Source organism: Actinomycetota bacterium (assembly GCA_041658565.1).
GTDB lineage: Bacteria > Actinomycetota > AC-67 > AC-67 > AC-67 > JBAZZY01.
The window spans coordinates 56,092-106,114 of the sequence record JBAZZY010000007.1; the positions used below are offsets into that span (position 1 = coordinate 56,092).

At 65.0% G+C, this 50,023-nt stretch carries 44 protein-coding genes (1 of these 44 cut by a window edge); 17 read left to right on the top strand and 27 right to left on the bottom strand.

The features are described 5' to 3' along the window. From WDA27_05970 to WDA27_06000, 7 genes are all read left to right on the top strand, one after another. Positions 1-546 carry the 3' portion of an SDR family oxidoreductase gene (locus WDA27_05970; protein ID MFA5890481.1) on the top strand. Its footprint begins 354 nt before the window's first position, so 546 of the gene's 900 nt are visible here — the last part of the coding sequence; its start codon lies off the left edge, out of view; the stop codon is at positions 544-546. 157 nt (positions 547-703) lie between these two features. After that, positions 704-2,245, top strand: coding sequence for an ABC transporter substrate-binding protein (locus tag WDA27_05975; GenBank protein ID MFA5890482.1), 1,542 nt, complete (start codon positions 704-706; stop codon positions 2,243-2,245). 101 nt (positions 2,246-2,346) lie between these two features. Beyond that, complete coding sequence (locus tag WDA27_05980) at positions 2,347-3,834, top strand: hypothetical protein (protein MFA5890483.1); 1,488 nt, start codon at positions 2,347-2,349, stop codon at positions 3,832-3,834. A 25-nt stretch (positions 3,835-3,859) separates the two neighbouring features. Continuing rightward, entirely contained in the window at positions 3,860-4,336 is a 477-nt protein-coding gene (locus tag WDA27_05985) for a hypothetical protein (GenBank protein MFA5890484.1), read from the top strand. A gap of 18 nt (positions 4,337-4,354) precedes the next feature. Beyond that, the gene (locus WDA27_05990) at positions 4,355-6,289 is read left to right on the top strand and encodes an ABC transporter permease (protein ID MFA5890485.1); all 1,935 of its coding nucleotides are present in this window, start codon (positions 4,355-4,357) and stop codon (positions 6,287-6,289) included. Next, positions 6,286-7,089, top strand: coding sequence for an ABC transporter ATP-binding protein (locus tag WDA27_05995; protein MFA5890486.1), 804 nt, complete (start codon positions 6,286-6,288; stop codon positions 7,087-7,089). The genes WDA27_05990 and WDA27_05995 overlap by 4 nt, the downstream gene beginning before the upstream one ends. Next, positions 7,064-7,885 carry an ABC transporter ATP-binding protein gene (locus tag WDA27_06000; GenBank protein ID MFA5890487.1) on the top strand — a complete coding sequence of 274 codons (822 nt, stop codon included), beginning with the start codon at positions 7,064-7,066 and terminating at the stop codon, positions 7,883-7,885. Before WDA27_05995 ends, WDA27_06000 begins: the two co-directional genes overlap by 26 nt. Here WDA27_06000 and WDA27_06005 read toward each other — a convergent pair. Then, positions 7,882-8,316, bottom strand: a complete 435-nt coding sequence (locus tag WDA27_06005) for a MaoC/PaaZ C-terminal domain-containing protein (protein MFA5890488.1) — start codon at positions 8,314-8,316, stop codon at positions 7,882-7,884. The two genes, WDA27_06000 and WDA27_06005, sit on opposite strands and share 4 nt — an antisense overlap. Positions 8,317-8,325: 9 nt before the next feature. After that, a complete protein-coding gene (locus tag WDA27_06010; protein ID MFA5890489.1) occupies positions 8,326-8,754 on the bottom strand; it encodes a MaoC family dehydratase N-terminal domain-containing protein in 429 nt (142 codons plus the stop codon). 81 nt (positions 8,755-8,835) lie between these two features. On the opposite strand from WDA27_06010, the gene WDA27_06015 reads away from it, so the two are divergent. Together WDA27_06015 and WDA27_06020 are read left to right on the top strand one after the other, a co-directional pair. Then, complete coding sequence (locus WDA27_06015; protein ID MFA5890490.1) at positions 8,836-9,630, top strand: enoyl-CoA hydratase-related protein; 795 nt, start codon at positions 8,836-8,838, stop codon at positions 9,628-9,630. 8 nt (positions 9,631-9,638) lie between these two features. Beyond that, entirely contained in the window at positions 9,639-11,315 is a 1,677-nt protein-coding gene (locus WDA27_06020; protein MFA5890491.1) for a class I adenylate-forming enzyme family protein, read from the top strand. A 15-nt stretch (positions 11,316-11,330) separates the two neighbouring features. Here the strand turns inward: WDA27_06020 and WDA27_06025 are convergent, their stop codons facing one another. Both WDA27_06025 and WDA27_06030 read right to left on the bottom strand, forming a co-directional pair. After that, positions 11,331-12,224: a hypothetical protein gene (locus WDA27_06025; GenBank protein MFA5890492.1), complete on the bottom strand. Its 894-nt coding sequence runs from the start codon at positions 12,222-12,224 to the stop codon at positions 11,331-11,333. Positions 12,225-12,235: 11 nt separating this feature from the next. Then, positions 12,236-12,784, bottom strand: coding sequence for a hypothetical protein (locus WDA27_06030; GenBank protein MFA5890493.1), 549 nt, complete (start codon positions 12,782-12,784; stop codon positions 12,236-12,238). Positions 12,785-12,958: 174 nt separating this feature from the next. Between WDA27_06030 and WDA27_06035 the strand changes: the two genes are divergently transcribed. Next, positions 12,959-13,669: a hypothetical protein gene (locus WDA27_06035; GenBank protein ID MFA5890494.1), complete on the top strand. Its 711-nt coding sequence runs from the start codon at positions 12,959-12,961 to the stop codon at positions 13,667-13,669. Here the strand turns inward: WDA27_06035 and WDA27_06040 are convergent. Then, complete coding sequence (locus WDA27_06040) at positions 13,666-15,486, bottom strand: carboxypeptidase regulatory-like domain-containing protein (GenBank protein ID MFA5890495.1); 1,821 nt, start codon at positions 15,484-15,486, stop codon at positions 13,666-13,668. The genes WDA27_06035 and WDA27_06040 overlap by 4 nt on opposite strands. A gap of 257 nt (positions 15,487-15,743) precedes the next feature. Between WDA27_06040 and WDA27_06045 the strand changes: the two genes are divergently transcribed. Together WDA27_06045 and WDA27_06050 are read left to right on the top strand one after the other, a co-directional pair. Then, positions 15,744-18,260 carry a glycoside hydrolase family 31 protein gene (locus WDA27_06045; protein MFA5890496.1) on the top strand — a complete coding sequence of 839 codons (2,517 nt, stop codon included), beginning with the start codon at positions 15,744-15,746 and terminating at the stop codon, positions 18,258-18,260. A 10-nt stretch (positions 18,261-18,270) separates the two neighbouring features. After that, positions 18,271-19,065 carry an SDR family NAD(P)-dependent oxidoreductase gene (locus WDA27_06050; GenBank protein ID MFA5890497.1) on the top strand — a complete coding sequence of 265 codons (795 nt, stop codon included), beginning with the start codon at positions 18,271-18,273 and terminating at the stop codon, positions 19,063-19,065. Here the strand turns inward: WDA27_06050 and WDA27_06055 are convergent, their stop codons facing one another. Next, positions 19,066-19,839, bottom strand: coding sequence for an SDR family NAD(P)-dependent oxidoreductase (locus WDA27_06055; GenBank protein ID MFA5890498.1), 774 nt, complete (start codon positions 19,837-19,839; stop codon positions 19,066-19,068). Between the two features lie 140 nt (positions 19,840-19,979). Between WDA27_06055 and WDA27_06060 the strand changes: the two genes are divergently transcribed. From WDA27_06060 to WDA27_06070, 3 genes are all read left to right on the top strand, one after another. Then, entirely contained in the window at positions 19,980-22,145 is a 2,166-nt protein-coding gene (locus tag WDA27_06060; GenBank protein ID MFA5890499.1) for a hypothetical protein, read from the top strand. A 68-nt stretch (positions 22,146-22,213) separates the two neighbouring features. After that, a complete protein-coding gene (locus WDA27_06065; GenBank protein ID MFA5890500.1) occupies positions 22,214-23,194 on the top strand; it encodes a 2-hydroxyacid dehydrogenase in 981 nt (326 codons plus the stop codon). Beyond that, positions 23,178-24,743, top strand: coding sequence for a thiamine pyrophosphate-binding protein (locus WDA27_06070; GenBank protein ID MFA5890501.1), 1,566 nt, complete (start codon positions 23,178-23,180; stop codon positions 24,741-24,743). Before WDA27_06065 ends, WDA27_06070 begins: the two co-directional genes overlap by 17 nt. Here WDA27_06070 and WDA27_06075 read toward each other — a convergent pair. From WDA27_06075 to WDA27_06155, 17 genes are all read right to left on the bottom strand, one after another. Beyond that, positions 24,740-25,021, bottom strand: coding sequence for a hypothetical protein (locus WDA27_06075; protein MFA5890502.1), 282 nt, complete (start codon positions 25,019-25,021; stop codon positions 24,740-24,742). The genes WDA27_06070 and WDA27_06075 overlap by 4 nt on opposite strands. A 46-nt stretch (positions 25,022-25,067) precedes the next feature. Next, a complete protein-coding gene (locus WDA27_06080; GenBank protein ID MFA5890503.1) occupies positions 25,068-26,555 on the bottom strand; it encodes a hypothetical protein in 1,488 nt (495 codons plus the stop codon). Then, positions 26,552-27,310, bottom strand: coding sequence for an ABC transporter ATP-binding protein (locus tag WDA27_06085; GenBank protein MFA5890504.1), 759 nt, complete (start codon positions 27,308-27,310; stop codon positions 26,552-26,554). Before WDA27_06085 ends, WDA27_06080 begins: the two co-directional genes overlap by 4 nt. Continuing rightward, entirely contained in the window at positions 27,303-28,211 is a 909-nt protein-coding gene (locus tag WDA27_06090) for an ABC transporter ATP-binding protein (GenBank protein MFA5890505.1), read from the bottom strand. Before WDA27_06090 ends, WDA27_06085 begins: the two co-directional genes overlap by 8 nt. Continuing rightward, the gene (locus WDA27_06095) at positions 28,211-29,275 is read right to left on the bottom strand and encodes a branched-chain amino acid ABC transporter permease (protein MFA5890506.1); all 1,065 of its coding nucleotides are present in this window, start codon (positions 29,273-29,275) and stop codon (positions 28,211-28,213) included. The genes WDA27_06090 and WDA27_06095 overlap by 1 nt, the downstream gene beginning before the upstream one ends. Next, positions 29,272-30,180 carry a branched-chain amino acid ABC transporter permease gene (locus tag WDA27_06100; GenBank protein ID MFA5890507.1) on the bottom strand — a complete coding sequence of 303 codons (909 nt, stop codon included), beginning with the start codon at positions 30,178-30,180 and terminating at the stop codon, positions 29,272-29,274. The genes WDA27_06095 and WDA27_06100 overlap by 4 nt, the downstream gene beginning before the upstream one ends. Beyond that, positions 30,180-31,682 carry an ABC transporter substrate-binding protein gene (locus WDA27_06105; protein ID MFA5890508.1) on the bottom strand — a complete coding sequence of 501 codons (1,503 nt, stop codon included), beginning with the start codon at positions 31,680-31,682 and terminating at the stop codon, positions 30,180-30,182. The genes WDA27_06100 and WDA27_06105 overlap by 1 nt, the downstream gene beginning before the upstream one ends. 160 nt (positions 31,683-31,842) lie before the next feature. Beyond that, a complete protein-coding gene (locus WDA27_06110; protein MFA5890509.1) occupies positions 31,843-32,253 on the bottom strand; it encodes a type II toxin-antitoxin system VapC family toxin in 411 nt (136 codons plus the stop codon). A 2-nt stretch (positions 32,254-32,255) separates the two neighbouring features. Further along, on the bottom strand, positions 32,256-32,540 hold the full coding sequence (locus WDA27_06115; protein MFA5890510.1) for a type II toxin-antitoxin system prevent-host-death family antitoxin: 285 nt from the start codon (positions 32,538-32,540) through the stop codon (positions 32,256-32,258). Between the two features lie 103 nt (positions 32,541-32,643). Beyond that, a complete protein-coding gene (locus WDA27_06120) occupies positions 32,644-34,104 on the bottom strand; it encodes an ABC transporter substrate-binding protein (protein MFA5890511.1) in 1,461 nt (486 codons plus the stop codon). Between the two features lie 135 nt (positions 34,105-34,239). After that, a complete protein-coding gene (locus WDA27_06125; protein ID MFA5890512.1) occupies positions 34,240-35,442 on the bottom strand; it encodes an acyl-CoA dehydrogenase family protein in 1,203 nt (400 codons plus the stop codon). After that, positions 35,439-36,215, bottom strand: coding sequence for an acetoacetate decarboxylase family protein (locus tag WDA27_06130; protein ID MFA5890513.1), 777 nt, complete (start codon positions 36,213-36,215; stop codon positions 35,439-35,441). The genes WDA27_06125 and WDA27_06130 overlap by 4 nt, the downstream gene beginning before the upstream one ends. 31 nt (positions 36,216-36,246) lie before the next feature. Further along, positions 36,247-37,068 carry an SDR family NAD(P)-dependent oxidoreductase gene (locus WDA27_06135; GenBank protein ID MFA5890514.1) on the bottom strand — a complete coding sequence of 274 codons (822 nt, stop codon included), beginning with the start codon at positions 37,066-37,068 and terminating at the stop codon, positions 36,247-36,249. After that, positions 37,065-38,051, bottom strand: a complete 987-nt coding sequence (locus WDA27_06140; protein MFA5890515.1) for an NAD-dependent epimerase/dehydratase family protein — start codon at positions 38,049-38,051, stop codon at positions 37,065-37,067. The genes WDA27_06135 and WDA27_06140 overlap by 4 nt, the downstream gene beginning before the upstream one ends. A 15-nt stretch (positions 38,052-38,066) precedes the next feature. Continuing rightward, positions 38,067-38,990, bottom strand: a complete 924-nt coding sequence (locus WDA27_06145) for a glycyl-radical enzyme activating protein (GenBank protein ID MFA5890516.1) — start codon at positions 38,988-38,990, stop codon at positions 38,067-38,069. Beyond that, the gene (locus WDA27_06150; protein ID MFA5890517.1) at positions 38,980-41,559 is read right to left on the bottom strand and encodes a pyruvate formate lyase family protein; all 2,580 of its coding nucleotides are present in this window, start codon (positions 41,557-41,559) and stop codon (positions 38,980-38,982) included. The genes WDA27_06145 and WDA27_06150 overlap by 11 nt, the downstream gene beginning before the upstream one ends. Next, positions 41,556-42,182: a TetR/AcrR family transcriptional regulator gene (locus WDA27_06155; protein ID MFA5890518.1), complete on the bottom strand. Its 627-nt coding sequence runs from the start codon at positions 42,180-42,182 to the stop codon at positions 41,556-41,558. Before WDA27_06155 ends, WDA27_06150 begins: the two co-directional genes overlap by 4 nt. 144 nt (positions 42,183-42,326) lie before the next feature. On the opposite strand from WDA27_06155, the gene WDA27_06160 reads away from it, so the two are divergent. Beyond that, positions 42,327-43,808, top strand: a complete 1,482-nt coding sequence (locus WDA27_06160; GenBank protein MFA5890519.1) for an MmgE/PrpD family protein — start codon at positions 42,327-42,329, stop codon at positions 43,806-43,808. A gap of 6 nt (positions 43,809-43,814) precedes the next feature. Here WDA27_06160 and WDA27_06165 read toward each other — a convergent pair whose 3' ends face one another. Genes WDA27_06165 through WDA27_06175 form a run of 3 tightly spaced genes read right to left on the bottom strand, consistent with a single transcriptional unit; the run spans position 43,815 to position 48,099 of the window. Then, entirely contained in the window at positions 43,815-45,653 is a 1,839-nt protein-coding gene (locus WDA27_06165; GenBank protein MFA5890520.1) for an ABC transporter ATP-binding protein, read from the bottom strand. Beyond that, entirely contained in the window at positions 45,650-47,512 is a 1,863-nt protein-coding gene (locus WDA27_06170; GenBank protein MFA5890521.1) for an ABC transporter ATP-binding protein, read from the bottom strand. Before WDA27_06170 ends, WDA27_06165 begins: the two co-directional genes overlap by 4 nt. Further along, complete coding sequence (locus WDA27_06175) at positions 47,509-48,099, bottom strand: winged helix-turn-helix domain-containing protein (protein MFA5890522.1); 591 nt, start codon at positions 48,097-48,099, stop codon at positions 47,509-47,511. Before WDA27_06175 ends, WDA27_06170 begins: the two co-directional genes overlap by 4 nt. 128 nt (positions 48,100-48,227) lie before the next feature. Between WDA27_06175 and WDA27_06180 the strand changes: the two genes are divergently transcribed. Continuing rightward, complete coding sequence (locus tag WDA27_06180; GenBank protein MFA5890523.1) at positions 48,228-49,754, top strand: aldehyde dehydrogenase family protein; 1,527 nt, start codon at positions 48,228-48,230, stop codon at positions 49,752-49,754. Between the two features lie 6 nt (positions 49,755-49,760). On the opposite strand, the gene infA is transcribed toward WDA27_06180, so the two are convergent. Continuing rightward, positions 49,761-49,919 (bottom strand): translation initiation factor IF-1, encoded by a 159-nt coding sequence (gene infA / locus WDA27_06185; GenBank protein MFA5890524.1) that lies wholly within the window; start codon positions 49,917-49,919, stop codon positions 49,761-49,763. Between the last annotated feature and the right edge of the window lie 104 nt (positions 49,920-50,023).

Genomic DNA, 50,023 nt, shown 5'->3' on the forward strand with positions numbered 1-50,023 from the left:
GTCGTTCGCGTGCACATGAAGGGCCACGCCGCGACCACGCACCACGCGTGCGTCTACTGGCGCGCGCAATCCAAGGCCGGCGAAACCGTCGCCGGACGCGTCATCAACACCGCCTCGGAGTCCGGGCTGTTCGGGATGAAGGGCCAGGGCAACTACGCCGCGGCTAAGGCCGGGATCGCCTCGCTCACGCAAGTTACCTCGCGAGAGATGAAGCGGTACGGCGTCACGGCCAACGCGATCGCACCCCGGGCCCGTACGCGCATGATCACCAACACCTTCGGAGAGGGAGTCATGGCGCCTCCCGAGGACGACACCGCGTTCGACCAGTTCGCCCCGGAGAACGTCGCTCCGCTCGTCGCCTACCTAGCGAGCGACGCAGCCGCGCACATCAGCGGTCAGTGCTTCGTCGTGGTCGGTGGACTCGTGCAGCACATGCAGCCCTGGACGCCCGGCAAGAACATCGACAAGGGCGGCCGCTGGACGGTCGGCGAACTCGAACACGAGATCGCCAAGCTCTTCAACGGCGGTCCGACGTCTCTGGACTAACGTATCCACGCTTCGACGCCGACGCCCGCGCTTCGCGCGGGCGTCGGCGTTTTCGGTGCACGCGCAGGCCGAAATTGCTGGTCTATGAAGGAAACGGGATAAACATCCCCTAGCGGAAACGTAAGGTCGGATGCTACAAGTTGGGGAGGAGCCTGCTTTGACCCATACCGTCCGGATCACCGCGCTCGTCGCGGTCATGACCGCCGTGCTCACGGCCTGCGGCTCGCGCGTCGTGCCGTTGTCGCAAGGTGGTCTCAACCCGGCCGGCGTTCCCACCGGCGCATCGACACTCCCCGCCGGACTGGATGCCGCAACCGCAGACCCCGGCACGCTCGCCGGTGCTGCCGGAACCGCCACGCGCGCTTCGCGGCCGGGCGCCGGACCGGGATCGGCCGCGGCGCAGTGTCACGGCGGCGCAACCGACACCGGGGTTACCGCAAAGACGGTCAAGATCGGCATGATCGCGTCGCTCACGGGCCCACTGCCCGGCCAGTTCAACAGCGCCGTCGAGGCCGTCGACAGCCATGTGCGGATGATCAACGACGCAGGCGGAATCTGTGGACGCAAATTCGAACTGCTGATCAAGGACGACAACGGAAGCGGCGCCACCAACCAGGCGGTTGCGACCAAGCTTGCGACCGAGGACAAGGTGTTCGCATTCGTAGGCAGCGTCTCGGCACCCGACGACTCCGGCATCGCGCGCATCTCCAAGAAGCACAAGATCCCGGATATCGGCTTCCCGCTCACATGGGAACGGACGGAAAGTCCCTACACCTACGGTGTCCCGGGTCAAGTAATGCGCCGATACATCAGCACCCACACAAGCGGCACCGACTACCTCAACAAGAAGTTCGGCATAAAGCAGGCAGCTTTGTTCTGGCTGAAGGAAAGCCAGATCTCGATCCTTACGGCCTGGGCGTTCGAATCCGCGATCGAGAAATCGACCAACGGCTCGGTCAAGATCTGCCACGAACAGCCCGCCGGTGTTCTCGACAACAACCTCACCAACTACGTCGTCGCTATGCAAGGACACTGCCCCGCGTCGAATGGACCGCTCGCCGTGTACTCCATCATGGAGAACAACGCCAACGTGAAACTCGCGATCGCGATGCAGGAACAAGGGGTAAAGCCCAAGGTATTCGGTCTCACGTTCAGCTCGTACCTTCCCGCGTTCATCGAGCAAGGCGGAAGCGCAGCCGAAGGCACGTACCTCGCAATGCCGCAGCTTCCCTTCGAACGGCTCGAACGCCCCAAGAAGGAGTGGACTCCCGGCTCGTACGAAGTGAAGCGCTACCTCGACACGCTCAAGCGTTACTACCCACGCCCCTCGACGCTGGGCAGCTTCGGCGGACCGGGATGGGGAATGGCCTCGCTGTTCTTCGAAGGAGTGCGCGCCTGCGGCGCCGACCTCACGCGCGCCTGCTTCTTCAAGGCTCTGAACTCGATGGGTCCGTTCTCCGCCAACGGCTTGCTGTCGCCGGTTACGCCGAGAACCCGCAACATCTTCAGCGCCCAGCTTCTGATGCAGGTTCGCAACGGCCGCTTCGTCGAAGTCGAACCGTACGACAAGAGCGGACCGCGAGAAGGTCCCGACTTCTGGGAGTGGTCCCCGCTGTTCAACTGGCAACGCTACTTCTGCGACCACCAAAGTCAGTTCCCGAACGCCGAGGACAAGAAGGCGCTGGTCGACGAGTGCTAGGAACCGGACAAATGCGTCGGCTCGAATGAAAGCAACACCGGCAGAGGATTTCGCCGCACGAACGGGAAACCCAAGGGACCGCTAAGCGGAACAGGAGCCTGATGAGAGCCAAGGCCACCGCAACCGCAACCGCGCTAAGCGCCGCATGCTTCGCGCTGGTCGCACTCGCCCCAGCCGCGCGCGCTTCAGCGGTTCCCCTGGAGATCTATCAAGCCGGAGGAAGCGGTCAAGGCCTCGTCCTCACCGGAGCCGTCCGGCCCAGCGTCCTGGACCCCCTGGTGGAGGGCGGCGCGCTGGTGGCACGCAGCACGCTGAGTTCCCAGGGAGGCGGGTCGGGATACGCGCTCGCATCGCAGGTATTTCCCGGCACTCTGGTCGTTGGATTCGCCGGGTGTCTGGACTACCCGGCGATCCAGTGGGTCCAAGCAACCTACCCGGCTACCGGCGCATGCCCGTCCAGCGCCGAGAACCGCCTTGGTCGCACGTCGCCCTCGACGCAGGGCGCCGCCCAAGGTCACCCGGAATTCGACGCCCTGGCAAACCAACTGTTCGATCGCACGTCGCTCGACGTCGGCCACATCAGCGCCGACACAGGCAACGGCCGCGCGGAGGCGTCGGTCCTCACGAATGAGTTCGCGCTTCGCCAGGAGGCATCGGGAACACCGCTGGTCGAGTTCGCACAGTTGGATGCCCACAGCGGCGGGGCGCGCGCCGGCGCGCGCGTCGGCCACCGCGTGCGCGTCGCCCTTCAGGGAATCAAACTGCTCGGCGGCCTCGTGCGTATCGAATCACTCGTTTCCACTTCCGAAACCGTCTCCGACGGGGTGACCGCAACCGCGAAGGCGCGCCTAGCTCTCGGCGACGTCACGATCGAAGCCGACGGAGCGCAGCACGCCGCAACGATCGACAGCGATGGAGTCCGCGTCACCGATCCCGCCTTGTCCAAGGAGCAGAACGCGAACCTCACGGAGGACCTGCGCGAAGACCTGGCGCGCGCCGGCCTGCGGATCTCAACCGGGCGCCTAAACGAGTCCGCCGCCGGACAGCAGGCCGAAGCGTCGGTCGGCGGGCTGCAGATCTCCGTCGCCGGACGCCTTCCGTCAATCGCCGTGCCCGAGGAAGCCGCCCCCGTGTTCGGAGCACTCATCGACAACGTCAAGACACAGTGCGTGTGGGAACTCGAGCCGCCACAAGCGCCCCAGGTTCCGTTGTGTTTCGGATCGGGCGCCGTTCCGCTCGGCGGCAGCACGATCGCGCTCACGATATCCATCGGCACCGCGGACTCCTACAGCGTCGGCAGTCGGATCCCCCTCGCCGGCGGCACAACCTCGGTTCTGGGGAGTCACTTCTGGGCCAAGGACTCACCGCCGGCTGCTCCAGGCGTCGATTTCGCGTCTTCTCTCAATTCCTATCAGGACACTCCCCCGGCGCAGCCAACGGGTCCGGTGACGCTGCCGCCGTTGTTTGGACTCGCAGCCCGCATGCCCTCCTCGGCCCTTGCGTTCGCGGGCATTGCCTTCCTCATCCTTGCTCTGGCTTCGGCATTGGGTCCATCCTTACGCCATGCCGGACCGGGTCGGAGCGAATGAGGGCGCGCGCGCAACGGAGGTGGCGATGAAGATCACGCGCTACCGGCAGCAATTGCGCGAGCAGTGGCGAGCGATCACACCGATCGCGCTGTTTGCTGCTGGAGTCATCCTGGTGTTACTCGGCTGGTACGGCGCGGCCCACACGAACATCATCACCGAGCAGATCCCCTACCTGATTTCCGGAGGTCTGCTCGGCCTCGGGCTGATCATCGTCGCCGGAATCCTGTCGGTCCAGACGTCGATCGAACGCGACAACTCGGAATTGCGCCGGGTTGTCATTCGAGCGCTCGCGAACGCGGCCGCTCCGAACGGCTCGACGCCGGACGACACACCTGCGGCGCCCAGGATCCTCACCAATGGTCATGTCTTTGTGGTTCCCGGCGGACGCAGCTATCACGCACCCGGGTGTCCAATCACGGAGGGCAAGGACGGCACCGAAGCATTCGTGCTCGCGCAGGCTGCGGCGGCCGGATACACCGTCTGCAAGCTCTGCGGAGACTGAGCCTCCCCGCCCTCGCCTATGCAGATCTTCATTCGAACCATCCTGCTGGGAGTCGTAAGCGGCAGCGTCTACGCGCTGGCATCCACCGGACTCGTCCTGACGTACAAGACTTCAGGGGTGTTGAACTTCGGCTACGGCGCCTTGGCGCTGTTCACCACGTTCGTCCACTGGCAACTTTGCGTCGGGTTCGGTCTGCCGGTCTGGATGTCGGCAATCATCGTCGTCGGTATCGTCGCGCCGGCGCTCGGCGTGCTGCTGGACCGGCAACTGTTCCGCAGGATCGAAGGGCAGCCGCAGATCATCGGCGTCATCGCGACGGTAGGGCTGCTCGTGCTTCTGCAGGGAGTCGTGATCCTGATCTGGGGCGGGCAGACCAAGAACGTTCCGTCGATCTTTCCGCGAGGGACCCTTCGTCTTCCCTTCGGCGTGAACATGGGCGTCGACCAACTCGGCGTGCTGCTGGTTGCGGCAGGCGCGGCCGGGGGCCTTGGGGCAATGCTGCGCTACACAAAGCTCGGGATTGCGTTCCGAGCCGTCGTCAACAACCGCTCCGTCGCCGGACTGATGGGCATCAACACGGGAGTCGTTTCCGGACTTGCATGGGCCCTGGGAACATCCTTCGCAGCGCTCATGGGGATCCTGCTGACACCGCGGCTGCTGCTGGACCCGAACTTCCTCCCTCCGTTCATCATCGCCTTCGTACTCGGCGCGTCCGTCATCGGCTACCTGCGCAGCCTTCCCCTCGCATACGCGGGGGGGTTGATGATCGGAATCATCCAAGCGTTGTTCGTGCAATACGCGTCCAGCCAGGGATTGCTCGGAAAGATCTCGGACGCGCTGCCGTTCCTCGTCATCACCGGAGCGCTGCTGCTCGCGCCAAAGGCCCTGCGCGCAGCCGGGCAGGGCGCAAGCTTCGTTGTGCGCACGCGCGAGGCGGCCGATCGCACTTCGGCGCGCGCGCGCGTGGGCGTCGCGCTCACGCTCTTTGGGGGACTCGCCCTGGTTCCCATGTTCGGATCGGCCTCATCCACGCAGTTCGTCACGATCGGATTGATCCATTCCGTAGTGTTCCTTTCGCTGGTCGTGTTGACCGGGTACTCAGGGCAGATCTCGCTCGGACACACTGCGTTCATGGGCATCGCGGCATTTAGCGCCGCGCACCTGGTTCAAACGCTGCACATCCCCGGATGGATCGCGTTTCCTCTCGGAGCGCTCGCAGCGGTCCCGGCCGGCGCCGTAATCGGACTGATTGCAGTGCGCATGCAGGGGTTGTTCCTTGCGTTGATGACGCTGGCCTTCGCGTTCATGGCGCAATCGCTGTTCTTCGAGCATCCGGCATTCTCGGGCGGCGAAGGTGGAATCGCAGTCTTACGACCGACGGGCTTCCGCGGGGACACCGCTTTCTTCTACCTCGCTCTTGGAACACTCGCGGCGGCGGCGGCTCTTGCGGTGAACCTGCGCACGGGACGCACCGGCCGCGTGCTTGCCGGGATGCGCGACAGCGAGACCGCGTGCCGCTCTCTGGGAATCTCGGTCACACGCTACAAAGTGCTGATCTTTGGGATTTCCGCGTTCATCGCAGGTATCGGCGGCGTCTTGGTCGGGATGATCCAAGAGCAGGCCACGTCGCGGACTTTCATCCCCTTCTACTCGCTGATCTTCATGACGCTTGCGGTTCTGGGCGGGATCTTTCACGTCGGTGGAGCGATCACGGCCGGTCTCGTGTGGGGTCTGTACCCGATGGTTGCCAATGCTTTCCCCTTCCTCTACCGCATTCAGTTGATCTTGTTCGGGCTCGGCGCGACGGTCGCGCTGGCCAAGAACCCCGAGGGCATGTTCGGTGAGTTGCGCAGAGCCGGCGCGGCGGTCTTGCGAGCCATCGACCGGCGCGCGGCGGCGCAACAACCCATCGATATCGATCCGGTCCCGGCCGTATCGGGAGGCAGCGAATGACCCGTCCGGCAGCCGAGCTTCGCGCGCAAGGAATCACGGTCCGCTTCGGCGGCCTCACTGCCGTCGACGACGTGTCGCTGACGGTTGCCCCCGGAGGGTTCGTCGGGCTGATCGGCCCCAACGGGGCGGGAAAGACGACCACCTTCAATGTCTTGAGCGGCTTCCAGACACCTACGTCCGGAAGCATCGTCCTGGGCGGGCGTGACATCACGTCCGCGAGCGCGTCGACTCGGGCGGGACTGGGAATGGGTCGGACGTTTCAACGACTGGAACTCTTCGGGCGCATGACGGTCCTGGACAACCTGCTGGTTGCCGCCGAAGCCAAGGAAAGCAAGTTGGGAGTAATCGCCGACCTGCTTGCACTCCCGCAGCGCCGTCGCGAGGAGCGCCGCTGCACCGGCCTGGCGCTTCGCGTGCTCGAGATGCTCGACCTCGAATGGGCCGGCGGGAGACGAGCCGCGGACCTCCCGGTCGGCACAGCGCGCACCCTGGAACTCGGACGCGCGCTGTGCGCGGCCCCGATCGTTCTGTTGCTCGACGAACCCTCGTCGGGACTCGACTCCGACGAAACCCGTTACTTCGGCCGGATCTTGCAACGCGTTAACGAAGAGATGGGCATCGGGATCCTGATCGTCGAGCACGACATGGATCTGGTGCTGGAGGTCTGCAAGGAGATCTACGTGCTGGACTTCGGAAAGCTGATCGCTCAGGGAGCGCCCACAGACGTCATGAACGACCCGGTCGTACGCAGCGCCTACCTCGGAGAGGAGGACGATGCCCCCGCTGTTGCGACTCCGTAACGTCGAAGCTCGCTACGGGCGCTTCGTCGCGCTGAAGAACGTCGCACTAGCGGTGCCCGAAGGATCGGTCGTCGCACTGCTTGGACCCAACGGCGTCGGCAAGACCACCCTGCTTCGCACGGTGTCGGGCATGCTGCGACCGTCGCGAGGCGAGATCCTGTTCGATGGCGCTCGCATCGACGGGGCGTCCGATCACGCCATCGCGCGCAAAGGCCTCACGCACATCCCGGAAGGTCGCGGAATCTTCGTCGGCCTGACGGTGCGAGAGAACCTTGCGATGGCGGCGTTCGGCGGAACAACCGCCGGAGCGCTGGAACGGGTATACGAACTGTTTCCCATCCTGCAAAGGCGTCAGAACCAGATCGCCGGCACGCTGTCGGGCGGCGAACAGCAGATGCTTTCGCTGGCGCGCGCCGTCATTCGCACTCCACGGCTGCTGATGGTCGACGAATTGTCGCTCGGCCTTGCACCCAAGATCGTCCACGAACTCTTCGACACCCTCGACGAAATCCGGCGGCTCGGCACGACGATCCTGCTCGTCGAGCAATACGTTCGCTACGCGCTGCGCATCGCCGACATCGTGACGATCTTGCACAAGGGTTCGGTCGCGTTCATCGGCGAGCCCGGCGAACTCGCGCGCGGAGCCCTTGCAGCGGCGTATCTCGGGGGCTCGCAAGCGACGTCGGCCCCGACGAAGGAACCGCCCGTCGCGAAGTTGCCCGCGCGCGCCCCGGCTCGCAAACGGCAAGCGCCCCGGAGCAAAGCCCCGGGGCGCACCAGTTCCATCAAACGCTAAGACGTCAGCGCGGCGGTCGCCGATCCCAGCACGATCGCCTTTCCGTCCTGATTGGTCACCGCCAGATCCATGTCCACACGGTTCTCCCCATTCTCGGTGGACTTCCCAGTGATCTTGGCCGAGAACGTGACGGTGTCCCCGGGCCAGATCTGTCCGCGAAACTGAGTGGAGAACTTGCGCAGGTTCGCCACGCCGCCGATCAACCGTGTCACGTATCCCGACAGCACTCCGGCGCTGAACATCCCATGTCCGAACACGCTCGGATACCCGACAGCCTGGGCCATGGTGTCGTCGTGGTGCATCGGGTTGAAGTCCCCCGAAGCCCCGGCGTACTTCACGAAGTGCGTGCGGTTGACGTTCTCAAGCACGAACGGAGCGACGTCCTCGCCCTCGGCGACGGCGTCGAACTGCAACAAAGGAAGTTCGCTCATCTTCGCCTCCTACACCGCAGCCTTGGCGGTCTCGACGATCACCTGGCGCGCGACGATTGCCGTTTCGTTTCGCTGGTTGGTGAAGGATGTCTTGAAGACGACGAACGTCAGCGTGCCTCCCTTCTTGCCTTCCTTGGTGTACACGTCGTCGATCGTCGTGTGCGCCGTCAACGTGTCGCCCGCCTGCACCGGCAGCAAGTACTCGTACTGCTGCTCGGCATGCAGCACGCGCATGTAATTGAGCCCGAGATCCGGCATCGGACCCACACGCGGCCAGAACGCCACCGTCATGGTGAATGTCGGTGGAGCCGGCGGCCCTTCCGTTTCATACTCGGGGCTCTCGTCCAGAATCGCCGCCGCAAACTCGCGGATCTTGCCGCGCTCGACGGGAATTACCGTGGTTCCAATGTCCATACCGATGATGGATTTGTCGGCCATGTTCCCTCCCACAGAAGATAGGGCCGCGCGAAGCATAGGCGATCGACCGAATACATCCGAAACTGATCCTGGAGGGGAACCGTGGCGATCGAAGTCGTGAAGCAAGACGGGCTCCACATCATCACGATCAACCGGCCGGAGCGACGCAACGCGTTGGATCTCCCGCACTTCGGAGCTCTCGCCGATGCGTGGATCGACTTCCGTGACGACGACGACGCCCGCGTCGCCATCATCACCGGCACCGGCGCGGACTTCTGCGTCGGCGCCGACCTGAAGTCGTTCGTGCCGATGGTCACAGACAACCTCGCCGACCTCGCCAGCGGCAAGAGCGAGATCCGCGCCGACGCCGGACTGGTCGCAGTGCTCCGGGAATTCGATCTTTGGAAGCCGGTCATCGCCGCGGTCAACGGGACGTGCGTTGCCGGCGGTATGGAGATGCTGCTCGGAACCGACATCCGGATCGCCAGCGACAACTCGACGTTCGGCATCTTCGAGCCCCGGCGCGGGCTGTTCCCCGGCGGCGGAACGACGGTGCGTCTGCCCCGGCAGATCCCCTTCCCGTGGGCGATGGAAGTTCTGCTGACCGCCGACTGGATCTCAGCTGAGGATGCCTATCGGATGGGGATCATCAACAAGATCGTCCCGCAGGATCAACTGCTGGACGAGGCGAAGAAGTACGCCGAGAAGATCATGTCCAACGCGCCCTTGGCGATCGAGGCGGTGAAGAAGTCCGTGTACACCGGGATCGGTCTTCCATTGAAGGAAGCCTTCGGATTCGAGCTGCAACTCGCGGCCGAGGTGTTCATGAGCGAGGACGCCAAGGAGGGTCCGCGCGCATTCGCCGAGAAGCGCGTGCCCGTCTGGCAACGACGCTAACAGCCGCCATGCGGGAGCCACGGGTGAACTTCTATCAGCCCTCTTGGGCAAAGCGACGTCGCGTCCTGATCACGGAGCGATCCAAACTCAACTACTCGAACTTCATCGACCGCCTCGCCGATCTGTACGGGGACCGCACCGCGTTCATGCTGGACGGGCCGATCGACTACCCCGGCTTCTCAGGGGATTGCCTGTCGTTCCGGGACGTGGCGCGAGTGGTGAATCGGATGGCCGGAGCATTGCGCGCGCTCGGGGTCGGCCCCGGCGATCGCGTCGGCTTGATCACCATGAACCGAGTTGAGATCGCTTTCGCCAACTTCGCGGCGGCGAAACTCGGGGCAATCCCGGTTCCGATGAACTTCATGCTGCGACCGAACGAGATCGACTTCATCGTCCAGAAGGCGGGCATCGAACTGCTTGTGTGCGATCCGCGCATCCTTCGCGGGACAATCAAAGACCTGTCGTCGGTGCCGAGCGTGAAGCATTGGGCGGTCATCGGGAACGAAGAGCCGCCCGAGGGAGTGACACTGCTGGCGGACCTGATGCGAGACGCGCCTGACTACGTCGAGTCGGCGAAGCCCTCATCTCTCGACGACATCGCTCTGTTGTTCTTCACCTCCGGGACAACCGGGTTTCCGAAGGGTGCGACGATGTCGCATGCGGCGGCCATGGTCGGCATCCACAACATCGGGCGCCTTGCCGCCCTGTCACCAAAGCTGAAAAGCAGGTTCGCTCTGCTCGTAATGCCGGTCGCTCACGCCGGTGGATACGCTCAAATGCTCCTGTATTTGGGGTTCGGGACGCCGGCATACTTCCTGTCGAAATTCGATCCGGAAGTGATCTTCGATGTCGTTGAGCGACTTCGCCCGACACTGTTCCCCGGAGCGCCGGCGATGTATCGCATCTTGTTGGACGCCGGTGCGGCGAAGAGGGACTGGAGTTCGGTGCGCGTGTTCGGCGGCGGAGCCGACGCATTCGACGATGACCTCGTGCGCGCGGTGCGCGCGTTGGGTGGCCGCAGAGTGCTGGGGTTCCACGTGAAGCCGATGTTCATCCGTGGGTACGGAATGGCAGAATCCAACTCCTACGTCACTGCGACCCCACCCTTCGAGGCCGGCGACAACTGCCTGGGATGGGTGACGCCTCCGGTGCGCTACCGCATCGTTGACGAAGACACCCGCAAAGACGTCGAGCGCGGCAAGCCCGGCGAACTGCTGCTTCGCGGGCCCAACATCACTCGCGGCTACTGGAACGACGACTTCGCGACCGAGCTGGCATTCGAGAACGGCTGGTTCCGCACCGGAGACATCGTCCGCCAGGGGAAGTGGCGAATGCTCTTCTTCGTGGGACGCTCGGCGGAGATCATCAAGTCCGGTGGGTACAAGATCTCGGCGAACGAAGTGGATCAGCACTTGACCCAGCACCCCGACGTCGAACACGCGGCCACCGTGGGTGTCCCGCACCCGATCAAGGGCGAGCGGCCCGTGGCGGCGGTCAAGCTGCGCCCGGGTGCGACCACGACACCCGAGGAGTTGCTCGAGTGGGCGCGCGAACGCATTGCCCCCTACAAGTGCCCACGCGAGATCGTGTTGATGGACGACATGCCGTTTACGTTCAGCCTCAAGCCGAAGCGGCGGGAAGTCCGCGAACGGCTTCTGGCGGAAATGAAAGAAGATCTCGAGTAAACGGCCGCGCCCGGACTACGGGTAGAAGATGCGAATCTTGGGGCAAAGGAACTTGTATCGGGACGGGTAGCGGCCTTTGCGGTCGGGCTTAGGGCACGTCCACGGGTACAGCGCCTTCAAACCGAGCACATCGCCGAGAGCCGGAGTCATCACGTGCCTGAACCCTTCAGGACACTCTTCGTAATACTCTCCACTGGCATCCGCGGAGATCCCGCCACGCATCGTCATCATGCAGTTGATCTGGTAGAAGAGGTCATTCAGGCCAAGCGTGTGTCCGAACTCGTGGAACACGACAGACCTAAGGTCCTGAATCCCGCCTTCTGCCTCGTGGATTCCCGTGAGGTTCAGCGGATAGGGCGGATACCACTTGGGCTCGGGCGTGCAGGAGTTGTCCTTCTGTTGACAGGGCGCGTCCTGCCAAGGGCCCGGCATGATCACGATCTCGAAACCTGTGATGTGGCCTGATGAATCCGCCCCGAGACTGGTCGTTGCGCCGGCAACCGTCCCAGGCGAGAACCCGACGACATTCTCGTTTTCGGCACCGACGACGGAGCCTGCGAGTTCGCCCCAGGACACCGGAGGTCGACTTGCGATCCCGCGGTAGTCGAAGTGCACGTGCGGGTTCCACAACTCCCATGTGGCGGCGGCCCCGCGGATGGCTGAGATCGCGTTCTCAGGCGTGATGAAAGGCGATCCGTAGGGCCAGATGCGGTACGGAACGTTGATCAGCCCGGATGATCCGATCGGCCAATGGAAGGGAAGATTCGTGTCCCCCGTGTAGGACAGCTCGTAGTTGCGGCAGGTCCTGGGGCCCGGGCAGCTCCCGGCATGTGCGGGAACCACGGCTGCGAAACAGGCGACGGCGGCGAGCACAACGATGACTTTCTTCGCCGCCGTCGCCTTTTGCATAACGCCTCAGATCATCCGCAGGGAGACGGTCTGGAGACACACATCGGCTGACGCAGCGGCCCCACGACCAGGTCGTAGCCGGTATCCACGAGCATCGGCTTGCTTGGGTCCACGACCGGAACGCACGTGCCGCCGACGTAGACGCAGGTTGTGGGCAGAGTGACGGTCAACTGCCCGCCCGGCTCCAGGCCGACCGGCTCTTGGAAGGTGGAATTTCCCCCGACCAGGACCTTGACGTCGAGCTTCAGGCCCGACGAAATGACGATGACGCCGGTATTGCCGATGTAGGTGCAACCCGGGGTACATGCCCACTCCTCGGCCATGACCCCTGCCGTGCTTTGGTCAATGTCCACCTTGACTACATAGGCAGTCTGTCCGACATCAACGCAAACGCCTACGGTGTAGTACTGAGCGTCCGAAAGGACCCCTACCTTGGCGACTCCCGCGGCATCTACGTAGGGCCAGCAACGTGAATCCATAGCGTTGGCGGCTGCCGGCACCACGAGAGTGGAACCGGCGATCAGCGCCGACACGACCAGGGCTCGGTACGAAGTGCGCATGGTCCATCCCCCTTGGACAGGTCCGGTTTAACACACCGGACAAAACGAAACAACACCGAAAATAGGGCGCGCGCGCGCGCGCTTGTCAATGGGTCGCGAGGTCTTGACAAATCGGACGCTGGAAGTGTTAAGTACCACGCAACACAAACAGTGTTCGGATTCAACGGGGGAGCCATGAGACCAGTTCCCATCGATGAGGTCTTTCAACAAGTTTCGGGTGAGGGAACTGCGGTCCGGTCTCCGGACTGGCACCGCATCGTGTCGGAGGGCCGCGTCGCGCGCGCGGCCGCCGACGGCGGGCACTGGCGGATCGGCGAACTCGCGATGCTGGTCGAGCGCCGCTACCGCGCAGGCACACTCAAGCGCTTCGCTGAGGAGATCGGTGAGTCCCTGGGGACAGTGAGGCGCCTGCGCTGGGTTGCGGCCGCCTACGACGGCGAAGCGCGAGCGCTTTTCCCCCAGTTGTCGCTGTCTCACTTCCAAGTCGTCGCTGCGCTCCCCGACCGCCTGATCTGGCTGGAGCGCGCGCAGCGCGGGTCATGGAGCGTCGACCGCCTGACGGTCGAGGCACGCACCGCGAACGCGCAGCCGCTCGCCGTCGACCTGCGTATGCGCCGACCAGTCGAGTCCGCGCTGCGCTCGATCGCACGCCTGACGAACTCCGCCGACGACCGCGCGCTGTCCAGGGCCGCGCGCGCCGGTCTGAGTGAATCCGTCGACGAACTTGCGCGCGAGGTCGAACGACTGCGCGCGCGCATCGAAAAGGCCGAACGTCGTCGCCGTCGCCGTCGCACTGCCGGCAACGGCGGAGGGCGAGCCGGCAGACTCACCCTCGCGGACGCACCGGCGGCGCGAACTACCGCCGCCGGACTTACGACCCCCTAGAGCGGCGTCGGCTCCGCCTGCGGCTCGGGAGGCGGCTTCGGCGAAGGGTACGGGACCGGCCCTGCATCGCCGCATCCCTCGATCCGGTCCGGCTGCCCCATTCGGAACCCCATGCCGGTCCCACCGGCGACGGAATACGCGGCCGCCGACCGATGGTTGTTCGACAGGTTCACGTCCGCAGGCGAACACAGGCGCGCATGCACGGTGGCATCCCCCACCGTCCCGGTGGCGTTCCAATCGAACGAGCGCCGCACCGACTCACCTGGGGTCACCGCCACCTTCGCGAAGCCGATCATCTGAGTCGCTCCGTCCGACGGCGTCGTCGCCCAGACGACCAGACGCGCCAAAGTAGCCTTCGTCCCGAGGTTGGACACGGCCACTCCGACGGTTCGCTGCGTTCCCAGCGGAACCAGCGGACCCAGGTCGGTCTGCACCGGAACGCTTTGCACCGTCAACCCGGTGATGGCCGGATCGGGCACAGGCAAGAACTCCAGTTCGGCATCAACGCCTCCCACGTCGGCGGCCTCCCGCACGACCACATCGTGTGCGGTTGCCTCGGTTCTTTGATCGTCGAACCACTCGGTGCGATAGCGACGCTTTCCGCCGCAGTCTGAGAACTTGACCTTGTAGATCCCGGGGGCGAGTCCGTAGATCGTGTAAGCGCCCTCGTCCCACGTATACCCCGAGCCACCCCACGCTCCGGTGCGCGCGTCGTGCGCCTCGACGCAAACCGACTCAGCCGGCCATCCCTGCGGATCGGTCACGGTCCCGCGGATCATCCCGGCAATGGTCAAGACCGCATCGATCCCAGGCACCTCTTCACCCTGCGTCACCCGTACCGGATCGGCCTGATCCACATCCGGCTTATCGTCGTACCACTCGGGGATGTGCTCCCCCACCCCGCGACCGGGCACCACAACGTCGGGGCTGTAATCGCTTCCTTCCTGGGGGGGTAGGACGCGGGCGAAGCAGTCAGAGAAATGAACCTTGAACTGCCCCGACTGAAGGCCACCCGCCGAGTAGCTTCCGTCCTCGGCCGTTGACGCCCATGCCGTCCAGCTTCCGTCATCGTCCACGACCTCGACGCAGACCCCCTCGATCGGATCGCCGCGCGTGTCGGTGACCGTACCGCTGATCGTGCCCCCCTCAGCCAGAACCGCATTGACGTCGGCAACCTTGTCTCCCTCGGAGACCTCCACCAGGTCGGCGGACTCGAAGTCCGGCTTGTCGTCGTACCACTCCTCCAGGAATCGACCGGACCCACCACAGTTGTGGAAGTGGATCCCGTACGCGCCGGGGGGGAGCCCCCCGACGGCATAGGTCCCGTCGCTTTGAGTCTCCGTCGCACCGAACCACTCTCCGCTCGCGTCGACGGCGGTGACGCAGATGCCCTCGATCGGGTCCTCAATGCCGTCGGTGACCGTGCCGCTGATCATGCCCACCGTGGACACGATCGCATTCACGCCTGCAACCTCTTCGCCTTCGGAAACCTCTACCGCGTCCGCCGACTCGAAGTCCGGCTTATCGTCAAACCACTCGGCCAGGAAGCGAACGGGCCAGCCGCAGTCGTGAAAATGGATCCTGTACGTCCCGGCAGGAACATTCAGTGAATATGTCCCCGACTCGTCGGTGGATCCGTCGACGAGGTACTCGTACTCCTCGGCGTACGCTTCGACGCAGACCTCGGCCAGCGGAACCCCGTCCGCATCGGTTACAACCCCGCTCACAACACCTCTGCCGACCGCGGACGCAGGAGCCGTCACCGACAAAGCCATCGCAACGAGCGTCACCGCAATCCACGCGCGAGTCGCCCTCATTCCCATCGCCTCCCGTCGTCCGGCGTTCGATCCGCCGCCCATTCTGCATGGTTTCGTCCGATACGACGCGTATCCCTGCCCAGAAGTTCGCTGTTTCCTTACCGACTCCGTTCCTCGCCCGCAGCCGCTTTGCCACGAGCGGTCGTCTCCGTTTCCGCCTGACGCTCGCTCGCAGCAGGGACGGAGGCGTCCAAGGGAGAACACTGTCCCGACGTCGCCGCATGGTCCGGCGTCGCAAGACCCGGCAGGAGGACACAATGGCGAAACAACGCGCGCGCGCGGCTGCACTGGCCTTGCTGATGGCGATGACATCCGGGCTCGCGCCGGCGCGCGCGCAAACGACCGTCGGCTGGGAATTCACAGCCTCGCCTTTTCGCCTGACGTATCTCGCTCCGGGCGGAGACCCAGTCACCGCGCAGGCTCCGGGGGATGCCGGGCCGGGAACGCGGATGAGCTACCGGCTGGGCGACGGCTCGATGCACTCGCTTACCAACCTCGTCGGCACTTCCTCCGACGGAGCGACCACCGAGTACGCCGTTGCCACCGATGAGCCCGGACGCACTGCCTCGGTGCGACTCACGCCGACATCTCGCGGCCTCAGCGTCGCGTGGAGCCTTTCGCCGTCCGATGACGTAACTGCCGTCTTCGAGGCGCTCACGTCCGGGCCCAGCGAGCACTTCTTGGGGTCGGGCGCGCGCGCGAACTTCGTCGACCTGCGCGGCAAGGTAGTCCCGCTGAAGGTCGGCTTCACGCCGAGCTACTTCGCCGGCACATGCAACCAAAGCGGAGTCCCGGTCCCGTTCTTCTTCTCCTCGGCCGGATACGGCATCCGTCTCGACACGACGAATCCGGGCCGCCTGGCGTTTGCGGGCGCCGCCGACGCTCCGGTGATTCCGCCGTGCCACAACGAACCCGATCCGTGCCCAATCGCGTCTCTTCTGCCGGACCGAACTCAAGCGTGCGTCAAGGCGTCTTCGCTGTCCTACGAGGTATACGCCGGCACACCCGCGGCGATGCTCGACTCCTACACCGCCGCGACCGGGCGCCCTCTGCTGCCTCCGCCCGCCGAGTTCGGCCTCATGAAATGGCGCGATGCGGTCTCGAGTTCGGCGGAAGTGCTGGACGACGTGACTCGCCTGCAATCTGAAGGAATCCCCATCACCTCGGTCCTCCTCGACAATCCCTGGGAGCGCAACGGGTGCGTCGGATCCCTCATCCCGGACGCGAAGTTCGACGATTTCGCAGCCATGATCGACGCGGTACACGCCGCCGGCGTCCGCTTCATGCTGTGGGTCGCGCCGTTCGTCCAACAAGGCTGCGTCGATGACGTCGGATATCCCGACGGCTCCTTCGTCGAGGGAAGAAGCCAGACCGAAGTTCCTTCGCCCTTCGACCAACTGCCGTTCGTCCCCGTTCCGCCCCGCGATATCGACTTCACGAATCCGGCGACGCTGGATTGGTACAAGCAGAAGCTCCGCGCCGTATTCGCGCTGGGCGTCGACGGCGTGAAGGCGGATCGCGCCGACGAAACCGACTTCGAGGATTCCACCTTCGCGGCAGGACCGGGCGCGAGCATCCACAACACCTACCCCGTGCTGTTCGCGCGCGCGGTGGCCGACGTCCTTCGTGAGTTCCGAGGCGACGACTACACCCTGATGCTGCGAGCCGGTTTCGCCGGCTCGCAGAGCGAAACCTACGGAATCTGGGCCGCGGATCAGATCTCATCGGAGGATGGCCTCCGTCAGGCGATCCGCATGGCCCAAACGAGCGGTGCCAGTGGATTCCCCATCTGGGGATCCGACGTCGGCGGCTACAGCGGACACGTCTCCGATCTCGCACTGGGATCAACCCCGGCCTCTACCGCGAAAGTGGTTCCAAGCGCCGAGCTGTTCATTCGCTGGGCGCAGCTCGGAGCCGTCTCGCCGATATTCGAAATCGGCGGAGGTGGACGGCACGCGGAGTTCTGGAACTACGGACCGCAGACGGTAGCCCTGTTCCGCAAGTTCGCGACCCTTCATTACGAGTTGTTCCCCTACCTCTACGAGCGCGCGCGCCGCGCGGCCGCGACCGGTGAGCCGATCCTGCGACCGCTCGGTTTCGACTTCCCCGGCGACGAACTCGCCTGGCAACACGACCTCCAACTCATGGTCGGGCCCGACATCCTCGCGGCCCCGGTCGCGCTCGCCGGCGAAGCGTCGGACACAACGGCCGGTGGGTCACACTCGGCCGTGTACCTGCCGGAAGGCGCCTCGTGGTGGAACCTCTACGGAGGCATCGAAGCACCCGGCGGATCAATGTCGATCGAACCTCAGCCCACAAGTCGCTTCCCACTGTTCATCCGCCGCGGCGCCGCGATCCCGTTCAACCTCCGCAACCCGGATGTATGGACAGAACCTTGGCGACCGGCCGACCTGCATCGTGAAGGTCGCGCCGGATGGCTATGGGTTCCCGGCATCGCCCCGACCCGATCATCGGCTACCGAGGCGGGAGTGATCTCAGGCGCGCGCGACGGCCGCGACCTCCTCGTGACGCTGGAAGGAGCACCGCGCGAGGCGCAAGTGTTGATCGCCGGAGTGGCGAAACCAGACCGTGTCGTCATCGACGACGTCGACGTTGCCGGCGCCCCAAGCGGCGCTGCGCTCAGAAGCGCGCAGACCGGCTGGACGTACACCAACGGTGAGTTCGGGGGAATCGTGTTGAAACTCGCCCCTCACAGCGGAACGACGCAGATTCGACTCACCCTTCCTGCGCCGGACGCGAATGGCCCAGCGTAATATTCCGCCCATGGGACTTCTCAACGGACGCAATGCGATCGTCACCGGCGGCGGCTCCGGCATCGGTCGCGCAACCTGCGCGCGCATGGCCGAAGAGGGCGCGCGCGTCACCGTGCTCGACATCGACGCTAAGGCCGCCTCGACGGTCGCCGACGAGATCGGAGGGCTCTCCGTCGCCGCAGACGTAACCAACCCGCGCGCGCTGGCTGCGGCAATCGAGGATGCGGCCTACACGATGGGCGGGCTGCACGTGATGTTCAACAACGCCGGCGCTGGGATGCTGTCGCCGCTGCACGACTACCCCTTCGAAGAATGGGACCGGCTCGTACGCCTCAACCTGTCTGCGGTGTTCTACGGAATGCGCACCGCCATTCCCCTTATGCGACCGTCCGGTGGCGCCATCGTGAACATGTCGTCGGTTAGCGGAACGCGACCGGCCGCCGGCGAAGCGCCGTACTCAGCATCGAAGGCCGGCGTCATCGCGCTGACACGCAGCGCCGCAATCGAGAACGGGCCGGCAATCCGCGTCAACGCCGTCTCGCCCGGATGGATTCGCACCGGCCTGACGGCGCCCCTTGAGCAGTTCCCCGACGTCGTCGAGGGGATCGTTCACAAGACACCAATGGCGCGTGTCGGGGACCCGGAAGATGTCGCGGACGTCGTGACGTTCCTGTGCTCGGATCGCGCGCGCTTCATCACCGGACAGAACATCGTCGTGGACGGAGGCATGACGCTGCACGGGGGCGCCGTCGACGGGATGCTCGACTACTTGCTCGCGCTCTCCGAACCGCCGCCGCCGCAGTAATCAGCCGCGCGCTTTCCGGTAGTCGGCCCTGACGCTCGCGCGATACAACGGCGGCGCGAGCGCCTTGAACAACAGGACCGCGCGATACCACGCAGGAACGAAGACTTCCGCCTGCTCGCGCTCGACGGCACGGATGACCGCCCGAGTAACCCGCGCCGGCGGCACCGGTTTGGGGAACTTCCGTACGTAAGGATGACCGCGGGCTTCGAAGAAGCTTGTCGCGACCGGGCCCGGGTTCACCGTCGACACGCGGATTCCGCACGGAGCCAGTTCGGCCGCAAGGGCCTCACTGAATCCGGTCACGGCAAACTTCGACGCGCAGTACCCTCCTTCGCGAGGCACCGCGATGAACCCCGCCATCGAGCAAACGTTGACCACGTGTCCGCTGCCGCGCGCGATCATGTCGGGCAGCACGGCCTTGGTCGTGTACAAGGTCCCGAGGTAGTTCACGCGAAGCATGCCCTCGAGATTCTCGACCGCGTCATCCGCGATGCTGCCGTAGGTCGCGTACCCGGCGTTGTTGACCAAGATGTCGGCGGGGCCGAGTTCGCGGCGCAAAGCCTCGATCGCCGCTTCGACCGACCCTCGATCTGCGACGTCGGCCACCGCGATTGCGCCGGATCCGCCACAAGACGCGAGCACGCGCTCGAGGTCGTCCTTCGCGCGCGCCACCAAACCAACGCGCGCACCGCGCGCGACCGCCGCGCGCGCCAGATCCTCTCCGATGCCCCTCGATGCCCCCGTGATGATCGCGACTTTCCCGCTCCAGCGCATCGACGACCTCCTCGTTCTCTGCGTTGACGGCATTCCGCTCGCGCGAGGCACAGTGTCGCACAACGCCGAGCGATCCCTGAATGCGGACGGCAGGACACAGCACCCCCACCGTCGAAGAACCGAGCGAACAGGGAGGGCTTATGAATCGTGCTCGCACAACCACCGCCGTCGTCATCACCGCGCTGCTGACGGCCGTCACTTCACCGGCCGGAGCCACGCACAACGCCGATGCCGCATACCGCGCGACGTCCGATGCTCGCAGGCTGGCCGCGTCGGCACACGCATCACGGCCGTCGGCTGCCCTGGCGTCGGCACTCCGAGCGGCGGACGTTCGCACAAGTTCACTGCCGCGACTGGTCGGGTTGCGCCCGGCAGGATCACCGGCCGGCCTCGCCGGAGCGCTCGGGGTCCTGTCGGGCGCCCTGACGTCAGCCGACGCACTGCGCACGCAGGCTCTAGCCCCGCTGTCCTCAGCCGACCTCGTCCTTTTGTCGAACGCGATCCCTCTTTCGCCGCAATCCGACGCGCGCGTTCGCATCAGAGTGAACGCGCGCGATCTTGCGATTCCGACCAACGCCGTTGCCCGCGCACTCGCATCGCGCGCGCGCGCAGCCGCCGCCCGCATCAATACGGCCCCCCTCGCAACGGCGGCGATCGTTGTGCTTCGAGCCGTCGAAGACCAGGCCGGCGCGCTGAGGCGCGCGGCCGGAGGCGGAATCTCGGCGACCGTGAGCCACTGCGGAGTCGCCGGAGACGTCGCGTACGAATCGGGCGACTGCTCCATCCTCGTCGGCGACACCGGTCCCAACACCTATCCCGCCGGCATCACCGCGACTCTGATCGTCGACCTCGGCGGCGACGACGTCTACGAAGGCGAGACGGCCGTCGCGCGCGGGACTGCGCGCGCCGTCGTCGACGTGTCCGGGAACGACCGCTACGCGCACTCGGTGACAAGCGATGTCACGGGGCTCACCCAGCAGGTCGACGCCGCACAGGGCGTCGGAATCCTCGGCGTCGGCGTCTTGGCCGATCTCGGCGGCGACGACGTCTACGTCGCGAGTGGCACCGCGACGACCCCTGAGCCTGGGCCTGCCGCAGCACCGCGAACCCTTATCGCGCAAGGCGCCGGGAGCGTCGGTGCCGGCGTCCTCGCGGACTTCGGCGGTGAGGACACGTACACCACGGCTCTGGCGAGCACCGGAGGCAACGTTCAAGCGATCGCACAAGGAGGCGGAGTCGCCGGCCTCGGCGCCCTGCTCGACCTGGAGCCCTCCCCTGCCACACCGAGCGACGCGTTCGACGTCTCGGCGACGTCAACGTTGCACAAACGCACCGAGACGGACCAGTTCGCGCAGTACGTCATCGGGGCATCCTCGGTGACCGCACAGGGCGGCGGCACCGGCGGCGTCGGAGTCATGGTCGACTCCGCGGGAAACGACACGTACAAAGCGATCGCATCCGGCGCCGTCGCATCGACCACGGCGCAAGGCGCGGCACTAATCGGTGCCGGCGTTCTGGTCGACGGCGGCGGGAACGACACGATGACGGCGCGCGCGCTGGGCAACACCACCCTCGGCCTCACGACAAGTGACCCGAACGTCTGCTGGACCGTCGTGGTCGAAGTGTACGCGGGAAGCACCATCGCTACGGGACAAGGGGGCGCCGGCCTGGGCGCCGGAATCCTGATCGACGCCGGAGGCAACGATACGCGCGCGCTTTCTGCCGAGAGCACTGCCGGCGCAATCGCTGAAGTCGCCAGCAACTACGAGTGCCCCAACACCGCCGAAGCCTCCTCGACCAGCAACGGCGCGATCGCAATCGGCCAGGGAGCCGGAGGAGTCGGTGCCGGCACGCTCGCAGACCTCGGCGGCAACGATCGAAACGACGTCGTCGCCACCAGCCTCGCCACCGCGCGCGCAATTGCGACGAGCCCTGGAACCAACCACGAACTCACCGAGGCCACCGTGGGTGAGGCCGGGACCGAAGCCCAGGGATATGCGTTCACCGGCCTGGGGGTGCTCGCCGACGCGGGCGGCAACGATGTCTACGAAAGCCGGACGTCGGCCGAATCCTCCGAAACGACATCGGAAGGGACGACCACGACGCCGGGAACGGCATCCCAGCACGTGCAAGGCTGGGGAGCGACGGGCGCGGGGTGGCTGGTCGATCTCGACGGGACCGACGCGTACACCACGGACCCGACCGGCGCGACCGCCGGGGCCGATGATTCCTGCTGGAGCAATGGACCCGACGGGCGCGGGCGCGATCTCCGGCCGGGTCCGGCGCTTCCGGTGAACTGCCCTTAGGCGGACCCGGCGTCACGCTGAAGAGCCGGCCGGGTATCCTGCTCGACGACGCCGGGTGGAGGTCATTGATGAAAGCAATCGTCTTGCTCGAACCAAGGCACGATCCGAGCGTGGCAGGCCCGTTCTTCGGACACCTGCTGGGTGAGGGCTGGGACGTCACCGGGTACTGTGACCAAAACGATGTGCCCGACGATGTGGCCGCCGAAGCCGACTGCATCATCGCCGCGCTGTCTCCGGTCGATGCGACACTGATCAAGCGCTGCCCGAATCTCAAGCTGATCCAAGTTCCCGGCCACGGCTTCGATCACGTTGACGTCGCGGACGCGCGCGCGGCTGGGGTTCCGGTTGCAACGGTCGCCTCCAGCGGCGCTGAGGCACACACGGTAGCCGAGTGGACGATCCTGACCGCAGGGGCGATGAGCCGGCGCTTGGTCCAGGGCCACAACGCCATGGCCCGCGGCGAGTTCGCCAATATGGCGCTCATGCAAGCAGGTGTGTTCGAACTTGCCGGCAAGACCATCGGGATCGTCGGCCTCGGCCGGATCGGTCGCGAAGTCGCCAAGCGCGCGCGCGGTTTCGACATGAAGATCGTCTACTTCGATCCTGTGCGCGCTTCGGCAGAGGTCGAGCGCGAAGTCGGCGTCGAATTCCGCTCCCTTGACGAACTCGTCGCCGAGTCCGACGTGATCACGCTTCACGTTCCGGCAACTCCCGACACCGTGGGGATGATCGGCGCGCGCCAGTTCGAATCGATGAAACCGCAGGCGATCATCGTGAACACCGCCCGCGGGTCTCTCATCGATCACGATTCGTTCGTCGAAGCCCTGCGCACCAATCGCATCCGAGGGGCCGCACTCGACGTCTTCGAAACCGAGCCTCCATCCCCGGATGATCCGCTGCTGTCCCTGTCGAACGTGACGCTCTCGCCGCACATGGGCGGTGTTACAGCCGAGTCGCTGTTGCGGATTCTGATCGCCGCGACGGCCAACTGCAACCGCCTTGTTAGCGGAGAGGATCTGCGCGACATCGTCGGTGAGGGCGGACATTGACGTCGGGAGCCGCACGCTGACTACCGTCGCGCACCTCATCGCACGAACGCTGCGCGCCCACGGAGCGCAAGCGCTGTTCGGACTGCGAGACGAGCACGACGCCCCGCTGGTGGCCTCCTGCGCCGACCTCGGGATCCGCTTCGTCGGCGCGCGCGACCAGCGCAGCGCGGCGTGGATGGCAACAGGGTGGGCGCTGGCGACCGCGACGCCGGGCATCGTCGCGTTATCCTCCCCCGCCGGCGTCGCCGATGCAGCGGCCCCGCTCGTGGACGCAGTCGCGTCCGGGATTCCCATCGTGGTGCTGGCCGGCATCGAGCACGAAGAGCTGGAGCTCTCGGCGGACGTGCGACCGCGCGGTGCCTGGGCGGCTCGCTTGGACGACCAGGATTCTGCGGGGATTCTCACCGCTCGCGCGTTCGCAGCCGCGCGCGCGCATCCCGGCGTCGCCGTGCTGGAGGTCCCTGCGCGCTTGCAGGACGCAACAACCTCCGCAGCCCCCGAGCAACCGGCGATCGTCAATCGCCCGGAACCGGACAGCGCGGAGATCGCCCAGGCGTGGACCCTGCTGGCGCGCGCCGAACGTCCGGTGATAATGGCCGGCGGTGGATGCTTCTGGTCCGGCGCGACTGCAGCGCTCGAACACTTCGCCACAGCCTCTCGGATCCCAGTTGTTACGGCCGGTCAGGCGCGCGGGATCCTTCCCGGAGGACATCCCCTCTGCGCCGGCATCGCCGAATCGCCGGCGGGGCGCGCAGCCGTGCATGAGGCCGATGTGGTGCTGGCGGTCGGAACCCGCTGCGACGCGCCGCTCGCCGCGACGGCCCCCGACGCCGTCCTGGTTCGAATCGACTCCGAGGCCGGTCCGGCAGCCGATCTCTTCCTTCGCGCCGACCCGCGAGCGGCCCTGGAAGCACTCGGCAGGGTGGCTGAATCCTGCTCGACGAACGCGTGGATCGCGCTCCTGCGCGATCGTGCCCGCGCGGGAGCGTCTCGTTTCAGCGCCGCCGCATCGACCATCTCGCTCCCGCTACACCCCGCCGCAGTAGTCGCTGAAGTGACCGCGAGCCTTCCGGTCGGCGCCATCGTGTACGTCGACGAAGGACCGCTCGCCGCTTGGGCAATGGGCGCCGTACCGGTCTCAGGTCCCGGCGATCTTCAGGCTCACATGGACTCACGGACGGGAGCGGCCGGGATGGGTCTTCCGATCGCCGTCGGGATGAAGATCGCGTGTCCGGACCGCGCACTCCTCGTGCTTTGCGGCGACGCGTCGTTCACGCCCGGAGCCATGGCCCTAGAAACGGCGGCGCGCCACGGCGCTCCCATCGCGGTCGTCGTCGCAGGCAGCGAAGGACGTGCCGGTCGCGCCGGCATGCCGCGGTCTCCGTTCGAAATGATGGCAGAATTCGCCGGTGGAATCGGAGATCGCGCCGAAACGCCAAAGCAACTGTCTATCGCGGTCCCGAACGCGCTCGTCGCGTCCATGCCGAGCGTCGTCAATGTTCGCATCGACGCCGGCGTGCGCGCGCCGGAGGGTGCCCACGGCGCCTAGCGCGCGAACCCTGCCTGCCGCGAGGCCTGCTTCGGCTTCAAGAACAGCACCTGATTAATCTGGTAGTACGGAAGCGATAGCCCGACCAGTTCCGCCTCTTCGGCAGCGTTGCGGACATCGAGTTGCACCCAACCGTCCGAGGCCTCAACGACCTGCTCGACGACATACGTACCACCCGAGTTCAGCACAAGTTCCACGCGCGCATTAGTCGAGTAGCCGGCGCGCTCAGAGAACTCCCGCCGGCGCGCCTCGAACTCGTCGAAGAATGTCTTGTTCATGCTGTGAGCGTGCCAGCCCGCCGCGCGCTCCGCAAGCGACGAGCGCTCAACCGCGCAGGAACTGCCTCGTGAACCGATCGATCGCGCGCACTGCCGGTACCACAGCACGATGGCGCGGGAAGATACGACACGCGACGATACCCACCATGATCATCCCGAGAATCGTTCCCCAGTACGGAGCAGTTCGCCAAGCAACAGGCTCCTCCAGCGCGTAGCGGGTGACGGTTCGCGAAACGATGCGGGGTGCTCCCGGCGTCACAACGACCCCGACACCCGGGTCGATGACGACATCGCCGGGAACGGTAATGGTGCGCGGGGGAATCGGCGGCTCACCCGGGTCGGGGAGGTAGTCGGGCACATCGAATGAAGTGGTCTCGATGCGCGCGCGCGCGCAAGCTCCACCGATCAAGACGTTCCCGCCTTGCTTGCCCGCACCGCTGCTGCCGTACAACATCAGTCCACCAGCGTCGGCAACCGCGATCGACGGGTCCGCGTGACCGGGCGTACACGTGTTCGTCCGGGAAACGGGAACGAGTCGCAGATACCCACCGAGGTCCACGCCGGCCGCGCCGGGGCCGAGTTTCGACGCGTCGACGTCTTGCGCCTGCCCCGCGCCACGGACGCCGGCAAGAACGGTCCCGGACGAACTCTCCGCGGGTTTCCCAGGCTTCTTGACCAGACGCGCACGCTGACGCATGTGATCGATCGTCACCGTGCACTCGCCGTTCGTCACGCCGAGGCAGATGTCGTCCATTGCCGACTCGGACTCGACTATCAGCGTTTCGCCCTCCAGGCGCGCGGTCGACTTCGTGCGCCCCAGCCCGATCGACACGACGGTCCCGTCGCCCGCGCCCAACAGCACAGCTTCCGAGCGCTGCGAGGGTTGATCCGTCGATTCAGCGGAGAAGGATCCATCGCGGGCGGCCATACCGGTCACGCCTCGGAAGGTCGGCCAATACTGCTTGTAGTAGCCGCACCACGTGGAACTCGGATCCTCGCGGCACGCTTGGGCGGCCATCGGCTTATCGAAGTAGTTGTCGGTCTCGCCGGCGGCCATCGTGTTGGTAGCCGGGTAGCGCGACTGCGCGAAACCGGGGAAGCGTTCGGTACAGGGGTGGCGCGGTCCGGGCACGGTCGGAGGCGGAGGCTGCTGCCCCTGCTGTCCGGCGCCGATCACCGTCTGGATGTAGTCGGCCCCCCACGTCTGCAAGTCCTCGGCCGCGTCCAGCGTTGCCTGTGCGTTCTTCGCAGGGGTGCACTTCTCCGGAGGCAGAAACGCTCCCGCCTCGAGAATGGCGAGGTTGTACCACGAACCCTGACCGTCGGCCTCCGGCTCCGGTGTTGAGACGTTGGCCGCCGTGTACCCCACGTACAGCATGAGCGGAGCCGCCCCGCCTGCGTCGTAGGTAGGCCGCAACGTGAAGGCAACCGCCGAGCCGTCCGCGACGGTCTGGGTCTGCACGACCGCCGATGCCGGGCCGGAAAGAGCCATGACCATCGCCGCCGCGCCCAACGCTGCCGCCAGCCGCTTCATTCGAGACTCGCCTCCTTCGCCCCGGCCAAGAACACCGAACGCAGCAGGTCCCCCCGCTCGCGCAACTCGGCGCTTGGGCCGGAGAACCGAACCTCGCCCTTCTCCAAGAAATACGCCCGATCGGCGAAATCCAGGGCAAGATCTACATGCTGCTCAACAATAACGATCGAAGCGCCCTGACGGTTCATTTCCCGAACAATGTCCAGAAGCTGCTCGACGATGATCGGCGCAAGGCCCAACGACAACTCGTCGATCATGATCAGCGAAGGACGGCTCATGAAGGCCCTGGCCAGAAGCAACTGCTGCTGCTGTCCCCCCGAGAGCGTGCCGGCGAATTGCCCCATTCGCTCGGCCAGCCAGGGGAAATGCCCGACGACCCGGTCGGTTTCGGTCCGCAAAGAGGCCTTGTCCCGCCGGTAGACGTACCCTCCGAGACGCAGGTTTTCGGCGATAGTAAGGCCTGCGAAGGTCCCGCGTCCCCCGGGGACTTGAACGATGCCGCTGCGCACGATCTCGTCCGACGACAGGTTGGTGATCGGGCGTCCGCGGTAGGTGACCTCCCCGCGGGGAACCGGAAGGACTCCGCTGATCGCCTTCAGCAACGTTGACTTCCCGGCGCCGTTGACGCCGAGCAGCGCGACGATCTCGCCCTCACGGACTTCGAAATCGACGCCGTACAGCGTTTGGACACGGCCGTAGAACACGTCAACGCCACGCGCCACCAGGACGGGATCTCCAATCACACGTTCAGCCACGCTTGCGCCCTCCTGCCGCCCTAGCACCGCGCGAAACCGTAGGAACCGGCGCCGCGCGACGCGAAGATGCCTTCGGCGCCGCCTTCACCCGAGCAGCGGCCGCCTCCTCCTCCGCGAGCCGCGCTTCGAGTTCTTCGGCCGCGCGCTTGCCCAAATACGCCTCGATAACTCGCGGGGTTCGCTGGACGTCCTCGGGGCGACCCGCGGCGATCACTCGACCAAGGTCGAGGCAGTAGACCATGTCGCACAGTCCCATGACCAGGGGCATGTCGTGCTCGATAAGCAAGATCGTGGCGCCCAGGTTGTCGCGGATGCGACGCAAGAGCGGACCGAGGGCTTCGGTCTCCTTCTGCGCGATCCCGCTCGCCGGCTCGTCCAAGAGCACGATGCGAGGCGAGAGCATCAACAAGCAAGCAAGCTCAACCATGCGCAGCGTTCCGTAGCTCAACGCGCTCGCTTGTCTTGCCGCGTAGGGATGCAGGTTCACGACCTCCATCACCTCGGCCGCACGGTCGCGCGCGCTCCGCTCGTCGGCGCGCGACCGCTTCGTCTGCAACGCGCCAGCCAACAGTCCTCCATGCATCCGCGTGTGATAGGCGACCAACAAGTTGTCGTACACGCTCAGCGAGGGGAACAGCCTGACGTTCTGGAACGTCCGGCCGATGCCGCGACCGACCCGCTCGTACGGCATCAGCGGCAGCAGATCCTCACCGTCGAGCAAAACCTGCCCGGCGGCCGGCTCAATGAGACCGGAAATCGCGTTAAACAGCGTCGATTTCCCGGCACCGTTCGGGCCGATCAGCCCGACGATCTGCCCATCCTCCGCAATGATGTTCACGTCCTCGTTGGCGGTCAGTCCGCCGAAGCGGATCGTCATCCCGCGAACCTCGAACAGGGCCATCAGGAAGCCCTCCCGGCCCGGAGGCGTCTCATCGCATCGGTCGCAACCCCGACGAGCCCCGCGGGGCGGTACAACATCGTTCCCAACACGAGCAACCCGAAGATCGACAAGGCAATGTTCTGCCCGTTCGGGCTGCCTGCCAGCAATCGCTGGACGAGCACGACCCAGATTGCGGCGCCGACGAACGGACCCCAGATCGAACGGACCCCGCCCAGGATGGTAAAGAAGACCAGTGTCAGTGAGAACTCAAGGCCGAATTGCGGTCGTTGACCGCCCGCCGACACCGACCACTGCCAGTGCGCGAACAGTGCCCCCGCAAAGCCGGCAATGAACCCGTGAAGCGCAAACGCCATCAGCTTGTACTTCGCAACGTTGATGCCGAGCGCCTGCGCCGTCGACTCGTTGTCCCGCACTGCGTAACAGGCGCGCGCCGACCGGCTCCGAGAGAAGTTCCGCACCAGCACCACAAAGACCATCGCCACGATTACGACCAGGAAGTAGTAGACCTTGTCGCTCTTGAAATCGATTCCGGCCAAGAACGGCCGAGGGGCATCCACCGACCCGCCCTCTCCGGCAAACCACGACTGCTTGAACAAGAACTCCTGGAGAACATCGGCAAACACCAGCGTCATGATCGCCAGGTACAACCCCTTCAAACGCAACGCCACAATCCCGATCACCAAAGCCACGGGGACTGTGACCAATGCCGCAAGCGGAACCGCTACCCAAAACGGCGTCGCCAGACGCGATACCAGGTCCGCGCTGGCGAACGCTCCGACCCCAACGAACGTCGCCGGCATCAGTGAAAGCTGCCCGACGTAGCCCGTAAGAACAACCATCGACAGGCCCATGAGTCCGTATACCGCCGCAAGCGCCAACGTCGCGTTCCAAACTCCGTCAAGCAGCAACGGCGGGCCGGCCGCAACCACGAGGAAACCGACTGCCGCGCCAAGCAGTCCGCGTCGGCTCCGGGGCGGCTCACCGAGGACAACTGCAACCGCCGGCCCGGGAGCCGAGATGATCTCGCCGCCCAGGGGAGGCACAACCGCCGCCTCAGGCGTCATCCTGCTTCCTCCAGTGCCCGCAGTTCCTGATCCAGCGCGAAGAACCGCTCGACGCGCAACAGCAACAAGACGGCAACAGCCAGACCCGCGAATACGCGAGACAGGCTCGCGAGCGGGGTGGCCAACAGAGTCTCCTGTGCAATCCCCAGACCGAACCCGCCGATCAGCGCGGCTGGAAGGCTCACGAACCCACCGACGACTGCCGCAACAAACCCTCGAACCATGTACCCCGTCATCGAGTAAACTGTCAGGGCCGACAAGGGGATGACCAGCGCCCCAGCCAGCGCCGCCAGCCCGCCGCCGATCGCCCAAGCCGTCGCAGCGACCCGGTTCTCCTGAACGCCGAGCAACTTCGCGGCCGTTCGGTTCTGCGCCGTCGCACGAAGGGCAACCCCAAAGGTGGTTCGCTTCACGAGCTGGATCACTCCGACAGCGACGGCGAGCGTCAGAAGGACTGCGCCGATCTGCTGCCATCCGAGCCCGACGTCGCCCAAGGCCAACGATCCCGCCGGGAACTGCTGTGGGGGGCGAGCCTGCGTGGTGTTACGCCATATGAACGCGGCAGCACCTTGCAGGAAACCGGCGATCGCAAGCGCCGCGATGACTTTTGCGAGCAAGCCGGAGTCTCGCATCCTGCGGAAGACGACCAGATACACTCCCGCGCCCAGCGAAGCACCGAAGGCGACGGCGATCGCAAGGGACAGAACGACCGGGAGACCCAGCGAACGATCGACTTGGAAATAGACCCACGTCGAGAACATGGCCATAGCGCCGTGGGCAAAGTTCAACACCCCCGACGACTTGTAGATCAGCACGACTCCAATCCCGAGCAACGCGAACACCCCGCCGAGGAAGATCCCGTTGACGAAGTCCTGGACCAGAAGCGTCAGGCTAACGGCCAGCATCAGTACCCCCACCCGCAGTCGCCCTTCGAAGAAACCCGCTTCATCGCGCCACCCGGAGACAACCAGTCGCTGACGCGATAAAACGCGTTGTTGCAGATCTGGAGCATCATGAACTGCCCCATCCCAAGGTGATCGGTCGGCGAGGTGTTGATCTGCGCTCCGACGCCGGTGTCGAAGCCCTTAAGGTTTCCGAGAACATCGATCAAGTCCTTGCGCGTCAGATCGGCGCCGAGCTGCGTCGCGGCGTACTCGAAGGCCATCATCCCGATCCAGCCACCCAGTGTTTGAGCGTCCGCGTACTTGACGCCGTCGGGATAGTAGGCGCGCATCGCAGCAAGATACTGGCGCATCTGTGGCGTGTCGACGCCGGCCCATCCCCATCCGTTGTTATCGGTGTACCCGCCGTCGCAAGGCGGACCACAGTTGTCGGTGGCCGCGCGCCCCCAAGCCGACTTGGAAACCCACGGAACCTTCCACGTCTGGCGCGCGGCCGCCTGCATGCCGAACACCATCGTGATGTTGGACGCGCTGAAGACCGCATTCGCCTTCGCGTCCTTCATCGCGGCGATGAAGGAGTCCATCCTCGTGATGGCTTCCTCCTCAGCGGCCACGTATTGCTGGCTTACGACCTTGTGATCGGCACCCTTGGACTCCCACACCTTCTTGAACTCGATCGAGCGGCGCCTGTCCTGCGACACGTCCAGCGCAACCGTACCGACCCAGTACGGGTGTTGCGGATTCGGCAGCTTCCCCGCTGCCTGCCACTTCGCGTTCACGGTCGACATCCAATCAACCCAAATGCCCACCGCCTCATCGTTGCGAATCGTGTAGTAGACGCTCCAGGGTGTCTGCGCGTTGCTCCACGTGACCGATTCCTCACCGACGCCGGTCCAGCCCTGGATTAACGGAACCTTCTTCTCGTTCAGGTACTTCATTGCCGCGCCGAACGAGTAGGTGTTCATGTACGCGTTCACGACGGCGAACACGCCCTTTTGCTCAACCAGGGCCTTGGCAGCCAGCAAGACTTCCGCCTCGCAGTTGATGCACGCGGTCTGCAGGAAGAGCCTCACCTTCCGGCCGTTGATCCCCCCGCGCGCATTGAGCACGTTCACATACGCCTGAGTCGTCCGGTACAGAGGCCGTCCCAGTTCCGCCGCCGGTCCGTCCATCGGGACGATGATCCCAATCTTGATCTCGCCTGCCGTGACCCCAGGTGCGCTCGCGTAGTTCACCTTCCCCGTTCTGCCGCCCTTTCCCGGAACAAAGATCGTGCGCGGGGCCACCGTCGAGGACGACGGAACCCGCCCCGTCGATACAGGGAGCGGCGGCAGGGTTTGCGTGACTTGGGAGTTAATGGCGACCCGTCGCGGCTGAAACAGAGCGCACGACGGCAACAGAACTGCGATGGCCATCGAAAACGCCACGATGGCGGCTCGGGGAGTCCTGGTACGCGAAATCACAGCGGGGCCCTCATCTCCACTATCAACAGATTCTACGCGCACGCCCCGCATCCTCTACAAACGACCCCCGACAAATCGACCCACCCAGGAGTTGGATGTCGGTTAACCCCACCGAGTCGCCGCATCTTGGCAAGCGCTCGAACATCGCCACCCGGGTGCCGCGATCCTGAACCCGGTAGGTCGCCGCTCGAACCAGATGCTCTTACGAGGTTTGGCCTGAAGGTATTTCCACGTCGACTCCAAGAACACCCGCGGCAGAGGCAAGCCGTGCGTCATAGGTGACGATTGCCGTCAGCGCATCCCCAAGCGACAGCGCGGATGCTAGATGGATGGCATCGAGTAAACGAAGGGTCGTCGGGCCGATGGCGGCCGCACGGTCCAGGACGGCATCATCGATGCGGAGTAGGGCAATCGCACCGAGCACAGCTTCCGCCCGGCGCACCTCGCTTTTCGGGGCGCGCACGCGACTCATCGCCCGGAATACCTCCACTCGTGCAAGCGCGCTCGACACGACATCGGGCTGTCCGGCCAAGCGATCCGTCAGCGCTGCCGTCTCCGGCTCTCTCGAGATCAGCTTAACGAGCGCAGATGAATCCAGGTAGAGAAGTTCCACGGTCACAGGCGTTCGGCTCGCTCTTCTTCCAGGGCGCGCGACAACCGCTTGGTTGCCCTTCCTTTCGGTGGAAGTAGGTCGAATAAGGATCCTTCGGGGGCGCGAACTCGCCCTGCCGCGATGAGCTTTGCGACCGGCCCGTTTGCGGCCGGAACCGGTACCAGGAGAGCAACGGGACGGCCGTGCTCAGTGACTTCCAGCGTCGTTCCCTTCACGACCTTGCGAAGGTAGACGCTCAGATTCTGTCGCAACTCGCGAACCCCAACGCTTTCACCAGGGGTACTCATGTAGCACATGGTAGCACACTGGTGATCGCCTGTTGTGTCGAAGGCTTCGGTCGCTAGTTCATCTGATCGAGCAAGACTCGCCGAGCGAGTCCGGCGGCCGGCGTCAGTACCCCCACCCACAGTCGCCCTTGGAGGAAACCCTCTTCATCGCGCCGCCGGGAGACAGCCAGTCGCTTACGAGGTGAAACTCGTTCTTGCAGATCTGCAACATCATGAACTGCCCCATCCCAAGGTGATCGGTCGGGGACGTGTTGATCTGCGCTCCGACGCCGGTGTCGAAGCCCTTGAGGTTTCCGACCTTGCTGATGAGGCCCTTGCGGGTGAGATCGGCACCGAGTTGCGTCGCCGCATACTCAAATCCCATCATCCCGATCCAGCCGCCCAGTGTTTGCGTGTCCGCGTACTTGACGCCGTCGGAGTAGTAGGCGCGCATCGCCGCGTAGTACTGACGCATCTGGGGCGTGTCGATGCCGGACCATCCCCATCCGTTGTTGTCGGTGAACGCGCCGCTGCAGGGCGGACCGCAGTTGTCGGTGGCCGCGCGCCCCCACGCGGACTTCGTGACCCACGGGACCTTCCACGACTGGCGCGCGGCGGCCTGCATTCCGAACACCATAGTCACGTTCGAGGCGCTGAAAACGGCGTTCGCTTTGGCGTCTTTCATCGCGGCAATGAAGGAGTCCATGCGCGTGACCGACTCTTCTTGTGCCGCCACGTACTGCTGGCTCACGACCTTGTACTCGGAACCCTTGGACTCCCACACCTTCTTGAACTCCGCTGCGCGATATCGGTCCATCGAGACGTCCAGCGAAACGGTGGCGACCCAGTACGGATGCTGCGGATTCGGCAGCTTCCCAGCTGCTTGCCACTTCGCGTTCACCAGCGACATCCAACCCGCCCACATCTGAACAGCGTCGTCGTTGCGAATCGTGAAGTAGACGCTCCAGGGCGTCTGCGCGTTGCTCCACGTCATCGATTCGTCGCCGGTGCCGCTCCAGCCCTGAATCAGCGGGACCTTCTTCTCGTTCAGGTACTTCAGCGCCGGACCAAGCCCGTAGGTATTCATGTACGTGTTCACGATGGCAAACACGCCCTTTTGCTCGACCAGAGCTTTCGCGGCCAGCAAGACCTCTGCTTCGCAATTGGTGCATGCGGTCTGCAGGATGAGCTTCACTTTCCGGCCGTTGATCCCCCCGCGCGCGTTGAGCATGTTCACGTAGGCCTGAGTCGACCGGTATACGGGCCGCCCCAGTTCCGCCATGGGTCCATCCATAGGGACGATGATGCCGATCTTGATCTCACTTGCCGTGACCCCGGGCGCGCTCGCGTAGTTCGCCTTCCCCGTTCTGCCGGCTCTTCCAGGAACAAAAACCGAACGCGGGGCCGCTGCCGAAGACGACAGAGCCTTCCCCTTCAACGCGGGAAGCGGCGGCAGGGTCTCTGTAACCTCGTAGTTGATGGCGACCCTTCGCGGCTGGAAGAAGGCGCACGACGGCAGAAGTGTCGCGAGCGCAAGTGAAAACGCGGCAACACCAACTCTGAAAGTCCTGATACGTGTAATCACAGCGGGGCTCTCATCTCCCTTGTCCACAAAGTTCTACACGCGCGCGCCTCATCCTCCACGATCACCCACCTGCAAAACTCTTCACCCGAGGGTTTCTACGCTTCGGAAACGCGAGGCCGTGGTCGGCCGGACTTCTCAGACCTCGGACATAACCTCCATCATCAGCGTGTCGTTGGTCCCGTCCATGATGGTGAGCAGGGATGCGTCACGCATGTACTTCTCCAGCTTGTAATCGCGCGTGATCCCGTAACCTCCTAAAACCTGGACCATCTCGGCGGTGTGCTTGACGGCCAGATTTGTCGAGACGATCTTGGCCGTCAGGCTCGTGCGGAAGTCGCCGGGGAAGTTGTTGGCGGAGTGCCAACTCCCCTTCCACAGCAACGTCCGGCAGGTCTCGATCGCCGCCTGGATTTCGAACAGCTTCTTGGCGACGAGTTGATGCTTGATGATCGGCTTGCCCCACTGAACGCGCTCCTTGGCGTACTCGAGCGCCTCCTCGTACGCAGCACGCATCAAGCCGACCGCCATGTACCCGGTCCCAAGGTTCCCGACGGTGACGATCGCGTGGTGAAGCATCGGGTACGCATCACTCGGGGGAAAGATCATCTGATCCTCGGGAACAAACACATCGTCGAAGGAGAGCGTCGCTTGGTTGAGCGCGCGCAGACCGATGCGATCCTCCGCCTTGCCTTGCTGTACGCCCTCTGCGAACGCATCCGTCACGAACATCCCGGAACCGCGCAGGCCTTTGTCGCGCTCCACGCAAGCAAAGACGACAAGCGCCTTAGCCAAGCCGCCGTTGGAGACAAATGCCGACTTCGCACCGTTCAGAACGTACCCACCCTCGGTCTTCGCCGCGGTCGTTCGGTGGTGAACCGATAGGTCGTCGTAGTTCTTGCCGTCGGAGCCGACCATCGGCTCACTGCTACCCCACGCGGTCAGCCATGTTCCTGTGGTGTCGGCACAGAACGGCTCAACGTAGCGCTCGATCAACCTGGTGTTGTGTTGAGCAATGAACGCGATCAGCGCAGGCACGACCGAACTCGCCATTAGAGATGCGGCGAATCCGCAGCCGTACCGCGCCACTTCTTCCCAGACAGGACCGGTCGTCGTCGGTCCCAACCCAAGGCCGCCGTATTGCTCGGCGATTCCCATCTTGTGCAGCCCCATCTCGAACGCGGCCGCCATGGCATCGCGATACTCCGGACTGCGGAACGCAGCGTCCGGATCGGAAATGCGGTCGACCGCGATCTCCGCAGGCTCCAACTGCTTGCGGCCGAACTCGCGCACGGCCTCGATAATCTCAAGCTGTTCGGGCGTTTGAGAGAAATCGATCATGATGCATCGCTCCCGCTGTAGAAGTCCGTCATCTTGAAGTAGTGCGGCAGGAATGCCTCGGCGTCCACCGACCCCAGGACGCGGCCGGGCAGCATTGTGTTACTGCTCTCGATGGCAAAGGCGACCAGAGGCGTCATGTCCGCGAACTCGCTCCACGGATCCGCCTCGGACGCTTGGAACCGAACGTTCGGCGTACCGATCGCTATCGACCTCGCATTGATTTCGGTTTGCTGCGAAGCCAGCAACACGGGGCCGTCGAAGCCGGGCTCAAGGTCGATGCGTGGAGACGCCTTGAACAGGAACGTTGGACCGGTCGGCGGCAACTCCGGGAGCGTTTGCTCCAAGGCGATGTCGATCTCGATGAATCGCACTCCGCGACGCTCCACAGATCCCGACGCGCGCGTTTCGTTCCGCTCGAAACGGATGGTCGCTTCCTTCTTTGGGAACCCGAAGATGTCCCGGCCGTTGTAGAGGCGGTTGGGATCGCTGTCTATCGGCATCGACAGGCAGTACGAACCAGCCTGTCCCCGGTACTTGCAGCGCAGGAACAGGGCCGCCTCGCGGTACCCCGGCCCAAGGTTCGTCTCGCCGTACTCGGCGATGAAGATCAAGCCCCCGGGCAAGTCGGCCTGCTCGAGCGGCGGAGGCAGACAAGCAGCGGTCTTTTCGGGATCCGCGGCGAACATCACCCCCAGCATCTCGGCGTGAGGGAAATCGCGCGTCTTTAGCGCGTAGTAATCGGACAGCTCTCGTTCTGTCTTGACGAAACCCACAGGCTCCCCCCTGTCGTGAAACGGCTCTCGCTTACGAGAAGTCTTTCATTACCTTCCACTGACTTCGCTGCGCTTTTCGGATCGACCACATCACCATCGCCGGCGACAGACGGTATGCCGCCGCCCCGATCTTGCCCACAGGAGTGAAGACCACTCGGTTCTTGCGCTTGTCGATCATCTCGACGATCAACTCGGCCGCGCGCGCCTGGGTGTGATGCGCGGGTCGATCGGGCAGGACTCCACTGCCGTCGGCCGCAAGGATCCGTTTCTCGGGATCGTGTTCGGTGAAGCCGAGGTGCGCGACTCCAATGTGCACGCCGCTGAGTTCGAGCCGCAGCGATTCGGCCAGACCGTTCATGCCGCCTTTGGCGGCGCAGTAGATCGACGCGCCCGGCATTCCAAAGATCCCGGCAATGCTTGAGACGAAGACAATCGAGCCGCGCGCCGCGCGCACATGCTCCACCGCCGCGCGGCTGACGTAGATGCCTCCGAGCAAACTCGACGACAAGACCGAGTGACAGGTCTGCGGCGAGAGATCGGCGAAGTTCCCACGCATCGACAGCCCCGCGTTGTTGACCACGATGTCGAGTCCGCCGAAATCGCGAACGGCGGTATCTACCATCCCAAGAGCGTCCTCGTACACGCCTACGTCTCCGGCCACGGCCGAGACCGTCGATCGGATCGCCCGCAACTCCGCGAGCGACCGCTGCAAGCGATCGTTCCCGCGAGCAGTGATGACGACGTTCGCCCCTCGCCGCAGAAACGCAGAGGCCGTCGCGAAACCCACCCCCCGGCTGCCGCCGGTGATCAGAACCGTCTTTCCCGCATGAGTGTTCAAAACACGCTCCGTCATATGTGTCCGTACTCCCGCAAGGCCTGTACCGACTCGTCGATGGCCTGCTCTAGGGACGTCTGCGGCATCGACAACTCGGTGATGGCTTTGCTCGAGTCGTAGTAAGTGCCCATGCACGCCATCCGAGCCATCGTGCGGTTCAACGCCGCAGGCCGTCGCGAGATCGCCTGAACGGCGGACCCTGCGGACCCGGCGGCCAGCACGACCGCCTTCGGCAGCACGAGCCGGGGTGGCTCCCTGCCGACCGCGCGCGCCACCAGCGCGAAGAACTCCAGGTAGCTGACGTTCGTGCCGCCAAGCAAGTAGGTCTCACCGGTCCGCCCTCGCTGTAGCGCGCTCACCATGCCGCGCGCCACGTCGCCGACGTGAGCGAAGTTCCGTCCCCCCGGCGACGTGAAGCGCATGTTACGCCGAACGAACTGACGGATGAGTTCCCCCGAACTCGGTCGCTCGTCAAAGGCTCCCAGCATGAACGTCGGTGCGACGACGACGGCATCCAACCCGTCGCACGCAACCCGATCCAGCACATGCTTCGATGCATCCGCTTTGGATTCGGCATAGGCGACGCCTTTGTACGCCAAGGGGAAGCCGGAACGCTCATCTCCGGGCGATTCCTTCGAGCCGTACCGGAACGAACTGGCGGACCCCGTATGAATGAAGCGCCCAACGCCCGCGCGCACACTCGCTTCGACGACGCGCCTGGTGCCCTCCGAGTTCACGCGCCACATCAACGCGTCGGGCGCGCGCATGTCGGTCAACCCGGCGCAGTGCAACACTGCCCCACAACCCCGCAAAGCCGCGTTCAGCACCGACGGATCCTCGTCCAGCAAATCACCCTGCACGATCTCGGCTTCGAGACCGTCAAGCGTCCGCGCCTTACTGTCGCGCATCACGAACGCGCGCACCTCGTACCCATCGGCCAGCAGCGCGCGCACCAGATTAGCGCCGAGCAGCCCGTCCGCCCCCGTCACTAGAACCTTCATCCCCGGCCCCCGCCATCATCCATGCAGACGCACCCCGAACCCGCGCTCTTCGAACTGCGCTGAGATCCGCTCAACATCCACCGGCAACTCGCTCGACAAATCCCGGTAGTCGGCAAGCCGCCCGAGCGACTCGTACTTTCCCTTCGCCCAGCCGTGATAGGGCATCAAATGCGTTTCCCCCGAATACCCGGCAGCCACGAGAAACGCGGCGATCGCTTCGATGTCCTCGGCTTCGGTGTTGAACCCGGGAATCAGCGGAATCCGCGGAGTCACGCGACCCGAGCCGACGACGCCGATGAGCGCCGCGAAATTCTCAAGGATGGAGCGATTTCCGGTTCCGGTTCCCGCGCGATGCTTCTCATCGTCGACGTGCTTGATGTCGAAGAGGAACAAGTCCGTAACGTCCGCCAGCGGCTGCAACAACTCCCGCGGGAACAGGCCGGCCGTCTCGAGCGCCGCACGCACGCCCCGCGCGCGCAAAGCTCCCAACAAAGCGAGAAGGAACTCCGGTTGGGTCGTAGGCTCCCCGCCGGTCACCGTGACGCCGCCCTCGGATTCAACGAAGAACTCAAGGTCGGCGGTCGCGCGCTCGACCGCCTGTTCAACCGAGACCTCCTCACCGACGCGCAGGAACGCGCCTTCGGAGCAGACATCCACACAACGACCGCAGCCGTCACACTCGGCAAGATCCCACTGCAGCGTCTTCCCGCGCAGCCGGACGGCCTTGGGGTCGCAGACCTTCAAACACTCGCCGCAGCCGTCACATCGCGAGGCAAGAAAGCGGACCTCCGGAACTTTCGCTTGGGACTCGGGGTTGTGGCACCAGAAGCACCGCATCGGGCATCCCTTGAGGAACACTCCGGTACGGATGCCGGGGCCGTCGTAGACGCAGTAACGCTGGACGTCGAAGATGAGCCCGGTGGGCGATTCAGCAGGCATGCTCGGACCTAGCGATGATCTCGTCCTGGATCTCTCTACCCAGATCGACGAAATAGGTGCTGTAACCTCCGACCTTCACGATCAGATCCTTGTATTGCTCCGGCGTGCGCTGGGCGGCCTGCAGAGTCTCGGTGTCGACGACCGTCGGCTGCATCTGCGCGCCGCCCAAGCGGAAGTAAGTCCGGAGCAACGCGACCCACGTTCGACGAGCATCCTCGTGCTCGCCGATTCCGGTCGGGTGGAACCGGATGTTGACCGCGCACCCCATGATGTCGCGATGCGGCAACGTAGCCACGCTACGCAGCACGCCGGTAACGCCGGCCTCTTCGACGTTGTACGGGTTGCAGCTTGCCGCGTAAGGAGTCGCAGCCTTTCGACCATCGGCGCTCGCAATCGACAATCGTCCATCGATGGTGTGCGTCGTCATGCTGATCGCGTACGCGACGACGGGCCCGTTCTTTGCGTTGCGATACCGGTACGTCTCGCTCACGAGACCGTCCATGATCCTTCGCGCAATCTCATCGCTCTCCGCACAGCCGTTGCCCCACTTGCCCTTCAGACGCTTGATCTGGCGGTACAACCCCTCATGCCCGACGAAGTTGGCATCAACCGCGGCCAGCACCTGCGCGCTCGAAAACCTCTGCTGCTCGAAGACGAGCTTCTTGATTGCGTACAGCGCGTCCGTGGTGTTGGCGATGGAGTTGATGAACGAGATCCCCGTCAAGTCGTAGCAGGCCCCTCCGCGCGTGACGTCCGCAGCCGAGTCGAGACACCCGTCAATGAATGCCGAAATCAGCGGTGCCGGCAGGATCCGCGCATATAGGCGATCGCGGAGGTTCGAGGCGTCCACGATTCGCGCGACGGCCGCGCGAGCCTGCTCGAGGTACGCCTCGAGCAACTCGTCGAAGGATCCGAATGCACCGGGATCTCCGGTCGCCGGGCCTTCCCCCGACATGATCCCCATCGGGGTGCGCGCGTCTCCGTTCCGCAAAGTGATATCCAGCAGCCGCGACAGCAGCATCGCCGTTGCGCTCATGCTGCCGGTCTTGCCCGGGCAGGTCGCCTCAACGCACCCCATGATCGCGTAGTTGCGAGCGTCGGCTTCGATGAAACCGCGGCGCAGCATTGCCTCGACGTGCGTGTCGTCGTTGAACAGCGAGAAATTCGAGGTCCCGTCGTGCAGGCACTCGGCTATCAACAGCAGCAAATCGTCAGGGGTCTGCCGACTGATGCGAACCGAGATGTTCGTGACCGCGCGTGATCGATGAGCCGCGCGGACGAAGACATAGGTCAAGTCGTTGGTCGCGTCCGAACCGTCGGAGCGCATCCCGGCGAGCGTCACCGGCGACGACCCAAAGAACCGATGGTAGAAGTTGCCCAGGATGTTGGATTCGGGCCGGATGTTCTGCGACATGATCTTGAGCAGCAGCTCTTCGATCAGCGCTTGAGCGGATTCCGGATCGGTCCTGCCTTCGGCGAGATCTCGCTCGTAGTACGGATACAAGTCCTGATCGAGCCGACCAAAGCAATGAAGGTTGACCGGGTGCGCCAGCTCGACGGCCGTCTTGACGGTCCACGCCGACTGGACGGCCTCCGCAAACGTCCGCGCCGGATGCTCCGGAACCCGCAGGCAGATATCGAGCATTCCCTCGAGCGCGCGACGGCGTTGCGGGTCGGATTCGCCCTCCATGCTGCCGCGGACGCATTCGGCAAGCCTCCGCGCGAACACCCCGACTCCGTCGAGTGCAAGATCCATGGCCTGCAGCGTGTCGATTTGCTCCGCCGTCAGGCCGGAATCGTCGAGTCGATGACGCACCTGCGCGCGCAAACCCTGCAAGCCCCACTTCAACACGCTCGCGTAGTCCAGGATCACATGCCCCTGGATCGTCGAGATGGTGGCCGCGGTCGACAGCATCAGCACCTGGCGCGACGTGTTTCCCGGCGCGGCCATCGCGAACTCGAGCGTGTCTCGCGTGATGAGTCCCGCCTGTTCCAGTTCGACCTGCAAATGATCGACCAGCGTCCGGGATTCCCAATACGGCAGAAGATCCCGAAGTAACTCGCGCCGGTCGGCGTCGGAGATGTCGAACGGGTTGATCTTGCGCGAAGCGAGCGTCTTCAGACCCAGGTCCAGCGGTGCCGCGCCCGCCGCGCGCGCGCCGCGCTGCTCCCGCAAAAAGGCTCTCAGGCCGCGTCGCCGAAGCAAATACGAGCCGACCGAGACCGCCGCGCGCGCGCGCGCCGCAACCATGTCGCGCAGGCGTAGCTCCGTCCGCAGCACGGTGTTGAAAACCCCACGCTCGATATCGATCGGCATGCCGAAGAAGCCTTCGGTCCAGTGGCCGGCGATGCGGTCGTCGGGATCCACATAGTGATCCATATGCTCGTAGACGTTGTGCATCGCGGTGGCAACGCGCATCTGCGCAGACAGCCCCATGTCCTCAGTCGCACGCCAGCTTTGGGTGTACAAACGCGCGCGCTGCACCGACAGCACCGCGCGACCCGACTGATAGCGTTCGCGCAACCGATCGATGCGCTCGGTCTCGGAGTGTCCACCCACCGGACTCATGCTCCTTCCTGCCGATCGACGCCTTCGCGCTCCAGCGCGTCCAGCGTCGTGTCGAGCATCCAGCGAATGTGACGCTTGCGCTCCAAGATGCTCCGCTCGGACAACGGGTCTTGTCCGAGCAGCCCTTCGAGCACCTTCGCGTACGAGAAGTACGTGATGATCGCTCCGTAGAAGCTCACCGCCAGGTGCTCGGCAGCCAGGGGGCCGCTCGCAGTCACAGGGAACGCCTCGCGAATGGCCGGCAACCCGAGCCCCAGGATCGAGCCCATCCTGGCCACGATCCGATCCATCCGCGGCCCACCGGCCGCCTCCCGCTGGACGATCCTGAAGAAGTTGGGGTTCTCTCCGAGGAAGTCGATGTACGCATCGACCAAGCGGTGCATCCTTTCGCGGACGTCGCCCTCTCCGTGCAGCGCCGCCACCAACGCGGACGTCAACCGCGCGTAGTAGCGATCGAGCACACCGTCGAGCAGGCCTTCCTTGCCGCCGAAGTGATAGTGGATCAGCGCCTTGTTCGCGCCGCTGGCTTCGGCGATCTCCCGCGTCGTGGCACCCTCGAATCCCAGCCTGCCGAACAGCAGGTCGGCCGCATCCAAAATCTCGTTCTTTGTTTCGACCGCCATGGGGCTCCCGTTCCACGATTCAACCGGCCGACCAATTAACTCTACACTTGGAAGTTCCATTTGAGCAAGGAAAACCGATTGCCCATTTCGTCATAGAACGGACCTTTCGGTAGACATCGCAGTGATCCCGGATACACTCGCCCGATGGACAGAGGAGTGACCGGATCCATCGCGGCCTGGGTCGAGCAGCTCGACTACACCGACATCCCTCCGGCGGTTCGCGAAGCGGCCGCCATGCAGCGCGCAAGCGTCCTCGGGGCCGTCCTAGCCGGCGCCCGCAGCGAGGTCGCCGTCCGCGTACGTGAAGCCGCCGTGGACTGGGGTTCGGGCGAGGACTCGACGGTTTTCCCCGGCGGGCCGCGCGCGCCACTGCACTCGGCCTGCTACGCCAACGCGGTCGCTTCGGTGGCCTTCGACTTCGACGACTACCTCGTTGCCGGGCACACCGGACACTCCGCGGTGCTTGCCCCGCTCGCCTTCGGTGAGATGCTCGGAGCCTCCGGGCGCGACGTCGTGACCGCTCAGGTCGCCGCGAACGAAGTTGCCGGCCGCCTTGGAGCGGCCTTCTTGCTGGGGCCGCACAACGGCCAGATGTGGACCTACATCCACGCGATCGCCGGAGCGGTTGTGGCCGGACGCTTTCTCAAACTAGACGCCGGACGCCTCGCCGACGCGATCGGCATCGCGCTCGCGCAACCTCCCTACCCACTGGCTCCGGCGTTCTTCGGACCCGATTCCAAAGCCACGCTCGCTTCCGGCCCCCTCGTCGAAGGAATCCGCGCCGCGCAGCTGGCGGCGCGCGGACTCACCGGCGCGCCGGATCCAATCAGTGGTGCCGGCGGGATGCTCGAACGCATCGCGACGCGCGGATTGCCGTTCGCGTTCGAAGCCCTCGGCTCCGCATGGGTCACTCAATCGCTTGCATTCAAGATCTACCCCGGCTGCGCGTACATCGACACGCCGGTGGACGCCGCATGCGTGATCCGCGACGAGTTCGCCCGCGCCAAGGGACGCTCGCTCACACCGGCCGACGTCGATTCCGTTCGCGTGGAGGCAACGTTGTTCACCGATGGGATGGAGCAGATGAGTGCACCCCATCGAACGGATAGCGAGTTGCGCGCAGCCGACGTCAACTTCTCGGTTGGTCTGTCGCTCGGCGTGTTGATCGCCTGTGGCGAGATCTCGGTGGAAACGCTGTCGACCACATCACTGGCACAGAACCAAGATGAGATTCGCGCGGTTGCGCAGCGAGTGCATGTCGAGCAAAGCATGGAGATGAACGGAGCGCTGGGCGGCTTGAACGAGATCGGCATCGACATGCTCCGCTTGTTCGACCCCGCCTACCAGCCGACGCTGGAGGGCGTGGACTTCGGCAAGTTCCGCATGCGCTTCCCGTCACGAGTCACCCTAAAGACGGCGTCGCGGGACGAGTTCGTGGCCGAAGTGGCGACACCGCGCGGCGCGCCGGGGCGTCCCGTCGAGGAAACGCGCGCGCTCGTGGCGGAGAAGTTCCTCGCAGGCGCGCGCCCGGTGTTACGCGATCCGGACGCCGCGCTCGAAACGGTGCTCGGACTAGACGACGCTTCGAACGTCCGCACAGCGGTCGAGTCCTTCCGAACGCCCTGACTCGCGTCAGTCGTCGTATCGCGAGGCCTGCATGCGGAACAACTCGGAGTAGCGGCCACCGGCCGAAATCAAGGAATCGTGCGACCCCGCTTCCTCCACATTCCCCTCGTGCAACACGACGATGAGATCCGCCATGCGTACGGTCGAGAACCGGTGCGACACCAGCAGAGTCACGGGCTTGTGACCGTCGGCCGGACGAGCCATCTCGGCGAACCGCTCGAAAACGTCGTGCTCGGCGCGTGCGTCCAGACTCGCGGTGGGCTCGTCCAGCACGACCACGGCCGGATCGGCCCGCATCGAGCCGCGCGCGAGGGCGAAACGCTGCCACTCACCCTCGGACAGATCGTGCCCGTCCTCGAATTGGCGGCCAAGTTGGGTGCGAAGTCCCTCGGGGAGTTTGGCCAGGATGCGGTCGGCGCCGGCGAAGCGCACCGCGCGCTCGACCGCCTCGGTATCCTCGATCCGCGAGAGGTCGCCGACCCCCACGACTTCACTCGCAACAAACTGGAACCGAACGAAGTCCTGGAACGCCGAACTCAAGCGCGCGCGCCAGTCTTCGAGGTCGATGTCGCGCAGGTCGACTCCGTCGACCAGAATCCGGCCCTGCGTCGGATCGTAGAACCTGGAAAGCAGCTTCACGATGCTGGACTTGCCGGCACCGTTCTCGCCTACCAACGCAACGGTCGATGATGCCGGCAGAAACAGCGACACGCGATCCAGAACCGTCTTTTCGGTCCCGGGGTAGGAAAAGGTCACGTCCTCGAACGTGATGCCTTCGCGAATTACCGGCGGCGCCGGCAGCGCGGTCTCGCGCGCGCGCACGGTGAGCGCCGGCCGGTAGTTCAGCAGCCACAGGTATCGCTCCCCCATGTAGCCAAGCTCGGCGATCCCCGCGACGAGTTCCGCGGCCATCTCGACGTGCCCGATCATCAGTCTGGTCACCTGAATGCCGAGCGCAATATCCCCGGCCGTCGCGCGCCCGTTCAGCGCTTCAACGCCCAGGAAAGCGATCGCCAGCGTCAGCGACGTCCCGTACAGAACTCCGCCGAGCGTCGAGGAAGCCGACTGCTTCAGGCGCGCGCGGAACATGCGGCGCACGAACGCGTCGGAAAGGCGTCGGTGCTCGGACAGCAGGTGGTCGCGCAGGCCGAACAATCGAATCTCTTTGGCGCCGGTCTGGCCGGTCGCGAGCCGAAGGTGATGGTCGGCCAGCCGTTGATCGGGGGCGGCTTCGTCGAACATCGACCAGTGCTTTCGGAAAGCGCGGAACTGGATCCACGCGCTCGGGATCATCACAACGGGCAGCAGCGCCAAGACCAAGTGGATCGAGCCGAGCAAGATGGCCCCTGCGACCATCCCGATGATCACATATACCCCGGAGTTGATGGTTTGCAGCAACTGCGCCGGGATCCACTGACGCTCGCGAACCTGCTTCATCCGATCGGCGAACGCCGAGCGCTCCAGATGGTCCAGGCCCGGCGCCCCCGAAGAAATCGCCATCAGTCGCAAGTCGACCTCGTGGCTGATGCGGTCGGCCATGTCCACTTGCAGCAGCGCATTCAGGTCCTGCAACAACGTCGCGCCGGCGGCAATGGCCAAGAACAAAGCACCGAAGACCAGCGCGCGCGCCGAGCTGTGGCCCCGACCGGCACCGACGGCGTCGACGACCGATCCAACAACCCAGGCATTCACCGCGCCGCTGAGCCCGAGCAAGAACATGATCGAGAACAGCGCGACGGCACGGCCGCGCGCTGCCGCCCACGACATCTCGAAGATCGAGCCATACACGCGCACAACCCGCCCGAGGCTTGCGCGCGCCGACTCCTTCCTCCGGGGCTCACTCATTCCAGCACCCCGGTGGTCCGGTAATGGTCGGCCTGCAACCGGTACAACTCGGCGTAGTGGCCGGCGTGCGCGAGCAAACTCGCGTGCGTTCCGTCCTCAACCACGCACCCGCGGTCAAGGAACACGATGCGTTCGGCCATGCGCACAGTCGAGAACCGGTGGGAAACCAGAAGCGTCGTGCGTCCGTGCGACAGTGCCGCGAAGTGCTCGTACAACTCGTGCTCCAGGCGCACATCGAGCGAAGCCGTCGGCTCGTCCAACACCAACAAGTCCGCGTCTCGTCCGAGTTGCGACATCATCGCGCGCGCCAGCGCGATCCGCTGCCACTGACCACCGGACAGATCCACGCCGTCGAACGCGCGCGATAGCGGAGTCTCCCAACCCGAAGGCAACCCTTCGATCTCCTCGAGCACGCCGACGCGTGATGCCGCCTCACGCAACAACTCGTTCTCCCCTCGCCTCTCGACCGCCCCGAACCCGACGTTGTCTCGGGCGGAAAGCTCGTAGCGAGTGAAGTCCTGGAAGATGCAAGCGAGCCTGCGGCGGTAGTCCTGCAAATCGAACTCGCGCACGTCGATCCCGTCGAGGGTGATGCGACCCTCGGTCGGATCGTAAAACCTGCACAACAATTTGATTAGCGTCGTCTTCCCGGCGCCGTTCTCACCAACGAGCGCGATCGACTGCCCTGCGGGGATAAACAGGTCAACGCCCTCGAGAATCCACCGCTCGGTTCCCGGATAACGGAACCGGACGCCTTCAAAGCGAAGCCCGGATCGCTCGATTCCATGCGCGGAAAGCGTCCCCGAGGCATCCATGCGCGGATCGGTCCGCGCGATATCGAACAACCGCATCACGTAGGGGAGCATGTAGTTGACCCGGCGAATCCACGCTGCCGCCTGAAACACCGCACTAGTTGCGGTCAGGATCTGCACGGCGGCCATCGACACGGCGAAGAACTCCCCGACCGACAGGCGCGGCGGCGTCGCCAGCGCCGCGCGCAGCATCGACCAGTACGCGATGGCCAAACCCGCCACCGCCACCGCATGCAGCACCAGCACGTACAGCGTCCCGATCCGTCGTTGACGCCATGTCTCGCGCATCCCCTGGAGGTAGTGATGATCCTGGCGAGCGATGGCCCAGTCCTTCATGCCGAAAAGGCGGATCTCCTTGGCGGGCTCGAGGTCCAGCGACAAGCTACGGTAGTAGCTCGACCGGCGGATCTCGGGGGAGTCCTGCCACAGCGCCAGACCCTGGCTCTTGACGCGGTTGAACGCGGCGAACCCCGCCGGAATCGCAGTCCCAAGCAGCAACGCCGGAACCCACCCCGCAAAGCGCCCTGCGACCCAAACCAGCGAGACGCTTTGCACGGCCTGTTGGACGGTCTGGCCGAGGATGAAGATCGTCTGCGCCGGCGCCCAGTTGATCCACTCCGAGACTTCGAGTTTGTCGCGGAAACGAGGGTCCTCGAAGTGCGCAATTCCCGGAGTAGCAGTAACTCCCTCCATCACGCGACGCGAGAGCAGCGCAGCGAACTTCCGGCCCAGCCCGAACTGGAAAGCGCCCTTGATCGGCTTCACCACCTGACTGCCGGCGATCACAACGCCGAGCACAACCAGGGCGTGCCGCGCGTCGTGCCATGCCTGAGATGAAGCGCCCAGTCGCGCAGCCTCCGGCAGCAGCGTTACGAAACGACCCGTCTGCAGAAGGATGATCGCCGGCACGATCCCTTCCAGAACCGTCCCGACGAACATGACGACCGCAAAAGCAGGCGCCGCGCGCGCGGACAGCACCACCACGCGCACATTCGCGCGTAGCTCCTCCCGCCACGACGGCTTGTCGTCTCCGACCGGCCGCTTCACTCGGACGACCTCGCGACGCCGTCGGTCGGATCCCGGTACGTGAGCGCGGCAAGGCCCAGCAACGGCGCCTCAGCATCCTCTTCCGCCTCGTCCCAGAACTCCCGGATGAGTTCGGCCATTCGGCGCGCGAACTCCGCGGCGTGCTCGGCGGAGATCCGCCGGCTTCTGGTCTCAAACCACCGCGCCTGGTCCGGCCAAGTCGCAACGCTCGTAGCCACTTCCTGGCGCACGGCGTCGAGTCCGGCGGTAACAAGAGCCGGGAACATGTCCGGCCCGGGGCGCAAGCTGAACACGCGCGCCACCGCCCGGTAGTACTTCTCGACGTTGCCGCCCTTGACGTTGGTTCGAACCAAGCGAATGAGTCGTTGCCCAAGCAGGACGCGCACGTGGTAGAGCACCTTCGCCTGCGACTCACCCAGTCGGCCGGCAATCTGCTGGTTCGTCGCCGGCGCCTCCGCCAGGATGGCCAGGATCTGGTTGCGCAGCGGATCCGTGAACGCCTTGAGCTGCTCGGGGGTACGCACGACGTGAACTGCCTTCGGCTCGCCCTTGGGGTGCGCGCCGTCCTGACTTCGCCTGGTTCCCACGAATGCTTAGGATTCCCTAAGCGGTTGAACATGTCAAACCCGTTTGTCCGGAACGTTCACACGCAGTGCCGTCGGGCCGCACCGACGCAGACGAGCACTACAATCCGGGGCCGACCAGGAGCCAAGACGTGAAACAGTACGAACTCTTCATCGACGGCGACCACACGGCGGCCGCGTCGCGAGGAACGATCGAGTCGATCGACCCGGCGACCGGCGCGGTCGTCGCGCGCGTCGCGCGCGCCATGCCGACCGACGCGCGCCGGGCGATCGCGGCGGCGCGCGCGGCTTTCGACGACGGTCGCTGGAACTCTCGTCCGCTGGAGTGGCGAACCGAAGTCTTGCTGTCGGCCGTCGAACTCCTCTGGAGTCGCCGGTCACAACTGGCCGAGTTAGAGGCCCTCGACACCGGCATTCCCATCCGCACGACCACGGCCATGATTGCGTCCGCACTTCACCAAGTCCGAGACCTGGTGAACATCGCTGCCGGCATCTGCACGGTCGAACCCTTGCCCCACAACGAGTTCCCCTCGCCGGTTCAGAACCTGCTGATGCGGGATCCCTACGGGGTGTGCGCCGCCATCGTTCCGTTTGCGTCCCCGTTCGCGACCGCGGCGTGGAAAGTCTTCGCAGCGCTTGCGATGGGGAACACCGTCGTGCTCAAGCCCTCCCCTTCGACGCCGTGCACGGCGATGGAATTGGCGGTCGCACTCGACGAGTCGGGCTTGCCTCCCGGCTGCCTGAACGTGCTGTGCGGGGCCGACGCGCGCGTCGGAGAGGAACTTGTCACCAACACGCTCGTCGATCACGTTGCATTCACAGGATCAACCGACACCGGGCGCACGATCGGCCGGATCGCGGCCCAGACCGTGAAACGCGTGACGCTTCAACTCAGCGGCAAGAGCGCCAACATCCTGCTCGACGATGCGGACCTCGACGTCGCCGTCCCAGGCGCCCTGTGGGCGATCTACCTCGCTGCGGGCCAAACCTGCCGGGCAGGCTCACGACTGCTCGTTCCGAGGAAGATGGCCGAAGAAGTCACAGACCGAATCGTGTCGGCCGCAACTCAACTTCGCGTGGGCCCGACGCTCGAATGGGATACCGACTTCGGCCCGCTGGCCTCCCGCGCACAACTTGAGCGCGTCGAGCGTTACGTGAGCGTCGGACGGACCGACGGAGCGGCGCTCGCGTGCGGAGGTCACCGGCTGGCGGAGGAAGCCCTGACCCACGGCTTCTACTACGCGCCGACTGTGTTCACGGCCGTTCGCAACGACATGCGCATTGCGCAAGAAGAGATCCTCGGCCCCGTCCTGTCCGTCATTCCCTACGCCGATGTCGAAGAGGCCGTCGCGATCGCGAACGCAACGATTTACGGGCTTGCCGGCGCAGTCTGGAGCCGCGACGTGCCGCGGGCCTTGTCGGTGGCGCAGCGCCTGCGCGCGGGAACGGTGTGGATCAACGACTACCACATGCTCACAGCAACGGCACCTGTCGGTGGATACGCGCAGTCGGGGATCGGCAAGGAACTAGGAATCGCCGGCTGCCTTGAATACGCGCAGTCGAAACACGTCTGGGTGGATCAAGGCCGGACGCTCGAATCCCACACATGGACGCCGGTCATCGGAATCGACCGCATCTTCGGCGTCACCGCCGAGTAGCCGCGATCAGCGGTGACGGAAGGTGATGCGTCCGCGAGTCAAGTCGTAGGGCGACAATTCGACCTTTACGCGGTCGCCCGGGACGAGCTTGATGTAGTGCTTGCGCATCTTCCCTGAGATGTGCCCGAGGACGATCGGTCCATTGTCGAGCTGGATCCGGAACATCGTGTTGGGCAGGGCCTCGGTCACCAGGCCATCGATCTCAATGGCATCTTCCTTCTGAAGGCCGGTGCGCTGAAGTTGTTTCTCGCGCTGCGCCGCACGTGAGG

Bases quoted from the DNA above. Each gene is read 5' to 3' on its own strand.
- infA (MFA5890524.1), bottom strand. From the start codon at position 49,919: ATGTTCCGGATCCAGCTCGACAATGGACCGATCGTCCTCGGGCACATC.
- WDA27_05995 (MFA5890486.1), top strand. From the start codon at position 6,286: ATGACCCGTCCGGCAGCCGAGCTTCGCGCGCAAGGAATCACGGTCCGC.
- WDA27_06160 (MFA5890519.1), top strand. From the start codon at position 42,327: ATGGACAGAGGAGTGACCGGATCCATCGCGGCCTGGGTCGAGCAGCTC.
- WDA27_06080 (MFA5890503.1), bottom strand. From the start codon at position 26,555: ATGAAGCGGCTGGCGGCAGCGTTGGGCGCGGCGGCGATGGTCATGGCT.
- WDA27_06030 (MFA5890493.1), bottom strand. From the start codon at position 12,784: ATGCGCACTTCGTACCGAGCCCTGGTCGTGTCGGCGCTGATCGCCGGT.
- WDA27_06050 (MFA5890497.1), top strand. From the start codon at position 18,271: ATGGGACTTCTCAACGGACGCAATGCGATCGTCACCGGCGGCGGCTCC.
- WDA27_06065 (MFA5890500.1), top strand. From the start codon at position 22,214: ATGAAAGCAATCGTCTTGCTCGAACCAAGGCACGATCCGAGCGTGGCA.
- WDA27_06165 (MFA5890520.1), bottom strand. From the start codon at position 45,653: ATGAGTGAGCCCCGGAGGAAGGAGTCGGCGCGCGCAAGCCTCGGGCGG.
- WDA27_06010 (MFA5890489.1), bottom strand. From the start codon at position 8,754: ATGGCCGACAAATCCATCATCGGTATGGACATTGGAACCACGGTAATT.
- WDA27_06075 (MFA5890502.1), bottom strand. From the start codon at position 25,021: ATGAACAAGACATTCTTCGACGAGTTCGAGGCGCGCCGGCGGGAGTTC.
- WDA27_06145 (MFA5890516.1), bottom strand. From the start codon at position 38,990: ATGCCTGCTGAATCGCCCACCGGGCTCATCTTCGACGTCCAGCGTTAC.
- WDA27_06040 (MFA5890495.1), bottom strand. From the start codon at position 15,486: ATGAGGGCGACTCGCGCGTGGATTGCGGTGACGCTCGTTGCGATGGCT.
- WDA27_06140 (MFA5890515.1), bottom strand. From the start codon at position 38,051: ATGAAGGTTCTAGTGACGGGGGCGGACGGGCTGCTCGGCGCTAATCTG.
- WDA27_05985 (MFA5890484.1), top strand. From the start codon at position 3,860: ATGAAGATCACGCGCTACCGGCAGCAATTGCGCGAGCAGTGGCGAGCG.
- WDA27_06135 (MFA5890514.1), bottom strand. From the start codon at position 37,068: ATGACGGAGCGTGTTTTGAACACTCATGCGGGAAAGACGGTTCTGATC.
- WDA27_06000 (MFA5890487.1), top strand. From the start codon at position 7,064: ATGCCCCCGCTGTTGCGACTCCGTAACGTCGAAGCTCGCTACGGGCGC.
- WDA27_06005 (MFA5890488.1), bottom strand. From the start codon at position 8,316: ATGAGCGAACTTCCTTTGTTGCAGTTCGACGCCGTCGCCGAGGGCGAG.
- WDA27_06125 (MFA5890512.1), bottom strand. From the start codon at position 35,442: ATGATCGATTTCTCTCAAACGCCCGAACAGCTTGAGATTATCGAGGCC.
- WDA27_06155 (MFA5890518.1), bottom strand. From the start codon at position 42,182: ATGGCGGTCGAAACAAAGAACGAGATTTTGGATGCGGCCGACCTGCTG.
- WDA27_06090 (MFA5890505.1), bottom strand. From the start codon at position 28,211: ATGGCCCTGTTCGAGGTTCGCGGGATGACGATCCGCTTCGGCGGACTG.
- WDA27_06100 (MFA5890507.1), bottom strand. From the start codon at position 30,180: ATGCTGGCCGTTAGCCTGACGCTTCTGGTCCAGGACTTCGTCAACGGG.
- WDA27_06055 (MFA5890498.1), bottom strand. From the start codon at position 19,839: ATGCGCTGGAGCGGGAAAGTCGCGATCATCACGGGGGCATCGAGGGGC.
- WDA27_06115 (MFA5890510.1), bottom strand. From the start codon at position 32,540: ATGAGTACCCCTGGTGAAAGCGTTGGGGTTCGCGAGTTGCGACAGAAT.
- WDA27_05990 (MFA5890485.1), top strand. From the start codon at position 4,355: ATGCAGATCTTCATTCGAACCATCCTGCTGGGAGTCGTAAGCGGCAGC.
- WDA27_06025 (MFA5890492.1), bottom strand. From the start codon at position 12,224: ATGCAAAAGGCGACGGCGGCGAAGAAAGTCATCGTTGTGCTCGCCGCC.
- WDA27_06020 (MFA5890491.1), top strand. From the start codon at position 9,639: ATGCGGGAGCCACGGGTGAACTTCTATCAGCCCTCTTGGGCAAAGCGA.
- WDA27_06035 (MFA5890494.1), top strand. From the start codon at position 12,959: ATGAGACCAGTTCCCATCGATGAGGTCTTTCAACAAGTTTCGGGTGAG.
- WDA27_05980 (MFA5890483.1), top strand. From the start codon at position 2,347: ATGAGAGCCAAGGCCACCGCAACCGCAACCGCGCTAAGCGCCGCATGC.
- WDA27_06095 (MFA5890506.1), bottom strand. From the start codon at position 29,275: ATGACGCCTGAGGCGGCGGTTGTGCCTCCCCTGGGCGGCGAGATCATC.
- WDA27_06150 (MFA5890517.1), bottom strand. From the start codon at position 41,559: ATGAGTCCGGTGGGTGGACACTCCGAGACCGAGCGCATCGATCGGTTG.
- WDA27_06045 (MFA5890496.1), top strand. From the start codon at position 15,744: ATGGCGAAACAACGCGCGCGCGCGGCTGCACTGGCCTTGCTGATGGCG.
- WDA27_06060 (MFA5890499.1), top strand. From the start codon at position 19,980: ATGAATCGTGCTCGCACAACCACCGCCGTCGTCATCACCGCGCTGCTG.